Source organism: Streptomyces sp. NPDC060366 (genome assembly GCF_042725135.1).
Lineage (GTDB): Bacteria > Actinomycetota > Actinomycetes > Streptomycetales > Streptomycetaceae > Streptomyces.
The window spans coordinates 231,832-289,502 of sequence record NZ_JBHXDC010000001.1 but is presented as its reverse complement, the minus strand read 5'-3'; the positions used below and the strand labels follow the sequence as shown (position 1 = coordinate 289,502).

The following is a 57,671-nucleotide window of genomic DNA, read 5'->3' as shown; positions in this document are numbered from 1 at the left end:
GGCTCCGACGGCGGCGCCTGGGCGATGGACCCGATGACCAACATCCGTACGGGCTTCGCCCCCCAGGGCATCGGCGCCGACCTGATCGCCACCATCGGCGGCTTCACCCGGCGCGACGTCGACGAGTTCGCCGCGCTGTCGCAGGAGCGCGCGGCGACGGCCTGGAAGGACGGCCGGTTCGCCCGCTCCGTCGTCCCCGTCCGCGACGGCAACGGCCTCACCGTCCTCGACCACGACGAGCACCTGCGGCCCGGCACCACGGCCGACACGCTCGCCTCGCTCAAGCCGTCGTTCGCGCAGATCGGCGACCTCGGCGGATTCGACGCGGTGGCGCTCCAGAAGTACCACTGGGTCGAGAAGATCGACCATGTCCACCACGCGGGCAACTCCTCCGGCATCGTGGACGGCGCCTCCCTCGTCGCGATCGGCTCCAAGGAGACCGGCGAGCGGTACGGCATGACGCCGCGCGCCCGTATCGTCTCGGCCGCCGTGTCCGGCTCCGAACCCACGATCATGCTGACCGGACCGGCGCCCGCCAGCCGCAAGGCACTCGCCAAGGCCGGACTGACCATCGGCGACATCGACCTCGTGGAGATCAACGAGGCGTTCGCCGCCGTCGTCCTGCGCTACGTCGCCGAGATGGGCCTCTCCATGGACCAGGTCAATGTCAACGGCGGCGCCATCGCCCTCGGCCACCCGCTCGGCGCCACCGGCGCGATGATCCTCGGCACCCTCGTGGACGAACTGGAGCGCCAGGACAAGCGGTACGGCCTCGCCACGCTCTGCGTCGGCGGCGGCATGGGCGTCGCCACGATCGTCGAACGCGTCTGACCGTCCCGTCCGCCAAGCATCTCTTCGCTACGGAGCAGCAGCATGAGCGAGTCCACCACCATCCGCTGGGAGCAGGACGGGACAGGCGTCGTCACCCTCGTCCTCGACGACCCCGCCCAGTCGGCCAACACCATGAACCAGGGCTTCCGGACCTCGATCGCCGCGATCGCGGCACGCGCCGAGGCCGAGAAGGACAGCATCCGCGGCATCATCGTCACCTCCGCGAAGAAGACCTTCTTCGCCGGCGGCGACCTCAAGGACATGATCAAGCTCGGTCCGGACGACGCCCAGCAGGCGTTCGACGCCGGCATGGCCGTCAAGCGCGCCCTGCGCACCATCGAGACCCTAGGCAAGCCCGTCGTCGCCGCCATCAACGGCGCGGCCCTGGGCGGCGGTTACGAGATCGCGCTCGCCTGCCACCACCGCGTCGCGCTCGACGCGCCCGGCTCCAAGATCGGCCTGCCCGAGGTCACCCTCGGCCTGCTGCCCGCGGGCGGCGGCGTCACCCGTACCGTACGGCTCCTCGGCATCTCCGACGCGCTGCTCAAGGTGCTGCTCCAGGGCACCCAGTACTCGCCGCGCCGCGCGCTGGACAGCGGTCTCGTCCACGAGGTCGCCGCCACCACCGAGGAGATGCTGGACCGGGCACGCGCCTTCATCGACGCGCACCCCGAGTCGTGGCAGCCGTGGGACGTCAAGGGCTACAAGATCCCCGGCGGTACGCCGTCCAACCCGCGCTTCGCCGCCAACCTCCCCGCCTTCCCCGCCAACCTCCAGAAGCAGACCGGTGGCGCGCCCTACCCCGCTCCCCGCAACATCCTGGCCGCCGCCGTCGAGGGCTCGCAGGTCGACTTCGAGACCGCGCAGACCATCGAGGCCAGGTACTTCACCGAACTGGTCACCGGGCAGACCGCCAAGAACATGATCCAGGCGTTCTTCTTCGACCTCCAGGCGGTCAACTCCGGCGCCAGCCGCCCCAAGGACATCGACAGGCGCGCGGTGCGCAAGGTCGCCGTCCTCGGCGCCGGGATGATGGGAGCGGGCATCGCCTACTCCTGCGCCCGCGCCGGTATCGACGTCGTCCTCAAGGACGTCACGACCGAAGCGGCGGCCAAGGGCAAGGCGTACTCGGAGAAGCTGCTGGCCAAGGCGGTCTCCCGGGGCCGTACTACCGAGGCCGACCGGGACGCGCTGCTGGCCCGGATCACCCCCACCGGCGAGGTGGCGGACCTCGCGGGCTGCGACGCCGTGATCGAGGCGGTCTTCGAGGACACGGCGCTCAAGCACCGGGTGTTCCAGGAGATCCAGGACGTGGTCGAGCCCGACGCGCTCCTGTGCTCCAACACCTCGACGCTGCCCATCACGGCCCTCGCCGAAGGCGTCACGCGCCCCGCCGACTTCGTCGGTCTGCACTTCTTCTCGCCCGTCGACAAGATGCCGCTCGTGGAGATCATCAAGGGCGGCAAGACCGGCGACGAGGCGCTCGCCCGCGCCTTCGACCTCGTACGGCAGATCAAGAAGACACCGATCGTCGTCAACGACTCACGTGGCTTCTTCACCTCACGCGTCATCGGCCGGTTCATCAACGAGGGCGTCGCGATGGTCGCCGAGGGCATCGAACCCGCCTCCGTCGAACAGGCGGCGGCACAGGCCGGCTACCCGGCCAAGGTGCTCTCCCTGATGGACGAACTGACCCTCACACTGCCGCGCAGGATCCGCGACGAGACGCGGCGCGCGGTCGAGGAGTCCGGCGGCACCTGGACCCCGCACCCGGCCGACGCGGTCATCGACCGCATGGTGGACGACTTCGGCCGACCGGGACGCGCCGGCGGCGCGGGCTTCTACGACTACGCCGACGACGGCGGCCGCGTCGGCCTCTGGCCGGGCCTGCGCGAGCACTTCACCAAGCCCGACGCGGACGTGCCGTTCACCGACATGAAGGAGCGCATGCTCTTCTCGGAGGCGCTGGACACCGTGCGCTGTCTGGACGAGAACGTCCTGACGACCGTCGCCGACGCCAACATCGGCTCGATCATGGGCATCGGGTTCCCGGCCTGGACGGGCGGCGTCCTCCAGTACATCAACGGGTACGAGGGCGGCCTGCCCGGCTTCGTCGCACGCGCCCGTGAACTCGCCGCCACCTACGGGGAGCGCTTCTCGCCGCCCGCGTCGCTGGTGGCGAAGGCCGAGCGGGGAGAGACGTTCCACGACGCGAGGTAGCGCCGCGGACGGCAGCCTTCGACGCGGGCCGTGTTCATCCGTCGGTGAACGCGGCCCGCAACTCCTCCTTGAGCGAGCGCTGGAACGCGGTCACCAGCGCCTGCACGACCATCGGCTGCATATGGGCCGACAGCGACCTCATCGCCGCCACCCGCTCCGGATCCGGCTCGCCCTCCTCGTACGGATTCCACACCTCGTCGCGGAAGAGGCGCGACAGCGCGTGCGCGGCCGAGCGGGTGTGCTCCAGCAGGACCGTACGGGCGGCGAGGATCGTCTCGTGCGCGATCGGCACGTCCAACAGCTCCACCCCCAGGCGCAGCAGCCCCGGATCGAGCCGGTAGCGGCCGGGAGCGTCGGCACGGGCCAGCACACCCATGGCCGCCAGCCGGTCGACGTCGTCGTCGGACAGGGCGCGTCCCGCGCGCTTCTCCAGCTCGGCCCGCGTCGCCTCCTCCGCCGAGTCCGGCGCCCAGGTCGCCACCAGCGCCCGGTGTATGGCCAGATCGTGCGCGCTCAGATCCGCCGGCAACTGCTCCAGATACCGCTCGATCGCGGCCAGGGTCATGCCCTGGTGCTGAAGCTCCTCGATGAGCGCGAGCCGGGAGAGGTGGTCATGTCCGTAGTGGCCGACCCGGCGAGGGCCGATCACCGGGGGCGGCAGCAGACCGCGGGTGCTGTAGAAGCGGACGGTGCGCACGGTGACACCGGCGCGTGCGGCCAGCTCGTCGACGGTGAGCGTCGGCTCCTGGTCCGCCCCGGCCGCCCTCGCGGCTCCGGCCTCTGTGTCCATGCCGACAGTATTGCTGTCTCACCAGTACTGCGAAAGACAGGGCGAGGACCGCGAGCACCCGCCGGCGAACTCGATCGTGTGCCCGGAGCCCGTGGGGTACTGTGACCCGACCGAAGCAGCGTACGCACCGAGGAGGTGGGACCCATTACCGCAGTGTCAGGCCGGGTGCTCCCCTCTCACGGCCGCGCGGTCCGTCCGACAGGCTGAGACCGCCGGAGCGCCCGTAGGCGCCCCGAAAGGTTTCCATGTCGGCAACACCGTTCTCCTCCTCCGCGCTTCCCTCCCTCTCCGCCGTCGTCACCAGGCTCCGCGCCGCGGGCTGTGTCTTCGCCGAGGACGAGGCACGGCTCCTGGTCTCCGCCGCGGACAGCCCGGAAGCCCTCACCGAGATGGTGAGCCGCCGCACCGCCGGACTGCCCCTGGAGCACGTCATCGGCTGGGCCGAGTTCTACGGCCTGCGGATCGCCGTCGACACCGGGGTCTTCGTCCCCCGCCGGCGCACCGAATTCCTCGTCCGGCAGGCGGCGGCCCTGATCCATCAGACTCCCGCCGGGCGGCCCGCCGTCGTCGTCGACCTGTGCTGCGGCTCGGGCGCGCTCGGTGCCGCGCTGCTCGCCACGGCGCACGGAACCGTCGAGCTGTACGCCTCCGACCTCGACCCGGCGGCCGTGGCCTGCGCCCGCCACAACGTCGGCTCCGGCGGCACGGTCCTCGAAGGGGACCTCTTCGACGCGCTGCCGGACGACCTTCGGAGCCGTATCGACATCCTCATCGCCAACGTGCCCTACGTACCGACCCGCGAGGTCGGGCTCCTGCCGTCCGAGGCGCGGGAGCACGAACCGCTGGTGGCGCTCGACGGCGGCGACGACGGGCTCGACGTGCTGCGCCGGGTGACCGCCGAGGCGCCCCACTGGCTGGCGCCCGGCGGTCATCTGCTGTTCGAGACGAGCGAGCGCCAGGTGCCGGACGCCGTCGGCACTGTCAGGCGCGACGGACTCGCCCCCCGGGTCGTGACCTCCGAGGAGTGGGAGGCCACCGTCGTCGTCGCCCAGCTCAGAGGCGCCCGGCTTGGGGCGGTCGCGCTCAGTCCAGACCCCCGCGGCCGATGACCCGCGCGTACCAGCGGGCGCTGTCCTTCGGCGTGCGCCGCTGGGTCGCGAAGTCGACGTGCACGGCGCCGAACCGCTTGCCGTAGCCGTACGCCCACTCGAAGTTGTCCAGCAGCGACCAGAGGAAGTAGCCGCGCACGTCGGCGCCGTCCTCGATCGCCCGGTGGACCGCTTCGAGGTGGGCGCGCAGATACGCGACGCGCTCGGGGTCGTGGACCGCGCCGGACGGGTCGGCGTAGTCGTCGTACGCCGCGCCGTTCTCGGTGACCATCAGCGGGACGTCCGGCAGTTCGTCGCGCAACCCGGTGAGCAGGTCGTACAGCCCGGTGGCGTCGACCGGCCAGTCCATCGCCGTACGCGGACCCGGCGCCGGGACGAAGCGCACGTGCTCGTCCGCGCCGGGCCACGGCGACGGGGAATCGGACGTACCGCTCGCGACCACGGTGGGGGAGTAGTAGTTGATCCCCAGCGAGTCGACCGGCGCGGAGATCGTCGCCAGATCGCCGTCCTTCACGAAGGACCAGTCGGTCAACGCGGCGGTGTCGTCCACGAGATCGCGCGGCAGCCGGCCGTGGAAGACGGGGTCGAGGAAGACCCGGTTGCCGAGCGCGTCGATCCGGTGCACGGCGTCGAGATCCTCGGGGGAGTCCGTCAGCGGGCGAACGGCGTGCAGATTGAGCGTCAGCGAGACCTCCGCCTTCGCCGGCAACGCGTCACGCAGGACACCGGTCGCCAGGCCGTGCGCCAGATTGAGATGGTGCGCCGCGCGCAACGCGGCCTCGGGGCGGGTGTGGCCCGGCGCGTGCACACCCGCCGCGTATCCCAGGAACGCCGCGCACCAGGGCTCGTTGAGCGTCGTCCAGGTCGGCACCCGGTCGCCGAGCGCACCGGCGACGAGCCCCGCGTACTCGGCGAACCGCGGCGCGGTGTCGCGGTGCGGCCAGCCGCCCGCGTCCTCCAACTCCTGCGGCAGATCCCAGTGGTAGAGCGTGAGGACGGGCCGGATCCCGGCAGCCAGCAGCTCGTCCACGAGCCGCCGGTAGAAGTCGAGGCCGCGCTGTACGGCGGGGCCCCGGCCGGTCGGCTGGACGCGCGGCCAGGACACCGAGAAGCGGTAGTCGGTGACGCCCAACTCCCGCATCAGCGCGACGTCTTCGGCCATCCGGTGGTAGTGGTCGGCGGCGATGTCGCCGGTGTCGCCGTTGCGGACCTTGCCGGGCGTACGGCTGAAGGTGTCCCAGATGGACGGGGTCCGCCCGTCCTCGGACGCGGCCCCCTCGATCTGGTACGCGGCGGTGGCCGTCCCCCAGCGGAAGCCGGTGGGGAACCGCCGCTCCGTCGTGGTCTCGGGGCGTGCGTCGACAGCGGTCATGGAAGGAACTCCAGGGAAGTGGGACGGTGCGGTGGGGGGAAGGGACGCGGGGGAGTGGCCCGGGGGCGTCGTCGGCTCGGTGGCTCAGCCCTTGACGGCGCCCTGCATGATGCCGCCGACGATCTGCCGGCCGAGCAGTCCGAAGACGAGCAGCACGGGAAGCGTGCCGAGCAGCGTCCCCGCCATGATCACGGACTGGTCGTGGACATAGCCGCCGCCGAGCTGGCGCAGCGCGACCTGGACCGTCGGTTCCTGTGAGGACAGCGCGATGATCGGCCAGAAGAAGTCGTTCCACGCGGTCATGAAGGTGAGCATGCCGAGGACCGCCATGCCGGGCCGCGCGATGGGCACCACGATCGACCAGAAGATCCGTGCGGTGGACGCGCCGTCGACGCGTGCCGCCTCGATCAACTCGTCGGGCAGCGACTGCACGAGGTACTGCCGCATGAAGAACACCCCGAAGGCGGAGACGAGTCCGGGCAGGATGACGGCCTGGAGCTGGTTCACCCACTGGAGTTCGGCGATGAGCATGAACAGCGGGATCACGCCCAGCTGCGGCGGGATCATCATCGTGCCGACGGTCAGGGCCAGCAGCGCGCCCCGGCCCCGGAAGCGCAGCTTGGCGAAGGCGAACCCGGCCAGCGTGCAGCACAGCACCGTACCGACGGTGATGGAGCCGGACACGATCAGCGAGTTGAGCAACGCCTTCCCGATGTCGGCCTCTTCGAGGACCGCCTCGAAGTTGCTGATCAGGTTGGGGCCCGGCAGCAGGGTGGGCGGCACCTTCGCCAGGTCCGCGTTGGAGCGGCTGGCCGCGACGATCGTCCAGTAGAACGGGAACGCCGAGATCAGCAGGGCGACGGTCAGGATGGCGTACGAGAGCATGCCGCCGTGCATCGAGCGGGGAGCGCGCCTCTTGCGCCCCTCAGGCCGAGGGGACGTTCCCTTGGTGCCGGTGGGCGGGGCCGGCGGTGCGGCGAGCGCGGTCATCGGCCGGCCTCCTTGCGTGAACGGCGGCGCACGATCAGGGCGTTGACCCCGACGAGCAGCACGATCAGGACGAACATGACCCAGGCGATCGCCGCCGCCCGGCCCAGATGGAAGAAGCCCCAGCCCTGCTCGTACATGTAGAGACCGAGGGTCTGGTACTGGTGCGAGATACCGCCGGAGATGGACCCCTCGAACAGCAGGGGCTCACCGAACAGCTGGGTCGCGCCGATGGTCGACACGATGGTGGTGAAGACGATCGTGGGGCGCAGACCGGGCAGGGTGACATGGACGAACTGCCGCCAGCGGGACGCCCCGTCCATCTCCGCCGCCTCGTACAGCTCGCCCGGGATGGACTGCATGCCCGCCAGATAGATCAGCGCGTTGTAGCCGGTCCAGCGCCAGACGACGATGGAGGAGACGGCGATCTGCGAGGCGACCGTGCCCGTCTGCCAGTCGACGGGGCTCACCCCGACCAGCCCGAGCACATAGTTGATCAGCCCGAAGTCCCGGCCGAAGAGCTGGGCGAAGACCAGGGTCGCGGCGGCGACGGAGGTGGCGTACGGCAGCAGGATCGCCGTACGGATGAAAGTCCGGCCCCGCAGCTTGTAGTTGAGGAGATGGGCCAGGCCGAGCGCCATCGCGAGCTGGGGGACGGTCGACAGGACACCGATGGTGAACGTGTTGCGCAGCGAGGTCCAGAAGAACTCGTCGGTGAACAGCGCGGTGTAGTTGCCGAATCCGCGCCACTCCATGTCGCCGGGCGTCTGGAGCTCGACCCGGTACAGCGACACGAACGCCGTGTAGATCAGCGGGAAGAGCCCGAAGGCGGCGAAGAGGGTGAAGAACGGGGCGATGTAGGCGTACGGGGAGAGTCGGCGCCAGGTGCGGCGTACGGCGGAGGACCCGTCGGTCGCGGGTCCGGACACCGGCGGCGGCGCGGCCTTCGCGGTGGCGGTGAGGGTCACGGTACGGGGGCCCTTCGGGGTGAGGGGTTGGGTGGGGACTCGTTGCAACGGGGCGGGGCGGGCCGCTTTCGGCCCGTCCGGCGTTTGAGGACGAACCGGCCCACCGGGCGGACCCGGTGAACCGGCCCGCGCCGTCAGCCGATCGTGTTCGCGACGCCCTTCTTGGCGTTCGACCACGCCTTGCCCGGCGCCGTGCCCTTGCGTTCCACCTCGCTCAGCGCGTTCGTGATCTGCTGCGCGACGTTCGCGTCGTGCACACCGAGCACCTGCACCGGCGCCGCCTTGGCCGCCTCACCGAAGATCTGCCCGATCGGCGCGCCCGAGAAGTACGGGTCCTTCGCGTCCGCGACCTGCTCGATCGCCCCCGTGGACGACGGGAAGTTGCCCTGCTTCTCGAACAGCTTGGCCTGCTGCGCGGGGGCGGTGAGCCACTTGATCAGCTCGTACGCCTCCTCCTTGTGCTCGGCCGCACGCGGCACCGAGAGGTACGAACCGCCCCAGTTGCCCGCGCCGCCGGGCAGCTTGGCGATGTCCCACTTGCCCTGGCCGGCGTCGCCCGCCTGGCCCTTCACATAGCCGAGCATCCACGCCGGGCACGGGATGGTGGCGAAGGAGCCGGCGGCGAACGCCTGGTTCCACTGCGGGGACCACTGGTCGAGCTTGGCGCTCAGACCGGACTCGGCGGCCTCGACGGAGGTGTCCCAGGCGGACTTGACCGCCGGGTTGTTCTCGTAGATCAGCTCGCCGGAGGCGTCGTAGTACCGCTCCTTCTCCTGGCCGATCATGATCGAGTAGAGACTGCCGACGCTGTCGATCCAGGCGCTCTTGGCGGGTGCCTTCTCCATGTACTGCTCGCCCAGGTCGAGATACCCCTCCCAGGTGGCCCACTTCTGCGCCAACTCGGCGCGGTCGGTGGGCAGTCCGGCCTTCTTGAACAGGTCGGTGCGGTAACACATCGCCTCGGGCCCGACGTCCGTGCCGAGGCCGAGGATCTTGCCGTCCTTCGTGGTCGCGGCAGACCACTTGGCCTCGGCGAACTCGTTCTTCAGCTTGTCGGCGCCGTACCGCTTCAGGTCCTCGAACTTGTCGGACTGCTGCTGCGTCACCGAGGCGATCCGCCCCACTTCGACCCCCTGCACGTCGGCGAGGCCGCCGCCGCCCGCGAGCCGGGTCTGGAGCGATTTCCAGTAGTCCGCCTCGTCCTCGGTGTCGCTCTGCTTGATCTTGACTCCGGGATTGAGCTTCTCGTACTCCGCGTACAGGCCGGCTTCCTTGTAGCCGAACGCTCCGAAGAGGTCGACGGTCAGTGTGACCTTGCCGCCCGCCTCGTCCGAGGAGTCCGACGAACCTGATCCGCAAGCGGCGAGCAGGGCTCCGGCGAGTACGACCGCGCCGAGGGTCCGTCCGGTGGACCGGGCGCGTGCGGCGGACGTCCTGACGGTCCGGCAGATGGGCATGGGAAGCCTCCCTTGGCTTCGGGGTGAAGCGAGAGCAACACTTTGAGAGCGCTCTCAGAACGTGCGTCAGGAGCGTGCCCCCACCGCTGCCGCTCCGTCAAGACTCGAACGCATAACGGCGCCGGCCGACTGACAACCGCCTTCTCCGTCAGCTCTATTGACACTTAGGTTTCAGGAGTTTTACGTTCCTTGGCATCTGAGAGCGCTCTCGGACTACCTTTCCCCCCATGACTTCGAGGTGCCGTCGATGCCCACCTCCCGCTCCAGACCGGCTTCGGTGCTGGTTCTGGTCACCGCCATGGCCGCCGTAGGACTGGGTCCTGCCGCCGGTCCCGCCGCTGCCGCGAACATCCCTGTCGGCTCGGGCAGTTACTCCGACTCCCGCCCCGCGGGCACGTCGGGGCCGACGAACAACGTCGGTGCGCCCGTCACGCCCAAACTGACCGAGGCGGCCAAGGACAGGCCCGTCCCCACCAACGACTGGTGGACCTCGCTCGCCTACCAGCGATACGGCGACAACCCGTACTCCACCCCGATGTACGGCCACCCGCTCACCTATCAGGCCACCTCCGGCGGACTGGAGGTCGGCTATCCCACGACCCCCGCCATCGTGGGTGACGGACGACAGTACGAGTACGCGCACAAGGCCGATCTCACCCTGGGGCTGACCGGCCTCAACTCCCCCGACACCAAGGCCGACGACTGGTCCGACTGGACCGTCACGCCCTACTGGTCGGACGGCACCCGCACGCTGCGGACCACCATCGGCCACGGCATGCCCTACGTGTACGCGAAGGGCTCGGGCGGCGACGCGCGCATCACCACCGCGTCGGCACCCACGGTCTTCTCCGACGACGGCAACGTCCTCGGCATCACCGTCGCCGGACACCATTACGCGCTCTTCGCGCCGACCGGCAGCGACTGGTCGGTCTCGGGCTCCACCGTCACGGCCGGACTCGGTGACAAGGACTACTTCTCGCTCGCGCTCCTGCCGTCCGAGGACGCCCTGGCGACGTACGCCAAGTACGCCTACAGCTTCGTCACCGGCTCCACGACGAGCTGGAACAGCGAGGGCGGCGACGTCGAGGCGACGTACACCCTCACCACCGAGCCGCAGGAGGGTACGGAGAAGGGCACGATCCAGGCCCTCTACCGCCACCAGTGGCTCAACACGACCGACCAGCTCACCCCGTACACCTATGTGTCACCGCGCGGCACGATGAAGGTGCGCGAGGCGACGTCCTTCACCACCAGCCAGAAGGCGTCCGGTGTGCTGCCCGCACTGCCGGAGTCGGGCGGGGTCGACTCGACCGCGCTCAAGGCGCAGTTGAACGAGGTGGTCAACGCCGGCGACCCGTTCTCCGGCGCGACCGACACCTACTGGACGGGCAAGGCGCTCGGCCGGCTCGCCCAACTGGCCCCGATCGCGGACCAGATCGGCGAGACCGCGACCCGCGACAAGATCGTGGACCTGCTCAAGGGCCGTCTTGAGGAGTGGTTCACGGCGGGCGGTGCCAGTGAGTTCAGCTACGACAACGACTGGAAGACGCTGACCGGTTACCCGGCGTCGTACGGCAGCGACACCGAACTCAACGACCACCATTTCCACTACAGCTACTACGTGTACGCGGCGGCGATCGTCGCCCAGTACGACCAGGCGTGGGCCGCCGAGTCCGCCTGGGGCGGCATGGTCGAGACGCTGGTGCGCGACGCGGCCAACCCGAGCCGCACGGACAGTGACTTCCCGTTCCTGCGCGGCTTCGACGTGTACGCGGGCCACAGCTGGGCCTCCGGACACCAGGGCTTCGCCGCGGGCAACAACCAGGAGTCGTCGTCGGAGTCCATCAACCTCAGCGCGGGACTCGTCCTGTGGGGTTCGGCGACCGGGAACGACGAGCTGCGTGACCTGGGCTCGTACCTTCTGGCCACCGAGTCGGAGGCGATCGGGCAGTACTGGTTCGACGCCGACCAGGAGGTCTTCCCCGAGGACTTCCAGCGCGGCACGGTCGGCATGGTCTGGGGCAGCGGCGGCGCGTACTCCACCTGGTGGACCGCCAACCCTGAGGAGATCCACGGCATCAACGTCCTTCCCGTGACCGGTGGTTCACTGCACCTGGGCCGTGAGAAGGAGGCCATCGGCCGCAACATCGCCGAGATGGAGCAGGAGAACGGCGGGCCGGCCGTCGAATGGCGCGACATCCTCTGGGAGTTCGAGGCCATCGCCGACCCGGCGGGCGCGAAGGCCAAGTGGGACGCGGGCCAGGAGGCGCTGTCCCCGGAGGCGGGCGAGTCCAAGGCCCATGTCCACCACTGGATCGGCACGCTCGACGCGGTCGGCGCCCCCGACCCGTCGGTGACCGGGTCGATCCCGACCTCGGCCGTCTTCACGAAGGGCGGAGTGAGCACGTACGCGGCGCACAACTTCGCCTCGACGGAGCAGACCGTGACGTTCTCGGACGGTAAGACGCTCACGGTGCCGGCGCGGTCGGCCGCGAGCACCACGGGCTGAGTGCTTCTGTCCTCGATCGCCGGACGGGCTCGATTCGCGGGCCCGTCCGGCGATCAAGGACCGCCCCACCCCCCACACGCGGCGGGTCTTCGGCCTCAGGCCGAGGCCCGCCGCACCAGCGTGGTCGGCGTGATCACGGACGCCGGTGCCCGCGCCTCCGCGCTGTCCTTGTCGAGTCCGCGCAGCAGCAGCCGCGCCATCAGCCGGCCCTGCCCCTCCACGTCCTGCCGGATCGTGGTCAGCGGCGGGTCGGTGTCCTCGGCGACGGACTCCATGTCGTCGAACCCGACCAGCGCCACCTCGTCGGGCACCGAGATCCCGCGCTCGCGCAGCACCCGCAGCGCACCCGACGCCATCAGGTCGTTGGCCGCGAACACCGCGTCCAGGTCCGGGCGCCGGTCCAGCAGCTCACGCATCGCCCGCGCGCCGCTGTCCGCCGTGAACTCGCCCTCGGTGATCAGGCTCGGGTCGGCGTCGAGCAGCACGTCGCGGTAGCCGTCGAGCCGGTCCGTGGACGAGGTCTGGTCGGGCGGGCCCGCGATGTGCGCGATGCGCTCGCGCCCGAGGTCGCGCAGATACTGCACGGCCGCCCGCGCGCCGCCGCGGTTGTCGGCGTCCACGTACGGCACACCCTGATCGCTGGGCGCCGACGTCCAGCTCGGCCGGCCGCCGTACACCGTCGGTGTTCCCGACCGGCGGATGATGGCCGGCAGCGGGTCGTCGATGTGCAGCGAGAAGGCGAGGGCGCCGTCGACGTGGCCGCCCGCCAGATACCGGGCGATCCGCCCGAAGTCACCGGGGCCTTCGAGCAGGAGAAGTACCAACTGGGTGTCGTGGGCGGTCAGTTCCTTGCTGATGCCGCGTATCTGCTGCGAGAAGAACGGGTCGGAGAAGATCCGGATCTCCGGCTCGGCGATGATCACGGCGACCGCGCCGGTCCGCCGGGTGACCAGTGTGCGGGCCGCGTGGTTCGGGACGTACCCCAGTTCCTCGACGGCCCTGAGCACCTTGTCGACCAGCGGCTGACGCACCCCCGCACCGCCGTTGACGACCCGGGACGCGGTGGCCCGGGAGACGCCGGCACGTGCCGCGACGGCTTCCAGCGTGGGCCGGGACCCAGGTGACTGCTCGGGCAAGGCGGGCGCTCCTCGTCGGTGGCCGTGCGGGTGGGCACGGCCCTGTTCTGGCCGGTGGACACGTGCGTGTCCGGAGGGACCCGGCGGCGGTACGGGAGACCGTACGGGCCGCCGGACCGGTACAGGGTATCCGCTGCCCCGGAACCCGAGAGAGCGCTCCCAGAGTCCCGCTCGCACGTCCCCGCAGGTACGGGGGGCCTCCACCGGCATACGGCTGATCGCGGACAGCCCTCTGTCGCACCGTTGTTCACCGGAGTACGTTTCCGCCCCATGGAGATCCGTTCACGGGGCATGCGTCCGTCGGACCACCCCGCCGAGCTTCGGAGACCGCAACTGATGACGTCCCGGATTCGCACCCTCGTCCTGTCGGTGGCGGCAGCCGCCCTCGTCGTCCCCCTCACCGCACTTCCCTCCGCCGCCCGCCCGGCCACCCCCGCCGACACAGCGCCGCAGACCGGCTTCGAAGAGAGCGACGGCGCCGAGTGGACCTCCCTGGAGCGGGAGCGGGAATTCCTCGCAGCCGTCGACCGCGGCGGCGACCGGGTCGCGGTCAGCACCATCGGCACCACCAAGCAGGGCCGCCCGCTCAACCTCGTCGAGCTGGGCAACAAGCGTTCGGTGACCAGCGTTCTGCTGATCTGCAGCCAGCACGGTGACGAGCCGTCCGGCCGCGAGGCGTGCCTCACCACCGTCCGTGACCTGGCCTATCCGAAGGACCGCGCGACGAAGCGTTTCCTGGACCGTACGAGCGTCCTGGTCGTCCCGACCGCCAACCCCGACGGCAGGGCCGCCGACACCCGCGGCAACTCCGACGGCGTCGACATCAACCGCGACCACATCGCGCTCAAGACGGCCGAGGGCCGCGCCATGGCCGCCCTCACCCGCGACCGCCAGCCCGACATCATCTACGACCTCCACGAGTACGGGGCCACCCCGCCGTACTACGACAAGGACCTCTTCGACCTCTGGCCGCGCAACCTCAACACCTCCTCGCGGGTGCACAAGGAGGCGCAGACCCTGTCGGAGGCGTACGTACGCCCGGCCGCCCGCGCCGGCGACCACTCCATCGGTACGTACGGCATCTGGACCGATCCCGTCACCGGCGACCCGATCAAGCAGACCGCGGGCGACGGCCAGGAGCGCATCCTGCGCAACGCCTCCGGCGTCAAGCACTCCGTCGGCCTGCTCATCGAGAGCCGGGTCGACCCGAGGTCCGAGGCCGAGGAGAACGATCCCGCGCTGAACCACCGCCGCCGGGTCGACAGCCAACTCGACTCCCTGAAGGGCCTGTTCGGCTACACCGACGAGCGCCGCGTACAGATCGCCGCCGCCACCGCGCTGTCCCGCGCCGCCGGACTGCTCGACCGCGGCACGGTCTACCTCGGAGGCGCCGACAACGAGCCCGCGGCTCCCGAGGACACCGTCGAGAACCCGCCCTGCGGCTACCGCCTGGACGCCGCCCAGTACGCGGACGTGAAGGACGAACTGGCGTTGCACGGTGTGAAGGCCCTGCCCACACGCGGTGACACCGCCTTCGTGCCGCTGCGCCAGTCCCAGCGCAAACTGATCCCGCTGCTCCTCGACGGCCGCGCCACCTATCACCTGACCGTTGGACAACCGGTGGCGACTTGTTGATAGAAAGAGACGCAAGTCACATGTGTTAGATCCGGTCAGGTGGATAGTCGTGCATCAGCCCGCGAAGATCCGCCGACCGGGTCCAAGGCGTAACGGAGCGCCGACCCAATGCTCCGTGAAACCCCGAAAGGTGTAGCCCGTGTCGCAGGACGCTCAGAAATCGGGAGCCGAAGGAGGCCCGCCGTCGGTGACGACGGCGGGGCCCGGCCATCCCCAGGACTCCCAACGCCCCCAGACCGACCGGGTGGTGTTCGGTGTCACGGCCGTCCTCACACTCGCCTTCGTGGTCTGGGGGGTGGCTGCCACCGATTCCCTGGAGAGCGCGTCGACTTCGATGCTCTCCGGCCTGATCCACAACGGTGGCTGGGCCTTCGTCCTGGTGGCATCGGGCTTCGTGGTCTTCGCCCTCTGGCTGGCGATCAGCCGCTACGGGAAAATCACACTCGGTGAGGAGGGTGAGAAGCCCGAGTTCAGGACCGTGTCCTGGGTCGCCATGATGTTCAGCGCGGGCATGGGCATCGGCCTGATGTTCTTCGGCGTGAACGAACCGCTCACCTTCTTCACCGATCCGCCTCCGGGCACCAACCCCCAGGACTCCGCGGCGGCGGCCGAGACCGCCATGGCCACCACACTGTTCCACTGGACCCTGCACCCCTGGGCCATCTACGCCGTGGTCGGCCTCGCCATCGCCTACAGCACCTTCCGGCGCAAGCGGCGCCAGACGATCAGCGCGGTCTTCGTACCGCTCCTCGGCGAGAAGCACGCGTACGGACCCACCGGCCGAGTCATCGACATCCTCGCGATCTTCGCGACGCTCTTCGGCTCGGCGGCCTCGCTGGGCCTCGGCGCCCTCCAGATCGGCAGCGGGTTCACCGAACTGAACTGGCGGGACAACGTCAGCACCGCACTGCTCGTCACCGTCATCGCCGTACTGACCCTGGCGTTCGTCGCCTCCGCGGTCTCCGGTGTCGAGAAGGGCATCCAGTGGCTGTCCAACACCAACATGGTGCTGGCGCTGTTCCTGGCCCTGTTCGTGTTCATCCTCGGCCCGACCGTCTTCATCCTCGACCTGCTCCCGACGTCGATCGCGGCCTACTTCGGCGACCTCGCCGAACTGGCCGGCCGTACCGAGGCCAGCAGTGGCCGGGGCGTCGCCGAATGGCTCGGCAGCTGGACGGTCTTCTACTGGGCGTGGTGGATCAGCTGGACGCCCTTCGTCGGCATGTTCATCGCCCGTATCAGCCGCGGCCGGACGATCCGTCAGTTCGTTGGCGGCGTCATCCTCGTACCGAGCACCGTGAGCCTGATCTGGTTCGCCATCTTCGGCGGATCGGCCATCAGGCTCCAGGAGGACAAGGGCCAGCTCGCCAAGGAGGCGACGGCCGAGGGCCAGCTCTTCCAGCTGCTCCAGGACTTCCCGATCGCCACCGTCACCAGCGTGCTGGTGATGATCCTCGTCGGTATCTTCTTCGTCTCCGGCGCCGACGCCGCGTCCATCGTGATGGGCACGCTCTCCCAGAAGGGCCACTTCGAACCCAACAAGTACGTGATCGTCTTCTGGGGTGTGGTGACCGGCGCCGTCGCCGCGGTGATGCTGCTCGTCGGCGACGGCGAGGAGGACGCGCTCAAGGGACTGCAGAACATGACGATCCTCGTCGCCGCGCCCTTCGCGCTCGTCATGATCGGCATGTGTGTGGCCCTCATGCGCGACCTGCGCAGCGACCCGCTGATCGTCCGCAGCGAGCGGGGCGTCGAGGTCGTCGAGTCGGCGGTCATCGCCGGCCATGAGCAGTACGACGGCGACTTCGAGATCCGGATCGGCCCGACGCCCGACGACGAGCCGGCCGGGAACACCCCGGAGACGTCGGCGCCACGCTGACCCGGCTCCCCACGCGTACGGAGGCCGCCCGGCCCCCGCGGGTTCATCCCGCGAGCCGGGCGGCCTCCTCCGCGCAGCCCCAGGCCACGGTGACGCCCGCGCCGCCGTGGCCGTAGTTGTGCACCAGCCTCGCTCCGCCCGGCAGCCGGACCGCCTCCATCCGCACCCGGGGCCGCGCGGGACGCAGCCCCACCCGGTGCGCGAGGACCCGCGCGCCCCGCAGCTCCGGACGCAGCGCGGCGCACCGCTCGACGATGGCGGCGGCGGTCCCCGGGTCGGGCAGCGGGTCCCACACGTGCTCGTCGGCGGTCCCGCCGAGCACCAGCCCGTACGGCTGCGGGAACAGATAAGTCGTACCGGCGGCGTCCCCGCCCGCCGACACGAACCACTCGTCGATCCCCGGGTTCTCGACCACCACGAGCTGCCCACGCACCGGAAACACCGACGCGTCGGGCACCAGCTCGCGGGCGCCGAGCCCCGAGCAGTTGAGCACGACCGGCGCCTCGGCCGCCGCCTCCTCGAAGCCGCCGACCGTACGCAGCTCCACGCTCCCGCCGGCGGCGCGCAGCCGCCCCTCCAAGTACCGCAGATGCGCGGGCATGTCGATCAGCGGCAGCCGGGCGCGCAGCGCCTGACCGCACCCGTCGGGCAGCTCCTCGCCGCGCGCCTCCCGCAGCTCCGGCAGCTCGCTCGCCCAACTCCCCACGCCCGCGAGGGCGGTGTCGGTCATCAGGCCCGGCACGACGCGTACACCGGTCCTCTCCGGATCGCGCGCCAGCGCGGCGTACTCACGCAACGACCGCAGGGACCACGGGCCGACCAGCTCGGCGGGCTCGATCCGGTACGGCCAGAACAGCGCGCCCGCCACCGCCGACGTGGTCCGCGCCGCGGGCTCCCGCGACCACACCCGTACCCGCCGCCCCCGCTCGGCGAGCACGACCGCGCTCGTCAGCCCGACGACCCCGCCACCGACGACGATCACCGTGTCACTCATGTCCGGGACGGTAGCCGAGGCGGAATCCGGTGGACATCCCACCGCTTCGGCGGCGATCCTCGATCCAACCGACGATGGCCCCGGCGAGCCGCGAATCGCCGTACGACTTGAACCACATGACTTCAGAGCCCCGGAGGCCGGCGGCCTCGCGGCGATGACCGCGATCCGCCCCCGTACCCCCGCCGAACTGCGCCGCAGCCGCCGCCCCCGCGCGCACTCCTGCTGGGACCACCTCTACGCGGCGCCGCTGTGGCCCCTGCACGGAGCCAACCTCGGCACCCTCGCCCGCACCTGCGACGCCGTAGGCGCGTGCCTCGCCCTCCCGCGGTTCCCCTGGGTCCCGGAGGCACTGGCGCGCGGCAACACCCTGCGCAGACCCCTGTGCGTCCACTGGACGGGCGATCCGCTCGGCTGGCTCGCCAAGCAGCGTGAGCGGGGCGCGCGGGTCGTCGGGGTCGAACTCGCGGACGAGGCCGTACGCCTGGCGGACCTGCCCGCCGCCCGGCAACGCACCGTGATGGTGCTCGGCCACGAACAGCACGGCATCCCGCCCGAAGCACTCGACCTGCTGGACACCTGCGTGGAGATCCCCATGATCGGCACCGGCGCCAGCCTCAACGTCGCCGTCGCAGGCAGCCTGGCCCTCTACAGACTGGCCGGCCTGCTGTGACCCTCGGTTCCCACGCGTAACCGCTCCCGATCCGCACCCTAGAATCGACGGTCTGATGACTGCCACTCTCGTCGCCAAGAATCTCGCCGCAGGACACGGCGACCGCTCACTCTTCGCCGGGCTCGACCTCGTCGTCGCGCCCGGCGACGTGATCGGGCTCGTCGGGGTCAACGGAGCCGGGAAGTCGACCCTGCTCCGGCTGCTCGCCGGGCTCGACACTCCCGAGGACGGGGCGCTGAGCCTCTCCCCGCCCACCGCCACCGTGGGCCACCTCCCGCAGGAGCCCGAGCGCCACCCCGGCGAATCCGTACGGGACTTCCTCGCCCGGCGTACGGGCGTCACCGACGCCCAGGCCACCCTCGACGCGGCCACCCAGGCGCTCGTCGACGGCGCGCCCGGCGCCGACGACGCGTACGCCGTGGGCCTGGAGCGCTGGCTGGGTCTCGGCGGCGCCGACCTCGACGAGCGCGCCGAGGAGGTGGCCGCGTCCCTCGGTCTGACCGTCGGCCTCGACCAGCCGATGACGGCGCTCTCCGGCGGCGAGGCCGCCCGCGCCGGCCTCGCGTCCCTGCTGCTCTCCCGTTACGACGTCTTCCTCCTGGACGAGCCGACGAACGACCTCGACCTCGACGGACTCGAACGTCTCGAATCCTTCGTCACGGGCCTGCGCGCCGGCACCGTCCTCGTCAGCCACGACCGCGAATTCCTCACCCGCACCGTCACCAAGGTCCTGGAACTCGACCTCGCCCAGCAGCAGGTCAACCTCTTCGGCGGCGGCTACACGGCGTATCTGGAAGAGCGCGAGCGGGCCCGGCTGCACGCCCGCGAGGAGTACGACGAGTACGCCGACAAGCGCTCGGCCCTCCAGGGCCGGGCCCAGACGCAGCGCTCCTGGATGGACAAGGGCGTCAAGAACGCGCGCCGCAAGGCCACGGACAACGACAAGATCGGCCGTAAGTTCCGCTCGGAGTCCACGGAGAAGCAGGCCGCGAAGGCCCGCCAGACCCAGCGCCTGATCGAACGCCTGGACGCCGAGGCCGTGGACGAGCCCCGCAAGGAGTGGGAACTCCAGATGGAGATCGCGTCGGCCCCGCGCTCCGGATCGGTCGTCGCGACGCTCAACGCCGCCGAGGTCCGGCGCGGCGACTTCCACTTCGGGCCCGCCTCGCTCCAGATCGACTGGGCGGACCGGGTCGCCATCACCGGCGCGAACGGCGCGGGCAAGTCCACCCTGCTGGCGCTCCTGCTGGGAAGGCTGTCACCCGACGCGGGAGCGGCCTCGCTCGGCTCGGGTGTCGTGGTCGGCGAGGTCGACCAGGCCCGCGCGCTGTTCCACGGTACGGAGACGCTGCTGGAGGCGTTCTGCGCGGCCGTACCGGACACGGAGCCGGCCGAAGTCCGCACCCTGCTGGCCAAGTTCGGTCTCAAGGCGGCGCACGTGCTGCGCCCGGCGACGACGCTCTCCCCGGGCGAACGCACGCGCGCGGCCCTCGCGCTGCTCCAGGGCCGGGGAGTGAACCTGCTGGTCCTGGACGAGCCGACGAACCATCTCGACCTGGCGGCGATCGAGCAACTGGAGTCGGCCCTCGACTCGTACGAGGGCACGCTGCTGCTGGTCACCCACGACCGCCGGATGCTGGGGTCCGTCCGGACGGGACGACGGATCGAGGTCGCGGCGGGCAAGGTGACGGAGGCCTGAGGCCCCTCCGGCCCGGTGACCGGTTGGTCCTTCGGGACCGGAGCGGCCGCGGCCGGGTCGTGGGCGGGGCACCGCCCTCGTCGGCCGCGGGACGACGGCGCCGGTCCGCTGACGGGTTCGTCCGTCCGGGACAGGCGCTCTCCGAGCGCCGTGCGGCCCGGTCGAGTAGCCGCCCGTGCGGGGCGGGCCTCGTGCCGTACCGCCGGGGCATCAGCCCCGTCTGCCGCGCGGCGACGGCGCTGGCCCGGTGACCGGTTCGTCCCTCCGGGACGGACGCGCTCCGAGCGCCGCGCCGTACCGCCGGGGCATCGTCTGTCGTCTAGGGCCTGGCGTGTGGATCTTGCCGGGCTCGCTGTCCCTGGCACGCACGCCCGCCGCGTTGTCGTCGGTCGCCAACGCTCCGCCTTGCGCTCGCACGCACCAACGCGGACATCAGCCGCCGGCGCGGCGGGCGCTCCCTGATCCGGCCTGATCCGAACGACAGGCCCCGGGCGACGGCGCCGGTTCGATGTGTCCGACCGGCGCCCGCCGCTCAGCCGCCGAGCCCCGCCCTGCGCAGTGCGTCGGCCATCGCGCTGTTCGCCGGTGCCGGCTTCGACTGCTGCTTCGACGGCGCCTGCCGCTTCGCGCCGCGGTCACCGCCCCGGTCACCACCGCCCGACCCGCGCTGCCTACCGCCGCCGCCACCGCCGGCGCCGCGCCGCTGCTGCGGGGCCCGGTCGCCACCGCCGGAAGCCGCGCCGCCGCTCTCCGCGTCGTCGTCCAGCCGCAGCGTCAGCGAGATCCGCTTCCGCGGGATGTCGACCTCCCGCACCTTCACCTTCACCACATCACCCGGCTTCACGACATCGCGCGGGTCCTTCACGAATGTCTTCGACATCGCGGACACGTGCACCAGACCGTCCTGATGGACGCCGACGTCCACGAACGCCCCGAACGCCGCGACGTTCGTGACCACGCCCTCCAGCACCATCCCGGCGGCGAGATCGCCGATCTTCTCGACACCGTCCTTGAACGTCGCCGTCTTGAACGCGGGCCGCGGGTCCCGCCCCGGCTTCTCCAGCTCGCGCAGGATGTCCGTGACGGTCGGCAGCCCGAACGCGTCGCTCACGTAGTCGGCGGCGCGCAGCGAGCGCAGTGCCCCCGCGTTGCCCATCAGCGCCGCGACCTCGCTGCCCGTCGTCTTCACCATCGCGCGGACCACCGGATACGCCTCCGGGTGGACGGACGACGCGTCCAGCGGATCGTCACCGTCCCGGATACGCAGGAAGCCCGCGCACTGCTCGTACGCCTTCGGCCCCAGCCGCGCCACGTCCTTCAGCGCCCGCCGTGAGCGGAACGGCCCGTTGGAGTCGCGGTGGGAGACGATGTTCTCGGCGAGACCGGCGCCGATGCCGGACACCCGCGAAAGCAGCGGCGCGGACGCGGTGTTGACGTCGACACCGACGCCGTTCACACAGTCCTCCACGACCGCGTCGAGCGAGCGGGAGAGCTTCACCTCGGACAGGTCGTGCTGGTACTGGCCGACACCGATGGACTTGGGGTCGATCTTCACCAGCTCGGCGAGCGGGTCCTGGAGGCGCCGGGCGATCGAGACGGCGCCGCGGATCGACACATCGAGGTCGGGCAGTTCCTGGGAGGCGAACGCGGAGGCGGAGTACACGGAGGCGCCCGCCTCCGAGACCATCACCTTCGTGAGCTTCAACTCCGGGTGTTTCGCGATCAGTTCGGTCGCCAGCTTGTCCGTCTCGCGGGACGCCGTGCCGTTGCCGATGGCGATCAGGTCGACGGAGTGCTCGGCGCAGAGCCGCGCGAGCTTCGCCAGGGACTCGTCCCACTTGTTCGCCGGGACGTGCGGATAGATCGTGTCGATGCCGACGACCTTGCCCGTCGCGTCGACCACGGCGACCTTGACGCCCGAACGGAAGCCGGGGTCGAGCCCGAGCGTGGCGCGGGTGCCCGCGGGCGCGGCCAGCAGCAGATCGCGCAGGTTCGACGCGAAGACCCGTACCGCCTCGTCCTCGGCGCCCGTGCGCAGCCGAAGGCGCAGGTCGATACCGAGGTGGACGAGGATCCGGGTGCGCCAGGCCCAACGGACCGTGTCGCCGAGCCACTTGTCGCCGGGCCGGCCGCGGTCGGCGACGCCGAAGCGACGGGCGACCATGTTCTCGTAGCCGCTGGGGCCCGGCAGTGCCTCGGCGTCGTCCGACTCCGGCTCCAGGCTGAGGTCCAGGACCTCTTCCTTCTCGCCCCGGAAGAGCGCGAGCATGCGGTGCGAGGGGAGCGCGGTGAAGGCCTCGGCGAAGTCGAAGTAGTCCGCGAACTTGGCGGCGGGTCCCTCGGTGGCGTTGCCCTTGCCCTCGCGGACCTTCGCCGTGAGCCGGCCGCGCGTCCACATGCGCTCCCTCAGCTCACCGATGAGGTCGGCGTCCTCGGAGAAGCGCTCGGTGAGGATGGCACGGGCGCCGTCCAACGCGGCGGCGGCGTCGGCGACACCCTTGTCGGTGTCGACGAACGCCGCCGCCGCGGTGAGGGGCTCCACCGACGGATCGTCGAGCAGGCCCGAGGCGAGTGGTTCGAGCCCGGCCTCGCGGGCGATCTGCGCCTTCGTACGCCGCTTGGGCTTGAACGGCAGATAGATGTCCTCGAGCCGCGACTTGGTGTCGGCGGCCCGGATCCGTGCCTCCAGAGCCTCGTCCAGCTTGCCCTGTTCCCGTACGGACTCCAGGATCGCCGCCCGGCGCTCTTCGAGTTCACGCAGGTAGCGCAGCCGCTCCTCGAGCGTGCGCAGTTGCGCGTCGTCGAGCATCTCGGTCGCTTCCTTGCGGTAGCGAGCGATGAACGGCACGGTCGATCCGCCGTCCAGCAGCTCGACGGCCGCCTTCACCTGCCGCTCGCGTACGCCGAGTTCCTCGGCGATCCTGCCTTCGATGGACGTCGTCACGTTCTCCCCGACTCGGCTCTCGTGCTGGCTGTGCTTGTGCCTGCATTGTGCCGGGTGGCCGGGTGCCGTGTCGCGCGCCCTCTCGATCGGGGACGTCGTGGCGTGGTGCGGACGGGTCAGGCGCGGCGGGCGCGGCCACCGCCGCGCGAGGCACCGCCGAACAGCTTGGCGACGAGCCGGAACGGCAGCGTGACCACGGTGGCGATGGCGCCACCGACGGCGCGAAGTGCATCTGCGATGGCACGCATGAGGTAAACCTCCTGGTAGACGTGCGGGCCTTCCCTTGCGGACCCACACTCTCCGGCTTGCCGCTCAGCCGCCCGGCAAACGTCAGCCCTTCCCGATGAGATCGTCCGGGAAGGCGCCGGCCCCGGCCGCGGCCATGAGGAATCCGCGTGCCAGCTCGGTCAGCCGCTCCACCCCTTCGGCGCCCAGGTGCTCGTACGGGGCGCTGTCGAGCCGGTCCGTGTGCTCCTCCAGCTCGGCGCGGAGCGCGGTCCCGGCTTCGGTCAGCTCGCCCGCCCCGTCGAGCAGCCCGCGCTCCCGCAGCCGGCCGGCCGCGGCGTCCCAGTCCGTACGGTGCCAGCCCCTAGTGCCGAGCACCCAGCGCGGCGACATGCCCTTGCCGGTCGCCGTGTGGCTGACGAGCGCTTCGACCGGGTCGAGCCCGGCGGAGAGCAGCGCGGCGAGATGGCCGTCGCCGCGGTGCTCGCGCAGCAGTGTCGCCGCGTGCCAGTAGGCCAGGTGCGGCTGCTCGGGCACCGGCAGGTCGGCGTGCGCGGCGTAGAGCGGGCGGGCGTGCCGGGTGCACGCCTCGGTGGCGCGCAGCGCGAGCCGGGCGGCCTCGGCCATCTCGTCGGACGTGACGGCCTCCTCACCGAGGACGCGCCGCAGGGTGGAGTCCACGGCGCGCAGCCGGGCGTCGAGGACGGTCTCGGGCGAGGCGACGCGCCAGACGGCGGGGACGTGCCGGGCGACGAGGTCGTAGCTGAAGTTGTAGAAGGCGGCGGCGATCACGCCGGGCCCGACCGCGCCCATCGCGGCGCCGCGCCCGGCGAAGTACGCGGCCCTCGGGTCGTCGATGCCCTCTCCGGCGAGCTCCTTTTCGAGGTCCGGGGAGAAGTAGACCGTCGAGTGGAGCGGATTGACGGAGTTGTGACAGCGGCGTCCGGCGCGCGGGGCGAGAGTCGTCATGCCCGGTACGTTACCGACTGGTCGGTACGCCGGGAACCCCAGGGGCGCGGGACGGGCCGTCAAGCCCGACCGGCGTCCGGCGTCCGCCGGACAGGACCTGGAGGGCGGCGCCCGCCGCCTCAGTCCCGGACCGTCCATTCGAAGCGCGGCGTCCTGCGCTCCAGGAACGCCGCCACGCCCTCCGCGCGGTCCCCGCTGCCGCGTGCCTGCTCGTCCCAGTACGCGTCCCGGTCCTCGCGGCCCGTCGCGTACTCCTTCGCCGCCGCCTGCGTCAGCTGTGAACGGGCGGCAAGCACCCGGGTGAACTCGGCCACCCGCTTGCCCAGTTGGCCCGGGGCGAGCACCTCGTCCACCAGACCGGTCCGCAGCGCCCGCCCGGTCTCGATCAACTCCCCGGAGAACAGCAGGTACTTGGCGGTCGACGGGCCGACCAGCGAGACCAGCCGCCGGGTCGACGACGAGCGGTAGACGACACCGAGCTTCGCCGGCGTGACCCCGAACCGCGCGCCCTCCTCCGCGAACCGCAGATCGCAGGCGACAGCCAACTGGGCGCCGCCGCCCACGCAGTAGCCGCGTACTGCGGCCAGCGTCGGCTTGGGGAAGGCCGCCAGGGCCTCCTCGGCCCGCACGCTGAGATCCTGTATCGCGTCACCGGGCTCGCGCAGCGCCCCGATGTCGGCGCCCGCGCTGAAGGAGTCACCGGCGCCGGTGAGCACCAGGGCCCGTACGGCGGGATCCGTCGCCATCCGGGCCAGCACATCGGGCAGCGCCCGCCACATGTCCGCCGTGAGCGCGTTGCGCTTGGCGGGATGCGTGACGGTCACGGTGGCGACCCCGTCGGCCACGGCGCTGACCAGGCGTGGCGTCGCGGTCTCGGTGGGCTCCATGCGCCGGATGCTATCGGGGCGGGACGAGCCCGTGATCGCGGAGGGCCGGAAAGAAGAGGCCAGGAAAGCGCCATGTCCGGTCATCCGTCCGACACGGCCGAACGTACGCGGAAACAATCCGTCGATAGGCGCTGACTTCTGTTCAGTGAGGCGGTCCGTACGGTCTTGTTCCCAAGACTTTGGATCCGAAGAACAGCGCGCTCGGAGCGCTGCGGAACCGAGGGTGGGTGCGCGGTGGTGGAGAGCCTCGGGAGTGACCCGGCCAGACCGCTTCCGTACGAGGGTGTCTGGCGGTTCACGGCCCCCTCGATCGAGATCTCCGTGCCGCAGGCGCGGCGCGCCGTACGCGACCTGCTGGAGCGCCAGGGCGCTCCCGCATCCGAGGAGATCGTGCACGGGCTGCTGCTGATCGTCTCGGAGCTGGTGACCAATGCCGTACGGCACGCGGCCCTGCTGTCGCCCGAGATCGCGGTGGAGGTCGCCATCGCCGCCGACTGGATCCGGGTCTCGGTGGAGGACAACCACCCGTACCGGCCGAAGGCGCTGGAGCGGGACTACGGGCAGACCGGCGGGCGCGGTCTGCTGCTCGTACGGGAGATCACCCTGGAGGCGGGCGGCACCTGCGACGTCGAGCACACGGCGAGCGGCGGGAAGATCGTCTGGGCGCTGCTCCCGCTGACGCCCGACGCCGCGGTGGTGCCGGCCCGGGAGATCCGGGAAGTCCAGGAGGTCCGGGAGAGCGCTACCAGCCCCCGGCCGGCCCCGTGAGCTCCCTGAACGCCGGGCGCGCCGCGTCCAGCACCGTCATGAACCAGGCGGAGAACGGAGCCGACCGGTGCCGCTCGGCAAGCTCCGCCGGTGTGACGAAGGCCGTGTCACCGATCTCCGCCGGGTCCGGCCGCAGCGTCGCCTGCGCGAGCCCCACGAAGAGGTGGTTGTACTCCTGCTCGACCAGCCCGGACTCCGGGTCCGGGTGGTTGTAGCGGACCGTCCCCGCCTCGGCGAGCAGCGTGGGCGAGACGCCGAGCTCTTCGTACGTACGGCGCGCGGCGGCGGCGAAGGGCGCCTCGCCCGGATACGGGTGGCCGCAGCAGGTGTTCGACCAGACGCCGGGGGAGTGGTACTTGCCGAGCGCGCGGCGCTGGATCAGCAGCCTGCCCTGCTCGTCGAAGAGGAAGACGGAGAACGCCCGGTGCAGCTGACCCGGTGCCTGATGTGCCGCGAGCTTCTCGGCCGTGCCGATGGTGTTGCCGTCCTCGTCGACCAGCTCCAGCATGATCGATTCTTGTACGCCGTTCGGCGAGCTGCTCGCCGCAGTGACAGGTGTGGTCGGCATAGCCATCCTTCGCTTCGGTCCTCGGCCCCCAAGTCTGCCGTACAAGAGCGTGTTGTCCGCACTTCCGGGAAACGGGCATGTCCGCCCCCGCGGTGTGCTCTCCGCGGGGGCGGACACGCGTGTTCCGTCCGGTGTCACTTCCGGTGTTGCGTCCGGGCTCCCGCCGGGACGGGTGCCGCAGGGACGGGAGCCGCTACTCCACCGGCGCCCGGTCCGGCCGCAGTACGTAGCCGGTGTACCCGTACTCCGCTCCGTGCTCGCGGCGCATCGCGATCTCCGCGCGCGTCAGGGCCAGAGCCCGCGCCATACCGGGCACCTGCGGGTCGGCGGAGCCGGCCCGCTCGCCGAGCGGCCCGTAGTACTCGTCCCAGTCGCTCTCCGGCTGCGGATACACCTCCAGCACGGCGTATCCGGCGGCGACGGCCGCGGCCGAGTTCTCCCCGGTCGTACGGAGCGGGTACTGCTCGTCCCAGAAGGCACGCGCCTCGGCGCTCGGCTCGGCCGCCGTCCACTCGCACTCGGTGACGACCAGCGTGCCGCCGGGTGCCAGCAGCCGCCGCCAACGGGCCAGGCCGTTGTCGAAACCGATGCCGTAGATCGAGCTCTCCGCCCACAGCAGGTCGAACGACCCGTCCGGGTAGGGGAGTTCGGCCATGTCCGCCGTGACGGTGCTGATCGATCCACCGAGCCCGCGGGCCGCGGCGCTGTGCCGCAGCTCGTCCAGGAACGGTTCGTGCAGATCGACGGCGGTCACCTGCGCGCCGGCCTCGGCGGCCAGCAGGAGCGAGACCCGGCCGGGGCCGCAGCCCAGGTCGAGCGCGCGCGGACGGGACGGCAGCGGCCCCGCGAAGGACAGCAGCCGCCGGGTGGTGGTGTCGGAGCCCGGCCCCTGCCGGGGCAGACCGTGGTGCAGGGCGAAGAAGGCGTCGTGCAGCTCGGCATCGGACGATTCGTCGTGCGAGTGCTGTACGTCGTTGTCGGACAACGTGAGAATCCTCTGTGTGAGGGGCTCCGGCCGACGCGGGACCGGTGTGGTGCGACCGGTCAGCCGGCAGCCCGGATGCTGGGGAAGGACCGTGTGCCGCGCATGGCGACCTCCACTGCGACGGTCATCAACCTCAGCTCCTCTCACGTTTCCGGGGAGACATCGACGTCTCCGGCCGGGACTCTAACAGCGCCCCGCGAACGCTCCCAGCGGATTACCGCCCCGCCTCAGTGGCAGAGATTCGCCTCGTGCTCGGCGTGCCCCACCGGCTCCAGCTGGAAGGTGCAGTGCTCCACGTCGAAGTGGCTGCCGAGGCAGCCCTGGAGATCGTGGAGCATCTTCTCGTGCCCGACGCTGTTCAGCACCGACTGCTCCACCACCACGTGCGCCGAGAGCACCGGCATGCCCGAGGTGATCGTCCAGGCGTGCAGGTCGTGCACGTCCGCCACCCCGGGGAGCGCCACCATGTGCGCCCTGACCTCGGCCATGTCCACGCCCTTCGGGGCGGCCTCCAGCAGTACGTTCAGCGTCTCGCGCAGCAGCTTCACCGTCCTCGGGACGATCATCAGGCCGATCACCAGGGACGCGATGGGGTCGGCCGCCTGCCAGCCGGTGGTCAGGATGACCGTCGCCGAGATCAGGACGGCGACCGAGCCGAGTGTGTCGGCCAGCACCTCCAGATACGCCCCGCGCACATTGAGGCTCTCCTTCTGCCCGCGCATCAGCAGGGAGAGCGAGATCAGATTGGCGACCATGCCGACGGCCGCGAAGATGATCGTGAGCCCGCCCTTGGTGTCGGCGGGGGTGATGAAGCGCTCGACCGCCTCGAAGAGCAGGAAGCCGCCGACACCGAGCAGCAGCAGACAGTTGGCGAGCGCGGCCAGGATCTCGGCACGGGCGAGGCCGAACGTGCGGTTGCCCGTCGACGGCCGGTTGGCGAAGTGGACGGCGAGCAGCGCCAGGGCGAGACCGACCGCGTCCGTCGCCATGTGCGCGGCGTCGGCGATCAGGGCCAGGGAGTCGGACGCGATGCCGCCGATGATCTCCATGACCATCACCGACAGGGTGATCCCCAGCGCGATCCGCAGCCGTCCCTTGTAGGCGGCCGTGGCGGTCCCCGGCGGCGGCGCGCCGCCGTGCGTGTGCCCGTGATCGTGCCCTGCCCCCATGCGGATGCCTCCCGGATCGTTCGAGCCGATGCGGCCAGTGAACTACGGGTGGGGGGTATCGGGCAACACGGCACTGAACACCGTTGTCATTCCCTCTGACCTGCGGGAATGGTCGCAGGTCAGCGAAGTGACAAGATCGTTCACGGGTCAGTCCGCGGTCGGCTCCGGATGGCGCAGCCGCCATCCCTCCCACGCCGATTCGACCATCTCGCGTACCCCGTGCCGCGCCGTCCAGCCCAGGTCCGCGGTGATCGACTCGACCGACGCGACGGCCTTCGCCGCGTCGCCCGGCCGGCGGGACTCGACCACCGGCGGGACCGTGTGACCCGTGACCTCGGCCACCAGATCCGCCAGCTCGCGCACCGACACGCCTTCGCCGCGCCCGATGTTGTACGTCAGGTCCCCGGGCGTCTCCAGCTCGGCCAGCCGCCGGGCCACCGCCAGATGGGCGTCGGCGAGATCCGTGACATGGATGTAGTCCCGTACGCAGGTGCCGTCCGGTGTCGGATAGTCGTCGCCGAAGATCCGCATCGGCTCACCGCGGGAGATGCGGTCGAAGAACATCGGGATGATGTTGAACACCCCGGTGTCCGCCAGATCGGGCCGCGCCGCCCCCGCCACGTTGAAGTAACGCAGACACGCGGTGGACAGCGAGTGCGCACGGCCCGTGGCGCGTACCAGCCACTCGCCCGTGAGCTTCGTCTCGCCGTACGGATTGATCGGCACGGCCGGGGTCTTCTCCGTGATCAGCTCCACATCCGGCACGCCGTACACGGCCGCCGACGACGAGAACAGGAACCGCTCGACCCCGGCGTCGACCACGGCCTCCAGCAGCACCGTGAGGCCGTGCACGTTCTCCCGGTAGTAGGCGAGCGGCCGCTCGACCGACTCACCGACCTGCTTCTTGGCCGCGAGATGCACCACACCGGTCACCTCGTGGTCGGCCAGCGCCCGGTCGACGACCTCCCGGTCGAGCAACGAGCCGCGCACCAGGGGGATTTCGGCGGGCAGCCGGTCCGGGACTCCGGACGAGACGTCGTCGAGGACGACGACCCGCTCTCCCGCCCCGGTCATGGACAGCGCCACATGCGCCCCGATGTACCCCGCTCCACCTGTGATCAGCCAAGTCATGCCGTCACCTTAGAGCCTGCCGCCGGGCCGCCCCGGCTGTCGTACGGTTACCGGACGTTCACCTGCCGGTCGCGGCATCGACGGTGCAGACCGTGTGGAGTCGGATATGTCTTACGGGACCCCTACGGGTCCCTGGCGGCCACGGTTTGTGAGGCGGGGCACCGATCGACAATGATGATCTCCCGGCGGGTCGGAATTGGCCCGGCTCATGGCGTCCTGCGCGTGAACGGGCAGTGAACTCGGTCTTCCGTTCATCCGATAGCCTCTGCCGACGTGCCGCCGACCCGGATGCCGGGCACAGCCGCCGCGCGTCCGCCCTGTCAGTGTCAAGGAGTGAATTCGTCTGTCGACCGCCATCCTCACCGGTACGCCGGTACCCGGATCGCCGCTCGAAGGCGATCTGCGGTCGCTGGGATTCGACGTGCGCACCGCGCCCGACGCGGCCACGGCGCTGAGCCTGCTCGCCTCGGCGCCCGCCGCCGACCGCGTCGCCCTCGTCGATCAGCGTTTCGTCGGTCATCTCCACGCGCTGCGGCTGGCGTTGACCGATCCCCGCTTCCCGGCGGCGGCCGTCACCGGCGCGCTGACCGCACAGCCCGAGGCGCGTGCCGCGCTGTCTGCGGCGCTGACCACCGTGACGAACGGCACGGCCGCCGACCGTACGGGCACCGCGGCCGACGCCCCCGCCGTCAGGACCGGTGGCGCCGGCGTCGTGACGGAGGCCGAGCAGCCGGTCACCCACACCGCCCCCGAACTCCCGCTCGCCGACCGGGTGGCCGCCGCCGTCGAGGCCGACGGCACCCCCGTACAGCACCCGGAACTCGGCTCCCTCGTCGCCGGCGTCCCGGACACACCGGCCGACCGTGAACAGGCGCTCGCCGCCGTCGCGGCCGTCGACGACGAGGCCGTACGCCTGCGCTCCGCCGTGAAGGCCCGCGACGGCTTCTTCACGACCTACTGCATCAGCCCCTACTCCCGCTACATCGCCCGCTGGTGCGCCCGGCGCGGACTGACCCCCAACCAGGTCACCACCGCGTCCCTGTTCACCGCGCTGATCGCGGCGGGCTGCGCGGCCACCGGAACCCGCGGCGGCTACGTCGCGGCCGGACTGCTGCTGCTCTTCTCCTTCGTGCTCGACTGCACCGACGGACAGCTCGCCCGCTACTCGTTGCAGTACTCGACGATGGGCGCCTGGCTGGACGCGACCTTCGACCGGGCCAAGGAGTACGCGTACTACGCCGGACTCGCGATCGGCGCGGCCCGGGGCGGCGACGACGTATGGGCACTCGCGCTCGCCGCGATGGTGCTCCAGACCGTCCGGCACGTCGTTGACTTCTCCTTCAACGAGGCGAACTACGACTCCACCGCCGCGACAGCCGCCTCCGCAGAGGGCAAAGAGGGCAAGGCCGTCGTCGGCACCCCCACCACCGCCCTCTCCAGCAGGCTCGACAGCGTCGGCTGGACCGTCTGGGTACGCCGGATGATCGTCCTGCCGATCGGCGAGCGCTGGGCGATGATCGCCGTCCTCACCGCCGTGACCACCCCCAGGATCGTCTTCTACGCGCTCCTCGTCGGCTGCGCCTTCGCCGCCTGCTACACCACCGCAGGCCGCGTCCTGCGCTCGGTGACCCGCAAGGCCGTCCGTACCGACCGGGCCGCGCAGGCGCTCGCCGACCTCGCCGACACGGGACCGCTCGCCGAACTGGTCGCCCGCGTGACGCGGCGCCCGGCCCGCGCGCTGCCCGGCGTACTGCCCCTCCTGATCGCCGTCGCGGGCGGCGCCGCCGCCGTCTCCATGGCCGCCTTCGGCCCGCTCGACAGCCCCGTGCTCGTCCTCGGCGCCCTGGTGTACGTCGTGACCTCGGGCATCGCCGTCGCCCACCGCATGGGCGGCGCGCTCGACTGGCTCATCCCGCCGGTCTTCCGGGCCACCGAGTACAGCACCGTCCTGCTCTTCGCCGCCCGGGCCGACGTCCCCGGCGCCCTGCCCGCGGCTTTCGGGCTGGTCGCTGCCGTCGCCTACCATCACTACGACACGGTGTACCGCATCCGTGGCGGCGCCGGAGCCCCGCCCCGTGGGCTGGTCCGGTCACTCGGCGGACACGAGGGCCGAACGCTGCTCGTCGCCGTACTCGCCGCCTTCTCCACGGCCGAATTCGACCTCCCGCTGGAACTGACGCTGCTCACCGTCGTCGTCGCCGTGATCGCGCTCACGGAGTCCATCCGGTTCTGGGTGTCCTCCGGAGCCCCCGCCGTACACGACGAAGGAGAAACCGCATGATCGGCCTCGTACTGGCAGCCGGTGCCGGCAGGCGCCTGCGCCCCTACACCGACACGCTCCCCAAGGCCCTCGTGCCCGTGGACGGCGACACGACCGTCCTCGACCTGACTCTCGGCAACTTCGCGGAGATCGGGCTCACCGAGGCCGCGATCGTCGTCGGCTACCGCAAGGAGGCCGTGTACGAGCGCAAGGAGGCGCTGGAGGCGAAGTACGGCCTCAGCCTCACGCTCGTCGACAACGACAAGGCCGAGGAGTGGAACAACGCCTACTCCCTGTGGTGCGCGCGTGACGTCATCAAGCGCGGTGTGATCCTCGCCAACGGCGACACCGTCCACCCCGTCTCCGTCGAGCGCACGCTGCTCGCCGCCCGCGGCGAGGGCCGGAAGATCATCCTCGCGCTGGACGCGGTGAAGCGGCTCGCCGACGAGGAGATGAAGGTCATCACCGATGCGGACAAGGGCGTGCGGCACATCACGAAGCTGATGGACCCCGCCACCGCCACCGGCGAGTACATCGGCGTCACCCTCATCGAGCCCGAGGCCGCCGACGAACTCGCCGACGCCCTCAGGACCACCTTCGAGCGCGACCCCGACCTCTACTACGAGGACGGCTACCAGGAACTCGTGAACAGAGGCTTCACCATCGACGTCGCCCCCATCGGCGACGTCCCCTGGGTGGAGATCGACAACCACGACGACCTCGCGAAGGGCCGTGTCATCGCGTGCCAGTACTGACCCGACTCATCCCGTCCCCGGTCGTCGTGGACATCACGCGCGGCGCCATGGACGATCTCGCCGGTCTCCTCGCCGACCAGCGGATCTCCGCGTCCGGCAAGCTCGCGATCGCGGTCAGCGGCGGCTCGGGCCAGGCGCTGCGCGAGAAGCTGGCCCCCGTGCTGCCGGACGCCGACTGGTTCCTGGTCGCCGACGGCACCATCGACTGCGCGGTCAAGCTCGCCGACGACATAAAGGGCAAGCGGTACGACGCCGTCGTCGGCCTCGGCGGTGGCAAGATCATCGACGTCGCGAAGTACGCGGCGGCCCGCGTGGGCCTGCCGATGGTGGCCGTCGCCACCAACCTCTCGCACGACGGCATCTGCTCGCCGATCTCCACCCTGGACAACGACAACGGCCGTGGCTCGTACGGCGTCCCGACCCCCATCGCGATCGTCGTCGACCTCGATGTCGTCCGCGATGCCCCGGACCGCTTCGTCCGCTCCGGCGTCGGTGACGCACTCTCCAACATCTCCGCCATCGCCGACTGGGAACTGTCCCACGCGATCAACGGCGAGCCCGTGGACGGACTGGCCGCCGCCATGGGCCGTACCGCCGGTGAGGCCGTCCTGCGCCACCCCGGCACCGTCGGCGACGACGAGTTCCTGACCGTCCTGGCCGAGGCGCTCGTCCTCACGGGTATCGCCATGTCGATCAGCGGCGACTCACGCCCGTCGTCCGGCGCCTGCCACGAGATCAGCCACGCCTTCGATCTGATCTTCCCCAAGAGGGCGGCGAGCCACGGCGAGCAGGTCGGGATGGGCGCCGCCTTCGCGATGCATCTGCGCGGCGCGCACGCGCAGTCCCAGCTCATCGCCGAAGTACTGCGCCGACACGGGCTGCCGGTGCTGCCGGCCGAGATCGGTTTCAGCCTGGACGAATTCGTCCGGGCCGTGGATTACGCACCGCAGACCCGTCCGGGACGCTTCACGATCCTGGAGCACCTCAACCTGTCCCCGGACCAGATCAAGGACGCCTACGTCGACTATGCAAAAGCCATCGGTAGCTGAACTACGCCCGGTCGTTCACCCCCCGGGTGTCAAGGACCGGCGGAGCGGCGAGCACTGGGGGGGCCGGCTCTACATGCGCGAGGTCTCCCTGCGCATCGACCGGCACCTGGTGAACACGCGGGTCACGCCCAACCAGGTGACCTACGTGATGACCGCCGCGGCTGTCCTCGCGGCCCCCGCCCTCCTGGTGCCCGGCATCACGGGCGCGGTGCTCGGTGTGGTGATGGTCCAGCTCTATCTGCTGCTGGACTGCGTCGACGGCGAGATCGCCCGCTGGAAGAAGCAGTACTCGATGACCGGCGTCTACATGGACCGGGTCGCCGCGTACCTGTGCGACGCCGCCGTGCTGCTCGGCTTCGGACTGCGCGCCGCCGACGTGTGGGGCACCGGGCGGATCGACTGGCTCTGGGCCTTCCTCGGCACCCTCGCCGCCCTCGGCGCGATCCTGATCAAGGCCGAGACCGACCTCGTCGGTGTCGCCCGTCATCAGCAGGGCCTGCCGCCGGTCAAGGAGACGGCGTCCGAGCCGCGCTCGTCCGGCATGGCGCTGGCCCGCAGGGCCGCCGGGGCGCTGAAGTTCCACCGCCTCATCCTCGGTATCGAGGCGTCGCTGCTGATCCTGCTCCTGGCGATCCTGGACGCGGTCCGGGACGACCTGTTCTTCTCCCGGCTCGGCGTCGCCGTGCTGGCCGGTATCGCCGTCGTGCAGACGCTGCTGCACCTCGTGTCGATCCTCGCCTCCAGCAGGCTGAGGTGAGTGACATGCGGCTCGGCGCGGTGATCATCACCATGGGCAACCGCCCCGACGACCTCCGGGCCCTCATCGACTCCGTCGCCAAGCAGGACGGCGACCCGATCGACGTCGTCGTCGTCGGCAACGGCGCCCCGGTCGGCGACGTGCCCGACGGCGTACGGACCATCGAGCTGCCCGAGAACCTCGGCATCCCCGGTGGCCGCAACGTCGGCATCGAGGCCTTCGGCCCCTCCGGCGGCGACGTGGACGTCCTGCTCTTCCTCGACGACGACGGGCTGCTGCCCGGCACCGACACCGCCGAGCTGGTCCGCGCGGCGTTCGCCGCCGACCCGGTCCTCGGCATCGTCAGCTTCCGGATCGCCGACCCCGAGACCGGTCTCACACAGCGCCGCCACGTCCCCCGGCTGCGCGCCTCCGACCCCCTGCGGTCGTCCCGCGTGACGACCTTCCTGGGCGGCGCCAACGCCGTCCGTACGAAGGTCATCGCCGAGGTCGGCGCCCTGCCCGGCGACTTCTTCTACGCGCACGAGGAGACCGACCTCGCCTGGCGGGCGCTGGACGCGGGCTGGATGATCGACTACCGCTCCGACATGGTCCTCTTCCACCCCACGATGCCGCCGTCGCGGCACGCGGTCTACCACCGCATGGTGGCCCGTAACCGGGTCTGGCTGGCGCGCCGCAACCTGCCCGCGCCCGTCGTACCCGTCTATCTCGGCGTCTGGATCCTGCTCACCCTCGCCCGCCGTCCGACCGTTCCCGCGCTGAAGGCATGGTTCGGTGGTTTCCGGGAAGGCTGGACGACTCCCTGCGGTCCACGCAGGCCCATGAAGTGGCGTACGGTGTGGCGGCTGACCCGACTGGGCCGACCGCCTGTCATCTGACAGGCTCGGCTCTGAGAGCATCGGGGTTTACCTCCGGGCCCCGGCTGTCCACGTCTGTGCCCGACCGGCTGCGCATCTTGAACACGAAAGTTTCAACTTGTGAGTGACACAACCCATGACGGCGCGATCGCCATGAGCGCCCCGCCGTCACCCGACGACGGTCTGTCCTCGACCGAACTGGCCGCCAAGTACGGCCTGTCGGTGAGCGGTGCCCGTCCGGGACTGGCCGAGTACATCCGCAAGCTGTGGGGCCGGCGCCACTTCATCTTCGCCTTCTCCCAGGCGAAGCTCACGGCCCAGTACAGCCAGGCGAAACTCGGTCAGCTCTGGCAGGTGGCGACCCCACTTCTCAACGCCTTCGTCTACTTCCTGATCTTCGGGCTGATCCTGAACGCCGGCCGCGGGATGGAGATCCGCGTCTACATCCCGTTCCTGGTGACGGGCGTGTTCGTGTTCGCCTTCACACAGACGTCCGTGATGGCGGGCGTGAAGTCGATCTCGGGCAACCTCGGGCTGGTGCGCGCCCTGCACTTCCCGCGCGCCTCGCTGCCCATCTCCTTCGCGCTCCAGCAGCTCCAGCAGCTGATGTTCTCCATGATCGTGCTGCTGACCGTGGTGGTCGCCTTCGGGAGCCTGCCGGGCCTGTCCTGGCTGCTGGTACTGCCGGTGCTGGTGCTCCAGTTCTTCTTCAACACCGGTCTGGCGCTGATCATGGCGCGGCTGGGCAGCAAGACGCCCGACCTCGCCCAGCTCATGCCGTTCATCATGCGGACCTGGATGTACGCGTCGGGCGTGATGTTCTCCATCCCGCTGATGCTCGCCAACAAGCCGAACTGGCCGAGCTGGATCGTCGACGTACTCCAGTACAACCCCGCCGCCATCTACATGGACCTCATCCGCTTCGCGCTGATCGACGGTTACGGCTCCGAGAACCTGCCCCAGCACGTGTGGGCCTCGGGTCTCGCCTGGTCGCTGCTCGTCGGCATCGCGGGCTTTGTGTACTTCTGGAAGGCTGAGGAACGATACGGCCGTGGCTGACCTCGACAAGCAGGGACGCGTCCCCACCGTCATCGCCGACGACGTGCACATCGTGTACCGCGTCAACGGCGGCGGCGGTGGCAAGGGCAGCGCGACCGCGGCGCTGAGCCGCATACTCAGGCGCGAGAAGGGCGAGTCGCGCGGAGTCCGTAAGGTCCACGCCGTCAGGGGGGTCACCTTCACCGCGTACCGCGGTGAGGCGATCGGTCTGATCGGTACCAACGGCTCCGGGAAGTCGACCCTGCTGCGCGCCATCGCGGGGCTGCTGCCCACGGAGCACGGCAAGGTGTTCACCGACGGTCAGCCCTCGCTGCTCGGTGTCAACGCCGCGCTGATGAACGATCTCACCGGCGAGCGCAACGTCATCCTGGGCGGTCTGGCCATGGGAATGACGCGCGAGCAGGTACGTGATCGCTACCAGTCCATCGTCGACTTCTCCGGCATCAACGAGAAGGGCGACTTCATCACCCTGCCGATGCGTACGTACTCCTCCGGTATGGCCGCCCGGCTCCGCTTCTCCATCGCGGCGGCCAAGGACCACGACGTCCTCATGATCGACGAGGCGCTGGCCACCGGTGACCGCAAGTTCCAGATCCGCTCCGAGGCGCGGATCCGCGAGCTGCGCAAGGAGGCGGGCACCGTCTTCCTGGTCAGTCACAGCAACAAGTCGATCAGGGACACCTGCGACCGGGTGCTGTGGCTGGAGAGGGGCGAGCTCCTGATGGACGGCCCGACGGACGAGGTGCTCAAGGCGTACGAGAAGGAGACCGGCAAGTAGCCGGATCCCCAAGGGAGTTCGAGCACCCGACACGTACCGCCTCGACGCTCGCCACCCGACACGCACAGCGAAGCGGCCCCCGCCGGAATCGATCCGGCGGGGGCCGCTTCGCTGCGTACGGGCCCTCAGACGCCGGCCGGGGTACGGTCCGGTTCGGCGGTGGCGGCCGGGGCCGGCTCCTCGGCGAGGCCCACCTTCCCGTGCAGCGTGCGCAGCGCGGACGGCGCGTACCAGGCGCCGCGCCCGAGCAGCCGCATCGCGGCCGGTACGAGAACGCCGCGCACCGCCACCGCGTCGATGACGATCGCCAGACCGCTGCCGATGCCGAACATCTGGAGGAAGCTGATCTGGCTCGTCCCGAAGGCGAAGAAGCTCACGGCCAGCAGCCCGGCGGCCATGCTGACGATCCGCCCGGTGCGGGCCAGGCCCTGGGTGACGGTCGTCGTCCGGTCCGCGCCCGCGTCGTGCAGCTCCTTCATCCGGCTGGTCACGAACACCTCGTAGTCCATGGACAGGCCGAAGGCGACGCAGAACAGCAGCACGGTCATCGAGGTGTCCATCGGCTGCGGGGTGAAGCCCAGCAGCGACGACAGATGGCCGTCCTGGAAGATCCACACCATCGCGCCGATCGCGGCCGACAGGCTGATCGCGTTGAGCAGCAGTGCGCGCAGCGGCTGGACGACGCTGCCGGTGAACAGGAACAGCAGCACGAAGGTCGTCACGAGGAACAGCCCGATCGCCAGGGGCAGCCGGTCACCGATGGACTGCCGGGAGTCGACCAGCGTCGCGTCCGTGCCGCCGACCAGCATCTCGGTGCCCGCGGGCCGGTCCACGGCGCGGATGTCCGCCACCAGGTCCTGGGCGGCGCCGGACTTGGGCGCGGTGTCGGTGACGACGGCGAGGCGCTGCGCGTCCGGCCGGGCGAGGCCCGCGCCGGCCGGGCCCGGCCGCTCGCTCCGTCCGTCGGTGTAGGTGCCGGTGGAGGCGTCGACGCGTACGACACCGTCCAGCCGGGACAGTTCACCCGCGTACGCCGCCAGCGGCGCCGCCGCGACGGCCGAGGTGCTGACGATCTGGACGGCGCCCGCCTCGTCGGTGGGGAAGTCGTTCTGGACGGCCGTCGCGACCTGGCGGCCCGCGGCGTCCTCGGGCAGCACCCGCTCGTCGGGCGTGCCGAACGTGACCCCCAGCAGCGGGCTCGCGACGAGCAGCAGCACGGCGAGCACGGGCAGGGCGGTGAGGGCGGGCCGGCGCATGACGAGCGCGGCGAGCCGTCCCCAGAACGGCGCGTCCGAGCGGCGTACCGTCTTCGCCCACGGCAGCCGCCCCTTGTTGACCCGGTGGCCCAGCACGGCCAGCAGCGGCGGCACCACGAACAGGGCGGCGACGACCGCGATCACGACCACGCCGATCCCCGCGTAGGCGAAGGACCGCAGGAAGAACGGCGGGAAGACGAGCAGCGCGGCGAGCGCGGCGGCGACGGTCGCGGCCGAGAACAGGATCGTGCGTCCCGCCGTCCGTACCGTGGTGCGCAGCGCCTCGGGGACCTCCTCGCCCGCGGTGAGCTGTTCACGGAAGCGGCTCACGAGGAGGAGCGCGTAGTCGATGCCGAGGCCCAGACCGAGCGCGGTCGTGAGGTTGATCGCGAAGACCGACACCTCGGTCACGCTGCCGAGGACGAAGAGCAGCGCGAACGTACCGACGATCGCGATCAGCCCGATGACCAGGGGCAGCATCGCGGCCACCAGGCTGCCGAAGGCGAGGACCAGCAGCAGGAGCGTCACCGGTACGGCGATCGCCTCGGCCACGGCCAGGTCGCCGGAGACCTGTGAGCTGACGTCGATGCTCACGGCGCTCTCGCCGCCGGCCCGGACCTCGACCCCGTCGCGCTCGCCCGTGTAGCGGTCGATGAGCCGCTCGGCGCGTTCGCCGCGCTCGGTCTCGTCCCCCTTCACATGGAGGGCGATCAGCGCTTCGCCGCCGTTCTCGGAGATCAGCCGCGGGCTCTTGGTGTCCCAGTACGAGACGACGTTGCTCACGCCGGCGTCGTTCTTGAGGCCGTCCGTGATGGAGCGGCCCCGTTCGTCGACGGCGGGGGAGCCGGGCCCCTGCCGACCCGTTCCTTCCGGGCCGACCAGGAACAGCAGATTGGTCTCGCCCCCGAACTTGTCGTCGATCCGGACGGCGGCGCGTGAGGACTGGGCGTCGGGGTCGTCGAATCCGCCGCCGAGCAGCTTGCCGAAGGCGCCCGCGCCGAGCGCGCCCATGGCGACCACGGCGACGGTCGCCAGTACGAGTAGGAGCCGCGACCTCTTCAGGGCCAGCTCAGCGATCTTGGACAGCACGGGATCCCCCATCTCCGAATGTTAACGGCGTCAACACTGACTCTGGCAGGGGATGTTAATGGTGTCAACATCGGGCAGGATGAAGGCATGGAGACCAACCGGGCGAACCAGGGGGCCAAGGCCGGCTATCACCACGGCGACCTGCGCAACGCGCTGATCACCGCCGGAGTGGAGCTGGCGACCGACGGGGGCCCGGCGAAGGTGGTCCTGCGTGAGGCGGCCCGCCGCGCCGGCGTCTCGCCCACCGCCGCCTACCGGCACTTCGCCGGACAGGGCGATCTGCTCTTCGCGGTCAAGATCCAAGCGCAGCAGCTGCTCGCGGACGCCATGGAGCGGGTCGCGGCCTCTCTGCCTCCGGGCGACCACCCCGGGGCCGCCGCCGAGCAGCGCCTGGCGGCGATCGGCCGGGGCTACGTGGGCTTCGCCCTGGAGCACCCCGGCCTCTTCCGTACGGCCTTCTCCCATTCGATGCCGGGCGCCGGCGAGGACACCGGATGGGGTGGTGTGACACCGCCCGCAGACAACCCCCAGTACCGCTCGTACAACCTGCTGAGCCAGGCGCTGGACGAACTGGTCGCCACCGGACGCATGCCCGCCCAGAACCGTCCCGGCGCCGAGGCCGCCGCCTGGTCGACGGCGCACGGTCTCGCGATGCTCCTTCTCGACGGGCCGATGGGCCGACTCCCGGCCGCGGACCGGGACGCCGTGATCGGGCGCACGACCGACACGATCGTCGCCGGTCTCCTGGTGCCCCGGGACCGCCCCCGGGGTTCGTGAGCGGACCGTGGGTGGATCATGTGGCGAGACTGTGTGAAGTCCCCTTCGGGCGGGGCCCTCGACCGTTGCCCCCGGCCGGTGATCGGCACCGCCCGGGGCCGCCAACAGCCCGTGAACAGTCAAACTTCCGTCAAGTCCCGCGCCGCTGCGGAAGGTTGAGGTGGCCCGCCGCGTTCTCGTTGTGGGCGAGGTCCCCCGGCGCGGCCGTGGGCGTTGTACAACGTAAGCTGTAGCGGTGCTGATTCGTGGCAAGAGCGGCGATACGTCCGTAAGCCCCGGCTGACCCGTCGAGGGTCCGCCAGATCGGCGGCATCCCCGTGGTCAGGCCGCGCGGCGTGTCCGAAATGGGATGTTTGGGTCGGCAGTGTAGAACGGGAGACGTGACGGCAATGACGGTTGATCTCCAGCTCCGCGAGGGTCGCGCCGTCCCCGCAGTAGGCGGTCCGCAGTGACGGGCGCCCCCCAGAACCAGGTCGACAGCTCCGCGCGTGCCACCCTCGACAAGGCCTCCGGTGAGAACTTCCCGGTCGCCCCCTTCTTCCTGCCCCGCGCCTGGCGCGAGGACCTCATGGCCGTCTACGGCTACGCCCGCCTCGTCGACGACATCGGCGACGGCGACCTCGCACCCGGCGGCGCCGACGCCCGCCACCTCGGCCTCGACCCCGCGCGCACGGACGACAGGCTCGCCATGCTGGACGCCTTCGAGGCCGACCTGGGCCGCGTGTTCGACCCGGCGGGCCCGGCCCCCGGCCACCCGCTGCTGCGGGGCATCGTCCCCACCGTCCGGCGCCACTCGCTCACTCCCGAGCCGTTCCTCGATCTGATCGAGGCCAACCGCCAGGACCAGTCCGTACGGCGCTACGGCACCTACGACGACCTGCTCGCGTACTGCCAACTCTCCGCCAACCCCGTCGGCCGGCTCGTCCTCGCCATCACCGGCACCGCCAGCCCCGAACGCGTGCGCCGCTCCGACGCCGTCTGCACCGCGCTCCAGATCGTCGAGCACATCCAGGACGTCGCCGAGGACCTGGCCGACGACCGTGTCTATCTGCCCGCGGACGACATGAAGCGGTTCCATGTCACCGAGGCGGACCTCGCCGCGCCGACAGCGAGCGCCTCCGTACGGAGCCTGATCGCCTTCGAGGCCGAGCGCGCCGGCCAACTCCTCGACGAGGGAGGGCCGTTGGTCCACAGCGTCCGCGGCAGGCTCCGGCTGCTCCTCGCCGGATTCGTCGGCGGGGGGCGCGCCGCCCTCTCCTCGGTGGCCGCCGTGGGACACGATGTACTGCCCGGACCGCCCAAAGCCACCACACCACGTCTGCTGCGTGAAGTGGGAGCAGTCCTGCGGAAAACGCACAGAAAGGGGTGAGCCGGATCGTGGAGGAACAGACCCCCGTGTCGGCACCGGTACTGGCCGCGTACAGCTACTGCGAGGCCGTCACCGGGCAGCAGGCCCGTAATTTCGCCTACGGCATCCGGCTGCTGCCCGCCGAGAAGCGGCAGGCCATGTCGGCGCTCTACGCGTTCTCGCGGCGCGTCGACGACATCGGCGACGGCACGCTGGAGCCCGGTGCCAAGCAGTCGAGGCTCGAGGACACCCGCGCCCTCCTCGGACGGATCAGACAGGGCCGTGTCGAGGAGGACGACACCGACCCCGTCGCCGTCGCGCTCTCCGACGCGACCCGTCGCCTCGCGCTCCCGCTCGGCGGGCTCGACGAACTGATCGACGGCGTCCTCATGGACGTCAAGGGCGAGACGTACGAGACGTGGGACGACCTCAAGATCTACTGCCGCTGCGTCGCCGGAGCCATCGGCAGACTCTCCCTCGGTGTGTTCGGCACCGACCCCGCCGCGACCGGCACCGAGCGCGCGCCCGAGTACGCCGACACCCTGGGCCTCGCCCTCCAGCTCACCAACATCCTGCGCGACGTACGCGAGGACGCGGGGAACGGCCGCACGTACCTGCCCGCCGACGACCTCGCCAAGTTCGGCTGCTCGGCAGGCTTCGACACCGCCGTCCCGCCCGCCGGCGCCGACTTCACCGGGCTCATCCACTTCGAGGTCAGACGGGCCCGCGCCCTCTTCGCCGAGGGCTACCGGCTGCTGCCCATGCTCGACCGGCGCAGCGGCGCCTGCGTCGCCGCCATGGCGGGCATCTACCGCCGGCTGCTCGACCGCATCGAACGCGACCCCGAGGCCGTCCTGCGCGGCCGGGTCTCACTGCCGGGACGCGAGAAGGCGTACGTCGCCGTGCGCGGCCTCTCCGGTCTCGACGCCAGGAGCATCTCCCGGCAGAGCGTCAGGAGGCGCCCGTGACAGTCCCGCAGGGCACCGGCACCCGCGCCTTCCCGCGCGTCGGCATCGACATCACGGCCGCAGGATCAACCCTCCGTACACCGGACGCGTCCCTGACTGCGACAGTCGCGGGGGAGGGCGCATGACAACAACGGACAGCGCCGCCTCCCGCCACGCGGTCGTCGTCGGCGGCGGCATCGCCGGGGTCACCGCCGCACTCCAGCTCGCCGACGCCGGAGTGCGTGTGACGCTCGTCGAAGGGCGCCCCCGCCTCGGCGGTCTCGCTTTCTCCTTCACCCGCGGCGAGTTGACCGTCGACAACGGCCAGCATGTGTACCTGCGCTGCTGCACGGCCTACCGCTGGCTCCTCGACCGCGTCGACGGCGCCGCCCTCGCGCCCGTCCAGGACAGGCTCGACGTCCCCGTACTGGACGTGGGACGCGCGGACCGGCCCCGCGTCGGACGGCTGCGCCGCGACGCACTGCCCGTACCGCTGCACCTCGCCGGAGGGCTCGCCGCCTACCCGCACCTCTCGCTCGCCGAGAAGGCGTCCGTGGGACGTGCCGCGCTCGCCCTCAAGGCGCTCGACCCCGCCGACCCGGCGCTCGACGGCATCGACTTCGCGACCTGGCTCCGCCGGCACGGCCAGTCGCCGCGCGCCGTCGAGGCCCTGTGGAACCTCGTCTGCGTCGCCACCCTCAACGTCCGCGCCGAACAGGCCTCCATGGGCCTGGCCGCGATGGTCTTCAAGACCGGACTGCTCTCCGAGCGGGGCGCCGCCGACATCGGCTGGGCACGGGTACCACTGGGCGAGTTGCACGACACGCTCTCCCGCAAGGCACTCGACGCCGCCGGCGTACGCACCGAACTGCGCACCCGCGTCACGGCCGTGACGCGCGCCGAGGGTGGGCGCTGGAGCGTCGACGTACCGGGGGAGCGCATCGAGGCGGACACGGTGATCCTCGCCGTACCGCAGCGCGAGACGCACGCGCTGCTGCCCGACGGCGCGCTCGACCAGCCCGGCCGGCTCCTCGACATCGGTACGTCGCCGATCCTCAACGTGCATGTCGTCTACGACCGCCAGGTGCTGCGCCGCCCCTTCTTCGCCGCACTCGGCACCCCCGTGCAGTGGGTCTTCGACCGCACCGAAGCCTCGGGCCTGAAGGAGGGGCAGTACGTGGCGCTGTCGCAGTCGGCCGTCACGGACGAGATCGACCTGCCCGTCGCCGAACTGCGCGAGCGCTATCTGCCCGAGCTGAAACGTCTCCTCCCGGCCGCGAGAAGCGCCGAGGTGCGGGATTTCTTCGTGACACGGGAGCGGACTGCCACCTTCGCCCCGACACCTGGCGTGGGACGTCTGCGCCCCGCCGCCCGCACCCGGGCGGCCGGTCTCTTCCTGGCGGGCGCGTGGACCGCGACCGGCTGGCCCGCGACCATGGAAGGTGCGGTCCGCAGCGGTTTCAGCGCGGCGGGCGAGGCCCTGTCCGAACTCGGCCGCACCCACCGGCATCCGCTGCGGGAGGCCGCGTGAGACAGGACGCCGCCGGGACGGGCGCGACGAGGACGAGTACGGCGACGACGCGTACGGGACCCATGAGTACTGCGAATAGAGGAGAGACCGTGCCGACTGTGCCCCCGGCCAATCCGGCTGTCGACACCGCGGACGTCTTCGCTCTGCTGGAGCGCGGCCGTGCCCTGTCAACCCCCGTGCTGCGGGCCGCCGTCGGCCGGCTCGCCCCGCCGATGGACACCGTCGCCGCCTACCACTTCGGCTGGATCGACGCCGAGGGCCGGCCCGCGGACGGTGACGGCGGCAAGGCCGTACGTCCCGCGCTCTCCCTGCTGTCCGCCGAGGCGGCGGGATCACCGCCCGAGACGGGTGTTCCCGGCGCCGTCGCCGTGGAACTGGTGCACAACTTCTCGCTGCTGCACGACGACCTGATGGACGGCGACGAACAGCGCCGCCACCGCGACACCGTCTGGAAGGTCCACGGCCCCGCCCAGGCGATCCTCGTCGGTGACGCGCTCTTCGCGCTCGCCAACGAGGTCCTGCTGGAGATCGGCACCGTCGAGGCAGGCCGGGCCACCCGCCGCCTCACCACGGCCAGCCGCAAACTGATCGACGGCCAGGCGCAGGACATCTCCTTCGAGCACCGCGAGCGGGTCACCGTCGAGGAGTGCCTGGAGATGGAGGGCAACAAGACGGGCGCGCTGATCGCCTGCGCCGTCTCCATCGGCGCCGTCCTCGGCGGGGCGGACGACCGGACGGCCGACATCCTGGAGTCGTACGGCCACCACCTCGGCCTCGCCTTCCAGGCCGTCGACGACCTGCTCGGCATCTGGGGCGACCCCGGGGCCACCGGCAAGCAGACGTGGAGCGATCTGCGGCAGCGCAAGAAGTCCCTGCCGGTCGTCGCCGCGCTCGCCGCGGGAGGCCCGGCGTCGGAACAGCTCGCCGAACTCCTGGCCGCCGACGCCAAGAGCAACGACTTCGACAGCTTCTCGGAGGAGGAGTTCGCGACCAGGGCCGCGCTCATCGACGAGGCCGGCGGCCGGGAGTGGACCTCCCAGGAGGCCCGCAGGCAGCACACCGTCGCCATCGAGGCCCTGAGCCGCGTCGACATGCCCGAACGTGTCCGCGCGCAGTTCACCGCGCTCGCGGACTTCGTCGTCGTACGAAAGAGATGATCACCATCGCCATTCGCATATCCACGCTCACCGGAGGCTGACGCACCACAAGCCTCCGTAGTCGCCGTTCGGCGGGTCGTGACCGATCCGCCGGACGACGGAGACCCCAGCACAGCAGAGGACCAACTGCACGTAAGGGGAAGCCATGACAGCGACGACCGACGGAAGCACCGGGGCCGTGGGACCCCATGCTGCCGCGGCGAGCGAACCGTCCGACACCACTCCCGTCGCGAACGACATCGGAGAGGCCGCACGGCGTGCCACCGCACGATCCGTCGAGCATCTGCTCGGCAGGCAGGACGCCCAGGGCTGGTGGAAGGGCGACCTGGAGACCAACGTGACCATGGACGCCGAGGATCTGCTGCTCCGTCAGTTCCTCGGTGTCCAGGACGCGAGGACCACCGAGGCCGCCGGTCGCTTCATCCGGGGCCAGCAGCGGGCCGACGGGACCTGGGCCACCTTCTACGGCGGTCCCGGCGAACTCTCCGCGACCATCGAGGGATACGTCGCGCTGCGCCTCGCCGGGGACAGACCCGACGACCCGCACATGGCGCGCGCCGCCGCCTGGATCCGGGAGCACGGCGGTATCGCCGAGAGCCGGGTCTTCACCCGGATCTGGCTCGCGCTCTTCGGCTGGTGGAAATGGGACGACCTGCCCGAGGTACCGCCCGAACTGATCTTCCTGCCCAAGTGGTTTCCGCTGAACATCTACTCGTTCGGCTGCTGGGCCCGGCAGACCATCGTGCCGCTCACCATCGTCTCGGCCCTGCGGCCCGTCCGCCCCGCGCCCTTCGCGCTGGACGAGCTGCACACCGATGCGAGCCGCCCGAACCCTGCCAAACCCCTTGCCGCCGCGACCAGTTGGGACGGCATCTTCCAGCGCATCGACAAGGCGCTGCACCTCTACCACAAGGTCGCTCCGCGAGTGGTCCGCCGGACGGCGATGAACGCGGCGGCCCGCTGGATCGTCGAACGCCAGGAGAACGACGGCTGTTGGGGCGGTATCCAGCCCCCGGCCGTCTACTCGGTCATCGCCCTGCATCTGCTCGGCTACGACCTCCGGCACCCGGTCATGCGCGCCGGACTCGAATCGCTCGACCGGTTCGCCGTCTGGCGCGAGGACGGCTCGCGCATGATCGAGGCCTGCCAGTCCCCGGTCTGGGACACCTGCCTGGCCACGATCGCCCTGGCCGACGCGGGTGTGAGCCCGGACCACCCCGCGCTGGTCAAGGCGGCCGAGTGGATGCTGGACGAGCAGATCGTGCGCCCCGGTGACTGGGCCGTGCGCCGGCCGGGACTCGCCCCCGGCGGCTGGGCGTTCGAGTTCCACAACGACAACTACCCCGACATCGACGACACCGCCGAGGTCATCCTCGCCCTGCGCCGGGTCACCCACCCCGACACCGTGCGCATGGACACGGCCATCGAGCGCGGTGCGCGCTGGACGCTCGGCATGCAGTCGAGGAACGGCGCCTGGGGCGCCTTCGACGCCGACAACGTCAGCCCGTTCCCGAACCGGCTGCCGTTCTGCGACTTCGGCGAGGTCATCGACCCGCCGTCGGCCGACGTCACCGCGCACGTCGTGGAGATGCTGGCGTACGAGGGCCTGGCCCAGCACCCCGACACCCGGCGCGGCATCGAGTGGCTGCTCACCGAACAGGAGGCCGACGGCTCCTGGTTCGGCCGCTGGGGCGTCAACTACGTGTACGGGACGGGGTCCGCCGTACCGGCACTCGTCGCGGCCGGGATCCCCGCCGGCCATCCCGCGATCCGCCGCGCCGTCGGCTGGCTCGAATCCGTACAGAACGACGACGGGGGCTGGGGCGAGGACCTGCGCTCGTACCGCGAGGAGAAGTGGATCGGGCACGGCGCGTCGACCGCCTCGCAGACCGCGTGGGCGCTGCTCGCGCTGCTCGCCGCCGGACGGCGCGAGACACCTGCCGTCGAACGCGGCGTGGCCTGGCTCGCGGCGGCCCAGCGGGAGGACGGCTCCTGGGACGAGCCGTACTTCACCGGCACCGGCTTCCCGTGGGACTTCTCCATCAACTACCACCTCTACCGGCAGGTGTTCCCGCTCACCGCACTCGGCCGGTACGTCAACGGGGAGCCGCGTCTGGACCGCACGCCGGCCCGTATCGAGCGGCTGGGCGACGGCCGGACGAGGAGCGTCGGGGAGCGACGGCCGGACACCCGGGCGGACAGCCGCAAGGGGGCCTGATGGAGTCTCCCGCCGACAGCGCCGGCGGCCCGGCCGTCACCCCGCTGCTGATCGCCTGCGCGCTCGGCATCGAGCAGGTCGCCCTGCGCAGCGCGCTGCGCAGGGGGCTGACGGGCCGGGGCGACCGGAGCGACCGGAGTGGCCGGACACCCGACGCCGGTCCTGTCACCGTGCTCCGTACGGGCATGGGCCCGAAGAACGCCGAGCGTGCGACGGCGCGCGCGCTCGGGACGGACCGGAACAGGGACGCGGCCGTCATCGCGTCCGGATTCTGTGCCGGACTGGCCCCCGGCATGAACCCGGGGGACCTGATCGTCGCCGACGAGACCCGGGGACCCCACGGCTCGACGCCCTGCACGGGGACGGCGCTGCTCGTGCTGGCGCTGTCCCGGGCGCTGCCCGGACGTACGGTCCACACCGGCCCGCTCATCGGATCCGACCATGTGGTGCGCGGCCCCGAGAGGGCCGGACTGCGCGCCACGGGAGCCGTCGCCGTGGACATGGAGTCCGCCGCCACGCTCCTCAGCGCTCTGAGCGCCGGGGCCCGCCCGGTTGCCGCCGTACGGGTGGTCGTGGACGCCCCGGAGCACGAACTAGTCCGAATTGGTACGGTTCGCGGTGGAATATCGGCTTTCCGTGTCCTTCGTGCCGTCATTCCGGCTTTTCTTGAATGGCACCGTTCTTTGCTGCTCCCCAGGAGGTGAGCTAGATGGCCATGCCGCTCCGTCAGACCATCAGGGTCGGGACGTACCTCGTTGAACAGAAACTCCGCAGGCGTGACAAGTTCCCACTCATCGTCGAGCTCGAACCGCTCTTCGCCTGCAATCTCGCCTGTGAGGGCTGCGGCAAGATCCAGCACCCGGCCGGGGTCCTGAAGCAGCGCATGCCCGTGGCGCAAGCGGTGGGGGCGGTGCTCGAATCCGGGGCGCCGATGGTCTCCATCGCAGGCGGCGAGCCGCTGATGCACCCTCAGATCGACGAGATCGTCCGGCAGTTGGTGGCGAAGAAGAAGTACGTCTTCCTCTGCACCAACGCGATGCTGATGCGCAAGAAGATGGACAAGTTCACGCCGTCGCCGTACTTCGCGTTCGCCGTGCACATCGACGGCCTGCGCGACCGGCACGACGAGTCCGTCGCCAAGGAAGGGGTCTTCGACGAGGCCGTGGAGGCGATGAAGGAGGCCAAGAAGCGCGGCTTCCGGGTCACCACGAACTCCACCTTCTTCAACACCGACACCCCCCAGACCATCATCGAGGTCCTCAACTACCTCAACGACGACCTCAAGGTCGACGAGATGATGATCTCGCCCGCCTACGCCTACGAGAAGGCGCCCGACCAGGAGCACTTCCTGGGCGTCGACCAGACGCGGGAGCTTTTCAAGAAGGCGTTCTCCGGCGGCAACAGAGCCCGCTGGCGCCTGAACCACTCCCCGCTCTTCCTGGACTTCCTGGAGGGCAAGGCCGACTTCCCGTGCACGGCCTGGGCCATTCCCAACTACTCGCTCTTCGGCTGGCAGCGCCCCTGCTATCTGATGAGTGACGGGTACGTCCCGACGTACAGGGAACTGATCGAGGAGACCGACTGGGACAAGTACGGCCGGGGCAAGGACCCGCGCTGCGCCAACTGCATGGCGCACTGCGGTTACGAACCGACGGCCGTACTCGCCACCATGGGCTCCCTCAAGGAGTCCCTGCGAGCGGTTCGCGAGACGGTCTCCGGAAGCAAGTAGACCGGCGGACCGTGACGTCACGGCAACCGGAAGGACGGCGGCGCCCGTCGCCGCTGTCCTTCCGGCGCCCTGACCGGCGATCACAGCTCCGGGAGGAGAACACACGATGACGGAGTCCGGCGAGAGCGGTACGGGGCGTGGCAGTGCCCCTCGGGCGGCGGGACATCAGGAGCCGGGTGCGCGGGGCAAGGGCTTCGACCTCGCGAAGCTCCTCGCCGAACGCGGCGGCGAGCGCTACGAGTTGCACACCACCTACCTCAACCACCAACTCCCGCGCATGCTGCGGACCATCGGCTTCGACAAGGTCTACGAACGCGCAGAGGGCGCCCACTTCTGGGACGCCGAGGGCAACGACTACCTCGACATGCTCGCCGGCTTCGGTGTCATGGGCCTCGGCCGGCACCACCCCGTCGTACGCAAGGCCCTCCACGACGTCCTCGACGCCTCGCTCGCCGATCTCACCCGCTTCGACTGCCAGCCCCTGCCCGGCCTGCTCGCCGAGAAGCTGCTCGCGCACAGCCCGCACCTGGACCGGGTCTTCTTCGGCAACAGCGGTACGGAAGCCGTCGAGACCGCGCTGAAATTCGCCCGGTACACCACCGGGAAGCCCAGGATCCTCTACTGCTCCCACGCCTTCCACGGCCTGACCACCGGCTCGCTCTCGGTCAACGGCGAGGCCGGCTTCCGCGACGGATTCGCACCGCTGCTCCCCGACACCGCGCTCGCACTCGGTGATCTCGACGCGCTGGAGAGGGAGTTGAAGCGCGGCGACGTCGCCGGCTTCGTCGTCGAGCCGATCCAGGGCAAGGGCGTGTACGCTGCGCCGCCCGGCTTCCTGCGGGCGGCGCAGGAGTTGCTGCACCGGCACAAGGCGCTGCTCATCGCCGACGAGGTGCAGACGGGGCTCGGCAGGACCGGGGACTTCTACGCGTACCAGCACGAGGAAGGCGTCGAGCCGGACCTCGTCTGTGTGGCCAAGGCGCTCTCCGGCGGCTACGTGCCGGTCGGCGCCACCCTCGGCAAGGACTGGATCTTCAGGAAGGTCTACTCCTCGATGGACCGGGTGCTGGTCCACTCGGCCAGCTTCGGATCCAACGCGCAGGCGATGGCCGCGGGACTCGCCGTCCTGTCGGTGATCGAGGACGAGCGGATCGTCGCCAACGCCAGGGCGACCGGCGATCTGCTCCGGTCGCGGCTGGCGGCGCTGGTCGACCGGTACGAGTTCCTGAGCGAGGTGCGGGGCCGGGGGCTGATGATCGGTATCGAGTTCGGAAGGCCGGCCTCGATCGGACTGCGCGGCCGCTGGACGATGCTCCAGGCGGCCCGGAAGGGTCTCTTCGCGCAGATGGTCGTGGTGCCGCTCCTCCAGAAGCACCGCATCCTCACCCAGGTCTCCGGGGACGAGCTGGAAGTGATCAAGCTGATTCCGCCGCTGACCATCGGGGAAGGGGAGGTCGACCGCTTCGTGACGGCCTTCACGGCCGTCATGGACGACGCGCACAAGGGCGGCGGGCTGATGTGGGACTTCGGCAGGACACTGGTGAAGCAGGCAATCGCCAACCGTTGAACAGGCGGTTTGCCTCAGAGGCAAGAGATTTGCCTCTGAGGAAAATTCCTGGCGCAATGGAGGCATGAACAACCCAGCCGCCATCAGCGGGCACGACCCCGCGACAGAGGTCCTGCCGGACGTCGCGCCCCAGCTGCGCGAGCTGCGACGCGGCCGTGGCCTCACCCTGGAGGCCGCCGCCGCACGGGCCGGGCTCTCCCCGGCCCATCTCTCCCGGCTGGAGACCGGGCGACGCCAGCCCTCGCTGCCGATGCTGCTGGGACTCGCGCGTGTCTACGGTACGACGGTCTCCGAGCTGCTGGGCGAGGAGCCGCCCGAACGCGATCCCGTCATCCGCGCCGCTCGGGCGGAACCGGTGGAGGCCGACGGTTGGATCTACCGCCAGGCGGGCAGCTCCTCCGGCCGCGCCATGCAGCCGCTGCGGGTGACGGTGCCCTACGGGGCGCAGGGCGACCTCGTCCGCGTCCACCCGGGGGAGGAGTGGATCCATGTCCTTCATGGGCGGCTCCGGCTGGGCCTCGGGGACGCCGTCCATGTGCTCGACCGGGGCGACAGTGCCCACTTCGACTCGATGACACCGCACCGCCTGGCGGCGGCCGGCCCCGACGGCGCCGAGCTGCTGTTCGTACACACCCTGCTGACCAGCCCTACCACCGAGCTGTGCCTGCCGGGCGGGGCCCACCCCCGCTGATCCACCCCGCCGCCCGCCGCTGATCCGCCGTCAGCTTCGAACCAGACCAGAGAGGCCGACACCGTGCCCGACAACCCCGTGGACGCCGCCGCCGCGCGCGAGCCGGAGGCGACCGCCGAGACCCCCGCCAAGCCCGTCATGGACGAGGAGCGCAACTTCCCGCGCGGCCTCGCCATCCGGCTCTTCGCCTACCTCGTGGCCGGCCATGTCCTGGCCGGCTTCCTCTACCTGCTCTTCGAGGCGGGCGCGCAGGGCCGATAGGCCGACCCCGTGCCTATCCCTCGTCGACGAGACGGCTCCGCAGCCGTTCGCGCGTCTCGTCCGTCAGTCCCAGGCCGTCCGTGAGATAGCGGTCGACGCTGCCCCACGTCTCCTCCATCGTCGTGAAGGCCGTTTCGAGGTACTCGGCGCGCGCGTCGAAGAGCGGCGCCAGCAGCTCCATGACCTCCGGTGAAGTGCCACCGGGCGTCGGATCGCTGCGGCGTACCAGATACCTGCGGTGCGGATCGTTCGACTTCAGATAGTCCGTCTCGATCGCGTCCCGCTCCACGCCCACGGCGAGCAGCGACACCGCGATGGAGAGCCCGGCCCTGTCCTTGCCCGCCGCGCAGTGCATCAGGGCGGGCAGGCTCTCCTCGGCCAGGGCGTGCAGCACCCGCCGGTGCTCGGCGGTGCGGTCCAGAATGATCGAACGGTACGAAGCGGACATTCGGGCCACGCCCTTGCCGTCGGCGAGGATCGACCGGAGCTGGTCGAGATCCCCGTCGCGGACCATTTTCCAGAACTCGGTCCCGTCGGCCGGGTCGGTGAGCGGAATGTTCACATTGCGTACGCCGATGAGCTCGACGTCCAGACCGTCCAGCTTCTGGTCGGCCGCGTTGCGGAAGTCGAAGACCGTGTGCAGATCCAGTGACGTCAGGAACGCCGTGTCCTCGGCCGTGGCGTGCGCGAGGTGGCCGCTGCGGAAGAGCCGGCCGTACCGTACGCGCCGTCCGTCGGCGGTCGGCAGACCGCCCACGTCGCGGAAGTTGCGTACACCGGCCAGTTCGGGTTCGGTCGGCGGGACCGGCTGCGGCACCTCGTGCGTCACGTGAGCTCCTCCGCGTCTGCGGCCGGCGCTCGTCGCCGACGCTGTCGCGCTCCGACTTTACGACATCCGTTCCCGCCGAAATCGCTTCGCGAATGCGGCTTCTGTCCGTATTGGGGGATGGCGTCCAACGTGCCCCGGTCGCGGGGGAGATGGGCGTAGATCGTCCTCGGCTGGTGAGCCAGATCATATCCGTGACGGTGTGTGGCGGCGCCGGGAAGGGGAATTGGGGCGGCGCACGGAATTCGAAGATCCGTAATCCACGCAGGGTGACCACTCGTGGAGACCGATATTCGACATGGGATTGCCGGAGGAAAACAACGGCTTGTACGGGTCGGTCCACCCGGCTTACGGTCACCGCAATCCGAGCGGATCGCCGAATCCTGCCGCCGTTCGGAATCCGCATCCACCCAGCACTCATCCACGTGTGGCAGGAGCGGGGGACCCAGGTAGTACGCCGGTCCGGACTTCCGGACGGCTTGGGGTGAAGTCGCGTCACGGCGCGGCCGGGCATCTCCAGCCCGAACCCGACAGCTCACCTCGTAGGCGCCGGAGAGGAATCCGCCATGCCCGGAAAGGGTAAGCACCGCCGTCCGAGGACCAACCCGATCACCCGCGGATTCGTCGCCGCGGGGACGGGTGGCGCCGCCATCGCAATCCCGCTCATCGGTGCCACCGGCGCGCACGCCGCCGAGCAGGCCGCCCCGTCCGTGGCGCCGGAACGCACCGTGTCCGCCGCGCACGCCGCTCCCGCAGCGCAGACGGCCAAGCAGGCCGCCACCGCCAAGACCGTGAAGACGTACTCGGTCAAGGCTGGGGACTACCTCGCCAAGATCGCCGCGACGCAGAAGGTCGGTGGCGGCTGGCACAAGCTGTACAAGGACAACCGTGAGGCCGTCGGCGACGACCCGTCGCTGATCCACCCGGGTCTGAAGCTCACCATCGGCGCGAAGAGCAAGGCGTCCTCCGAGGGCACGGCCGAGGCCACCCCGAAGAAGAAGCCCGCCCCCGCGAAGCCCGCTCCGGCCGAGCCCGCCCCGAAGGCCGACACCACCTCGGCGAACGAGCCCGCGGCGCAGAGCAGCGGCTCCGGCTACACCGCGCCCGTCGACGGCGCGACCACCACCACCGCCTACCGCGCGGCCGGCGGCAGCTGGTCCAGCGGCTACCACACCGGTGTGGACTTCGCGGCCGCTTCGGGCACCACCGTCAAGGCGGTCGGCCCCGGCACCGTCGTCTCGGCCGGCTGGTCCGGGTCGTACGGCAACGAGGTCGTCATCAAGCACGACGACGGCCAGTACTCGCAGTACGCCCACCTGTCCTCGCTCGGCGTCTCGGCGGGCCAGACCGTCGCCGGCGGCGACCAGATCGGTCTCTCCGGTTCCACCGGCAACTCCACCGGTCCGCACCTGCACTTCGAGATCCGCACCGGCCCGAGTTACGGCTCGGACGTCGACCCGCTGGCGTACCTGCGCGAGCACGGCGTTTCCATCTGACCGGTTGGACCTCACAGGAAATGGCCGTTGGCCGGCACCCCGGGTGCCGGCCAACGGCCTTTCCCTTATTCCGGCTTGAACGAATTTTGACCGGTGGTGTTTCTCACCGGCGTCAACCCCTCCTTACGGTCGCGTAGGTCACATACGCGGGTGAAAGATGTTTCGCTGTGGCTGACGATTCGAGAAGAGAAACCAGAACTGTCTTCGGGTCGTACGCCGCCATCGGTGACAGTTTCACCGAGGGCGTCGGCGATCCCGGACCGGGCGGCGTCTATGTCGGCTGGGCGGACCGGCTCGCCGTACTGCTCGCCGACCGGACACCCGACGGGGCGGCCGTCGACGACCCGAACCACGGGTCGTTCCGGTACGCCAACCTCGCCGTACGAGGACGGCTGCTCGACCAGATCGTGGCCGAGCAGATCCCGCGCGCCAAGCAACTCGCCCCGGACCTCGTAACGTTCTGCGCCGGCGGCAACGACATCATCCGTCCGGGCAGCGACCCGGACGACGTCGCCGAACGCTTCGAACGCGCGCTGGCGGACCTGACGAGCGTGGTCGGCACGGTCATGGTCCCGACCGGGTTCGACACCCGCGGTGTGCCGGTGCTGCGCCATCTGCGCGGCAAGATAGCCACGTTCACCGCGCACGTGCGCTCCATCGCCGACCGCTACGACTGCCCGGTCCTGGACCTGTGGTCGCTCAGATCCGTCCAGGACCGCCGCGCCTGGGACGGTGACCGGCTGCATCTGTCCCCGGAGGGCCACACCCGCGTGGCCCTGCGCGCGGCGCAGGTCCTCGGCCTCGACGTCCCGGCCGACCCCGACCAGCCGTGGCCGCCCCTGCCCCCGCGCGGCACGCTGGAGGTGCGCCGCGACGACATGCAGTGGGCTCGCGAATACCTGGTCCCCTGGATCGGCCGCCGCCTCCGCGGCGAATCCTCCGGCGACCACACGGTCGCCAAACGCCCGGACCTGCTGCCGCTGATGCGTCACTGACGCGACGTCACCGCTGATGTGTCACTGACACCAGGTCACCGATGACGCGTCACCGAGTCATCGCGGCCGGTATCCGTTCCAGGACGCCGCCCGCGAAGACGTCGTACAGCGGCAGTGTCTCCAGGTGGACGTAGCCGATGTGGCAGTCGCAAGTCGTGAGCGGGCACGCGCGCGGTTTCAGGGCCGTGCGGTACGAGCCGTCGTACAGGTTGCCCAGCTCCGCCGGGACGAAGTGGCAGCGGCGGACCGTGCCTTCGCCGTCCACCGAGATCACCGATTCGCCCGTCCGGCACGGGAGACCGGCCGAGCGGTGGGGGTGGCGGCTGTACGGGAACAGGGGGTCGACCGACGTCCATTCGGTGGCCTCCGGGTCCGAATAGGTGCGGCCCTCCGCCGCGTTGACCCACAGATAGACATGCTCGGGGAGGTCCGCGCGCAGGCGGCGGGCCTGGTCGAGGTGGTCCGGGAAGCCCACGATGCCGACGCTGAAGCGGATGCCCGCGGCGCCCAGCTCACGGCACTTGGTGAGGAAGCGGTCGTACGGCGTCTGGCCCGGGTGGTACGTGCACCACAGGGCCACCTTGGCCGGGTCCGCGGACTTCAGCCAGTCCGTACGGCAGCTGAGGTTCGTCTGGATGGCGACCCGCGCGACGTGCGGGAGGTGGGACAGGTCGGTGAGCGCGCGCCGGTACCAGGATCGGGTGAGGCCCTCGCCCCACGGGGTGAAGAGGATGGACAGCCGGTCGTCGGTCCGCTCGGCGGCCCAGGCCGTGAAGCGCTGCAGCGCGGCGCGGTCCGCGCGCAGTTGGGCGGGGCTGTCACGGCGCTTGGCGAACGGGCAGTAGGGGCAGTCGTAGTCGCAGGAGGCGAGCGGGCCGCGGTAGAGGATGGTCAGGTCCACGTCTGTCTCACTTCAGTTCGTACGACGCCATGGCCGCCCGGACGGCGGGGGAGAACAGCGCCGGGCCCAGCGCGTCCGAGTGGGCCAGACCCTCGGGCGAGAGCCGCAGCAGGCCGGGCCCGGCGTCCGCGTCGAGCCAGCCGAGGTCGGCGAAACGGTCCAGCTCGGTGGGGAAGTCGTCCTCGGGACGGCCGCCGAACCGCTCGCGGTAGTCGGCCACCGCCATGCCCTCGGCCTGGAGCAGCGACTGGAGCAGATGACGCCGGCGCGCCTCGTCCGCGTCGACCGCGCGCCCCACCTCGGCGTGGGAGAAGTCCTCGGTGACCGTGTACGCGTCGATGATCGTGCGTATCTCGCGCATCCCGACCGCGTAGTCGAAGGAGTAGTGCAGCTCCGAGGTGTACGACCGCGCGCCGCAGCCGAGGCCGATCATGCCGTCGGTCTGGCACGCGTAGTCTTCCGCCCCTTCGCGCGGCGCGCCGGGCAGCCGGAACATCCGCATCGACACCTGCTCGTAGCCCTGGGCCAGGAGATGGTCCCGGCCCTGGCGGTACAGCTCCAGCCGCTGGGCGTCCCAGCCGGCCTCACTGGGATGGGCACGCCTGCCGAGCGGGGTCAACGGCCTTGCGTACAGCGGGTAGAGATACAGCTCCTCGGGCCGCCAGGCGAGCGCCGCGTCGAGCGAGAGCCGCCAGGACCGCGGCGTCTGGCCGTCGATGCCGTAGATGAGGTCGATGTTGAGGACCGGGATCCGCGCGTCCCGGATCCGGCCGAGGGCCGCCTCGACGTCGGAGCGGCGCTGCGGGCGCACCGCCGCCTTCGCCTCCTCCTCGACGAAGCTCTGCACGCCGATGCTCAGCCGTGTGGCCCCCCGGTCGGCGAGCACCGACAGCCGGTCGGCCGTCGCGGTCGACGGCGACGTCTCGACGGAGAGCGGGACGGCCCGCAGATCGGCGCCCATCCGCTTCTCGGCGATGTCGCACAGCCGCTCCAGCTCGCCGGCCGTGAGGAAGGTGGGCGTGCCACCGCCGAAGGCCGCGGCGGCGAAGCGCACCGAGTCCGCCTCCGTGCCGGTGCCGGTGCCCGTGCCCGTGCCTGGAACGGTGTTCGTGTGGAGCGCGCCGGCGACGGCCGTCGCCTGCCGGTCCAGCGCGTCCAGGTAACGGGTCGTCAGTTCGTCGGGCGCGCCGATCCGCGTGAAGAGATTGCAGAAGCCGCAGCGCACCTCGCAGAACGGAATATGCAGATAGAGCGAGAGCGCGTCCTTGCGTTCACCGGCCCACAGCGCGCTCAGCGCCGGGCGGTCGGCAAGCGGGCGGTACGCCGTCTTGTGCGGATACGCGTAGACGTAACTCTCGTACGGGCGCGGCCGGGTGAGGGTGCCGGTCGTGCTGGTCGGGTCGTTCGGGTCGGTCATGAGAGTGCCCCCGGCTCCAGGAAGAAATGGGCGTACGGCACGGTCCAG

Annotated in this window: 49 protein-coding genes, 1 pseudogene and 1 riboswitch (2 of these 51 only partly in view); of the genes and pseudogenes, 30 read left to right on the top strand and 20 right to left on the bottom strand. The window is 70.8% G+C overall.

Annotated features, from left to right (window positions below; genetic code table 11):
* Together ACFWHU_RS01165 and ACFWHU_RS01160 are read left to right on the top strand one after the other, a co-directional pair.
* Positions 1-831, top strand: the 3' portion of a protein-coding gene (locus ACFWHU_RS01165; RefSeq protein ID WP_387223005.1) for an acetyl-CoA C-acetyltransferase. 384 nt of this gene lie to the left of the window's left edge; 831 of the gene's 1,215 nt are visible here — the last part of the coding sequence; its start codon lies off the left edge, out of view; the stop codon is at positions 829-831.
* Positions 832-873: 42 nt separating this feature from the next.
* Positions 874-3,051: a 3-hydroxyacyl-CoA dehydrogenase NAD-binding domain-containing protein gene (locus ACFWHU_RS01160; protein WP_385799059.1), complete on the top strand. Its 2,178-nt coding sequence runs from the start codon at positions 874-876 to the stop codon at positions 3,049-3,051.
* A 34-nt stretch (positions 3,052-3,085) separates the two neighbouring features.
* Here ACFWHU_RS01160 and ACFWHU_RS01155 read toward each other — a convergent pair whose 3' ends face one another.
* Positions 3,086-3,841, bottom strand: a complete 756-nt coding sequence (locus ACFWHU_RS01155) for a MerR family transcriptional regulator (protein ID WP_387223001.1) — start codon at positions 3,839-3,841, stop codon at positions 3,086-3,088.
* 245 nt (positions 3,842-4,086) lie between these two features.
* Between ACFWHU_RS01155 and ACFWHU_RS01150 the strand changes: the two genes are divergently transcribed.
* Positions 4,087-4,950, top strand: a complete 864-nt coding sequence (locus ACFWHU_RS01150; RefSeq protein WP_387222999.1) for a putative protein N(5)-glutamine methyltransferase — start codon at positions 4,087-4,089, stop codon at positions 4,948-4,950.
* Here ACFWHU_RS01150 and ACFWHU_RS01145 read toward each other — a convergent pair.
* From ACFWHU_RS01145 to ACFWHU_RS01130, 4 genes are all read right to left on the bottom strand, one after another.
* A complete protein-coding gene (locus ACFWHU_RS01145; RefSeq protein ID WP_387222997.1) occupies positions 4,925-6,322 on the bottom strand; it encodes a GH1 family beta-glucosidase in 1,398 nt (465 codons plus the stop codon). The genes ACFWHU_RS01150 and ACFWHU_RS01145 overlap by 26 nt on opposite strands.
* Before the next feature lie 84 nt (positions 6,323-6,406).
* Positions 6,407-7,312, bottom strand: coding sequence for a carbohydrate ABC transporter permease (locus tag ACFWHU_RS01140; RefSeq protein ID WP_385799066.1), 906 nt, complete (start codon positions 7,310-7,312; stop codon positions 6,407-6,409).
* Positions 7,309-8,277: a carbohydrate ABC transporter permease gene (locus tag ACFWHU_RS01135; RefSeq protein WP_385799068.1), complete on the bottom strand. Its 969-nt coding sequence runs from the start codon at positions 8,275-8,277 to the stop codon at positions 7,309-7,311. Before ACFWHU_RS01135 ends, ACFWHU_RS01140 begins: the two co-directional genes overlap by 4 nt.
* Before the next feature lie 134 nt (positions 8,278-8,411).
* Complete coding sequence (locus ACFWHU_RS01130; RefSeq protein ID WP_387222994.1) at positions 8,412-9,734, bottom strand: ABC transporter substrate-binding protein; 1,323 nt, start codon at positions 9,732-9,734, stop codon at positions 8,412-8,414.
* A 247-nt stretch (positions 9,735-9,981) separates the two neighbouring features.
* On the opposite strand from ACFWHU_RS01130, the gene ACFWHU_RS01125 reads away from it, so the two are divergent.
* Entirely contained in the window at positions 9,982-12,243 is a 2,262-nt protein-coding gene (locus tag ACFWHU_RS01125; protein WP_387222992.1) for a glycosyl hydrolase, read from the top strand.
* Between the two features lie 95 nt (positions 12,244-12,338).
* On the opposite strand, the gene ACFWHU_RS01120 is transcribed toward ACFWHU_RS01125, so the two are convergent.
* Positions 12,339-13,379, bottom strand: a complete 1,041-nt coding sequence (locus ACFWHU_RS01120; RefSeq protein ID WP_385799074.1) for a LacI family DNA-binding transcriptional regulator — start codon at positions 13,377-13,379, stop codon at positions 12,339-12,341.
* 336 nt (positions 13,380-13,715) lie between these two features.
* Here ACFWHU_RS01120 and ACFWHU_RS01115 point away from each other — a divergent pair, with 336 nt between their 5' ends.
* Both ACFWHU_RS01115 and ACFWHU_RS01110 read left to right on the top strand, forming a co-directional pair.
* Entirely contained in the window at positions 13,716-15,014 is a 1,299-nt protein-coding gene (locus ACFWHU_RS01115; RefSeq protein WP_385799076.1) for a M14 family metallocarboxypeptidase, read from the top strand.
* A gap of 139 nt (positions 15,015-15,153) precedes the next feature.
* Positions 15,154-16,893 (top strand): BCCT family transporter, encoded by a 1,740-nt coding sequence (locus ACFWHU_RS01110; protein WP_387222989.1) that lies wholly within the window; start codon positions 15,154-15,156, stop codon positions 16,891-16,893.
* 43 nt (positions 16,894-16,936) lie between these two features.
* Here the strand turns inward: ACFWHU_RS01110 and ACFWHU_RS01105 are convergent, their stop codons facing one another.
* Positions 16,937-17,887 carry an FAD-dependent oxidoreductase gene (locus ACFWHU_RS01105; protein WP_385799080.1) on the bottom strand — a complete coding sequence of 317 codons (951 nt, stop codon included), beginning with the start codon at positions 17,885-17,887 and terminating at the stop codon, positions 16,937-16,939.
* Here ACFWHU_RS01105 and ACFWHU_RS01100 point away from each other — a divergent pair.
* Both ACFWHU_RS01100 and ACFWHU_RS01095 read left to right on the top strand, forming a co-directional pair.
* Positions 17,886-18,557, top strand: a complete 672-nt coding sequence (locus ACFWHU_RS01100; protein ID WP_387222987.1) for a TrmH family RNA methyltransferase — start codon at positions 17,886-17,888, stop codon at positions 18,555-18,557. The two genes, ACFWHU_RS01105 and ACFWHU_RS01100, sit on opposite strands and share 2 nt — an antisense overlap.
* Before the next feature lie 55 nt (positions 18,558-18,612).
* Positions 18,613-20,256, top strand: coding sequence for an ABC-F family ATP-binding cassette domain-containing protein (locus ACFWHU_RS01095; RefSeq protein WP_385799083.1), 1,644 nt, complete (start codon positions 18,613-18,615; stop codon positions 20,254-20,256).
* A gap of 532 nt (positions 20,257-20,788) precedes the next feature.
* Here the strand turns inward: ACFWHU_RS01095 and ACFWHU_RS01090 are convergent.
* From ACFWHU_RS01090 to ACFWHU_RS01075, 4 genes are all read right to left on the bottom strand, one after another.
* Positions 20,789-23,200 (bottom strand): Tex family protein, encoded by a 2,412-nt coding sequence (locus ACFWHU_RS01090; RefSeq protein ID WP_387222983.1) that lies wholly within the window; start codon positions 23,198-23,200, stop codon positions 20,789-20,791.
* A gap of 116 nt (positions 23,201-23,316) precedes the next feature.
* A complete protein-coding gene (locus ACFWHU_RS01085) occupies positions 23,317-23,448 on the bottom strand; it encodes an LPFR motif small protein (RefSeq protein WP_385799087.1) in 132 nt (43 codons plus the stop codon).
* A gap of 82 nt (positions 23,449-23,530) precedes the next feature.
* Positions 23,531-24,394: a hypothetical protein gene (locus ACFWHU_RS01080; protein ID WP_387222981.1), complete on the bottom strand. Its 864-nt coding sequence runs from the start codon at positions 24,392-24,394 to the stop codon at positions 23,531-23,533.
* A gap of 119 nt (positions 24,395-24,513) precedes the next feature.
* Positions 24,514-25,281 carry an enoyl-CoA hydratase/isomerase family protein gene (locus ACFWHU_RS01075; protein ID WP_385799091.1) on the bottom strand — a complete coding sequence of 256 codons (768 nt, stop codon included), beginning with the start codon at positions 25,279-25,281 and terminating at the stop codon, positions 24,514-24,516.
* A gap of 237 nt (positions 25,282-25,518) precedes the next feature.
* On the opposite strand from ACFWHU_RS01075, the gene ACFWHU_RS01070 reads away from it, so the two are divergent.
* On the top strand, positions 25,519-26,049 hold the full coding sequence (locus ACFWHU_RS01070) for an ATP-binding protein (RefSeq protein ID WP_385799119.1): 531 nt from the start codon (positions 25,519-25,521) through the stop codon (positions 26,047-26,049).
* Here ACFWHU_RS01070 and idi read toward each other — a convergent pair.
* The 4 genes and pseudogenes from idi to galE form a co-directional block, all read right to left on the bottom strand.
* The gene (gene idi, locus ACFWHU_RS01065) at positions 26,024-26,617 is read right to left on the bottom strand and encodes an isopentenyl-diphosphate Delta-isomerase (protein ID WP_385799093.1); all 594 of its coding nucleotides are present in this window, start codon (positions 26,615-26,617) and stop codon (positions 26,024-26,026) included. The genes ACFWHU_RS01070 and idi overlap by 26 nt on opposite strands.
* A gap of 214 nt (positions 26,618-26,831) precedes the next feature.
* A pseudogene (locus ACFWHU_RS01060) lies at positions 26,832-27,602 on the bottom strand (class I SAM-dependent methyltransferase); the annotation flags it as partial.
* A 227-nt stretch (positions 27,603-27,829) separates the two neighbouring features.
* Complete coding sequence (locus ACFWHU_RS01055) at positions 27,830-28,771, bottom strand: cation diffusion facilitator family transporter (protein ID WP_385799095.1); 942 nt, start codon at positions 28,769-28,771, stop codon at positions 27,830-27,832.
* A 147-nt stretch (positions 28,772-28,918) separates the two neighbouring features.
* On the bottom strand, positions 28,919-29,902 hold the full coding sequence (gene galE, locus ACFWHU_RS01050) for a UDP-glucose 4-epimerase GalE (protein ID WP_385799097.1): 984 nt from the start codon (positions 29,900-29,902) through the stop codon (positions 28,919-28,921).
* Between the two features lie 343 nt (positions 29,903-30,245).
* Here galE and ACFWHU_RS01045 point away from each other — a divergent pair, with 343 nt between their 5' ends.
* From ACFWHU_RS01045 to ACFWHU_RS01015, 7 genes are all read left to right on the top strand, one after another.
* The gene (locus tag ACFWHU_RS01045) at positions 30,246-32,183 is read left to right on the top strand and encodes a DUF5941 domain-containing protein (protein ID WP_387223938.1); all 1,938 of its coding nucleotides are present in this window, start codon (positions 30,246-30,248) and stop codon (positions 32,181-32,183) included.
* A complete protein-coding gene (locus ACFWHU_RS01040) occupies positions 32,180-32,917 on the top strand; it encodes a sugar phosphate nucleotidyltransferase (protein ID WP_387222976.1) in 738 nt (245 codons plus the stop codon). Before ACFWHU_RS01045 ends, ACFWHU_RS01040 begins: the two co-directional genes overlap by 4 nt.
* Positions 32,905-33,966: an iron-containing alcohol dehydrogenase family protein gene (locus ACFWHU_RS01035; RefSeq protein ID WP_387222973.1), complete on the top strand. Its 1,062-nt coding sequence runs from the start codon at positions 32,905-32,907 to the stop codon at positions 33,964-33,966. Before ACFWHU_RS01040 ends, ACFWHU_RS01035 begins: the two co-directional genes overlap by 13 nt.
* Positions 33,944-34,723 (top strand): CDP-alcohol phosphatidyltransferase family protein, encoded by a 780-nt coding sequence (locus tag ACFWHU_RS01030; protein WP_385799103.1) that lies wholly within the window; start codon positions 33,944-33,946, stop codon positions 34,721-34,723. Before ACFWHU_RS01035 ends, ACFWHU_RS01030 begins: the two co-directional genes overlap by 23 nt.
* A gap of 5 nt (positions 34,724-34,728) precedes the next feature.
* On the top strand, positions 34,729-35,601 hold the full coding sequence (locus tag ACFWHU_RS01025) for a glycosyltransferase family 2 protein (RefSeq protein ID WP_387223936.1): 873 nt from the start codon (positions 34,729-34,731) through the stop codon (positions 35,599-35,601).
* Between the two features lie 99 nt (positions 35,602-35,700).
* A complete protein-coding gene (locus ACFWHU_RS01020; RefSeq protein ID WP_385799105.1) occupies positions 35,701-36,639 on the top strand; it encodes an ABC transporter permease in 939 nt (312 codons plus the stop codon).
* Positions 36,632-37,417 carry an ABC transporter ATP-binding protein gene (locus tag ACFWHU_RS01015; protein WP_385799107.1) on the top strand — a complete coding sequence of 262 codons (786 nt, stop codon included), beginning with the start codon at positions 36,632-36,634 and terminating at the stop codon, positions 37,415-37,417. The genes ACFWHU_RS01020 and ACFWHU_RS01015 overlap by 8 nt, the downstream gene beginning before the upstream one ends.
* Positions 37,418-37,542: 125 nt before the next feature.
* Here ACFWHU_RS01015 and ACFWHU_RS01010 read toward each other — a convergent pair whose 3' ends face one another.
* A complete protein-coding gene (locus ACFWHU_RS01010; RefSeq protein ID WP_387222970.1) occupies positions 37,543-39,774 on the bottom strand; it encodes an MMPL family transporter in 2,232 nt (743 codons plus the stop codon).
* Between the two features lie 75 nt (positions 39,775-39,849).
* On the opposite strand from ACFWHU_RS01010, the gene ACFWHU_RS01005 reads away from it, so the two are divergent.
* The 12 genes from ACFWHU_RS01005 to ACFWHU_RS00950 all read left to right on the top strand — a co-directional run bounded on the left by ACFWHU_RS01005 (position 39,850) and on the right by ACFWHU_RS00950 (position 51,988).
* Complete coding sequence (locus ACFWHU_RS01005) at positions 39,850-40,539, top strand: TetR/AcrR family transcriptional regulator (RefSeq protein WP_387222969.1); 690 nt, start codon at positions 39,850-39,852, stop codon at positions 40,537-40,539.
* A 448-nt stretch (positions 40,540-40,987) separates the two neighbouring features.
* Positions 40,988-41,908, top strand: a complete 921-nt coding sequence (gene hpnC / locus ACFWHU_RS01000; protein ID WP_387222967.1) for a squalene synthase HpnC — start codon at positions 40,988-40,990, stop codon at positions 41,906-41,908.
* Positions 41,905-42,855: a presqualene diphosphate synthase HpnD gene (gene hpnD, locus ACFWHU_RS00995; protein ID WP_385793134.1), complete on the top strand. Its 951-nt coding sequence runs from the start codon at positions 41,905-41,907 to the stop codon at positions 42,853-42,855. The genes hpnC and hpnD overlap by 4 nt, the downstream gene beginning before the upstream one ends.
* Positions 42,852-42,980, top strand: coding sequence for a hypothetical protein (locus ACFWHU_RS00990; protein ID WP_387222964.1), 129 nt, complete (start codon positions 42,852-42,854; stop codon positions 42,978-42,980). The genes hpnD and ACFWHU_RS00990 overlap by 4 nt, the downstream gene beginning before the upstream one ends.
* Positions 42,977-44,365 (top strand): hydroxysqualene dehydroxylase HpnE, encoded by a 1,389-nt coding sequence (hpnE, locus tag ACFWHU_RS00985; protein WP_387222962.1) that lies wholly within the window; start codon positions 42,977-42,979, stop codon positions 44,363-44,365. Before ACFWHU_RS00990 ends, hpnE begins: the two co-directional genes overlap by 4 nt.
* Before the next feature lie 98 nt (positions 44,366-44,463).
* Positions 44,464-45,522: a polyprenyl synthetase family protein gene (locus tag ACFWHU_RS00980; RefSeq protein WP_385793387.1), complete on the top strand. Its 1,059-nt coding sequence runs from the start codon at positions 44,464-44,466 to the stop codon at positions 45,520-45,522.
* A 145-nt stretch (positions 45,523-45,667) separates the two neighbouring features.
* A complete protein-coding gene (gene shc / locus ACFWHU_RS00975; RefSeq protein ID WP_387222960.1) occupies positions 45,668-47,740 on the top strand; it encodes a squalene--hopene cyclase in 2,073 nt (690 codons plus the stop codon).
* Positions 47,740-48,444: a 1-hydroxy-2-methyl-2-butenyl 4-diphosphate reductase gene (locus ACFWHU_RS00970; RefSeq protein WP_387222958.1), complete on the top strand. Its 705-nt coding sequence runs from the start codon at positions 47,740-47,742 to the stop codon at positions 48,442-48,444. Before shc ends, ACFWHU_RS00970 begins: the two co-directional genes overlap by 1 nt.
* A gap of 5 nt (positions 48,445-48,449) precedes the next feature.
* Complete coding sequence (hpnH, locus tag ACFWHU_RS00965) at positions 48,450-49,469, top strand: adenosyl-hopene transferase HpnH (RefSeq protein WP_387222956.1); 1,020 nt, start codon at positions 48,450-48,452, stop codon at positions 49,467-49,469.
* Positions 49,470-49,575: 106 nt separating this feature from the next.
* Complete coding sequence (locus ACFWHU_RS00960; RefSeq protein WP_385793142.1) at positions 49,576-51,036, top strand: aspartate aminotransferase family protein; 1,461 nt, start codon at positions 49,576-49,578, stop codon at positions 51,034-51,036.
* A gap of 64 nt (positions 51,037-51,100) precedes the next feature.
* Entirely contained in the window at positions 51,101-51,727 is a 627-nt protein-coding gene (locus ACFWHU_RS00955; protein ID WP_387222954.1) for a helix-turn-helix domain-containing protein, read from the top strand.
* Positions 51,728-51,805: 78 nt separating this feature from the next.
* On the top strand, positions 51,806-51,988 hold the full coding sequence (locus ACFWHU_RS00950; RefSeq protein ID WP_385793389.1) for a DUF6126 family protein: 183 nt from the start codon (positions 51,806-51,808) through the stop codon (positions 51,986-51,988).
* A gap of 13 nt (positions 51,989-52,001) precedes the next feature.
* Here ACFWHU_RS00950 and ACFWHU_RS00945 read toward each other — a convergent pair whose 3' ends face one another.
* Complete coding sequence (locus ACFWHU_RS00945; protein WP_387223933.1) at positions 52,002-52,805, bottom strand: tyrosine-protein phosphatase; 804 nt, start codon at positions 52,803-52,805, stop codon at positions 52,002-52,004.
* A gap of 413 nt (positions 52,806-53,218) precedes the next feature.
* A riboswitch (cyclic di-AMP (ydaO/yuaA leader) is annotated at positions 53,219-53,376 on the top strand.
* Between the two features lie 4 nt (positions 53,377-53,380).
* Here ACFWHU_RS00945 and ACFWHU_RS00940 point away from each other — a divergent pair.
* Together ACFWHU_RS00940 and ACFWHU_RS00935 are read left to right on the top strand one after the other, a co-directional pair.
* Positions 53,381-54,310: a LysM peptidoglycan-binding domain-containing M23 family metallopeptidase gene (locus tag ACFWHU_RS00940; protein ID WP_387222952.1), complete on the top strand. Its 930-nt coding sequence runs from the start codon at positions 53,381-53,383 to the stop codon at positions 54,308-54,310.
* A gap of 167 nt (positions 54,311-54,477) precedes the next feature.
* Positions 54,478-55,305, top strand: a complete 828-nt coding sequence (locus ACFWHU_RS00935; protein WP_385793148.1) for an SGNH/GDSL hydrolase family protein — start codon at positions 54,478-54,480, stop codon at positions 55,303-55,305.
* A gap of 49 nt (positions 55,306-55,354) precedes the next feature.
* Here ACFWHU_RS00935 and ACFWHU_RS00930 read toward each other — a convergent pair whose 3' ends face one another.
* The 3 genes in view from ACFWHU_RS00930 to ACFWHU_RS00920 are tightly spaced (at most 7 nt apart) and all read right to left on the bottom strand, a layout consistent with a single transcriptional unit that may run on beyond the window.
* Entirely contained in the window at positions 55,355-56,206 is an 852-nt protein-coding gene (locus tag ACFWHU_RS00930; protein WP_387222950.1) for an STM4011 family radical SAM protein, read from the bottom strand.
* 7 nt (positions 56,207-56,213) lie between these two features.
* Positions 56,214-57,623: an STM4012 family radical SAM protein gene (locus tag ACFWHU_RS00925; RefSeq protein WP_387222947.1), complete on the bottom strand. Its 1,410-nt coding sequence runs from the start codon at positions 57,621-57,623 to the stop codon at positions 56,214-56,216.
* Positions 57,620-57,671 carry the final stretch of an STM4013/SEN3800 family hydrolase gene (locus ACFWHU_RS00920; RefSeq protein WP_387223931.1) on the bottom strand. The gene runs 761 nt beyond the window's last position, so the window shows 52 of its 813 coding nt (coding positions 762-813); its start codon lies off the right edge, out of view; its stop codon occupies positions 57,620-57,622. The genes ACFWHU_RS00925 and ACFWHU_RS00920 overlap by 4 nt, the downstream gene beginning before the upstream one ends.

Bases quoted from the DNA above. Each gene is read 5' to 3' on its own strand.
- ACFWHU_RS00970 (WP_387222958.1), top strand. From the start codon at position 47,740: ATGGAGTCTCCCGCCGACAGCGCCGGCGGCCCGGCCGTCACCCCGCTG.
- ACFWHU_RS01100 (WP_387222987.1), top strand. From the start codon at position 17,886: ATGTCCGGGACGGTAGCCGAGGCGGAATCCGGTGGACATCCCACCGCT.
- ACFWHU_RS01155 (WP_387223001.1), bottom strand. From the start codon at position 3,841: ATGGACACAGAGGCCGGAGCCGCGAGGGCGGCCGGGGCGGACCAGGAG.
- ACFWHU_RS01005 (WP_387222969.1), top strand. From the start codon at position 39,850: ATGGAGACCAACCGGGCGAACCAGGGGGCCAAGGCCGGCTATCACCAC.
- ACFWHU_RS01030 (WP_385799103.1), top strand. From the start codon at position 33,944: ATGCAAAAGCCATCGGTAGCTGAACTACGCCCGGTCGTTCACCCCCCG.
- ACFWHU_RS01150 (WP_387222999.1), top strand. From the start codon at position 4,087: ATGTCGGCAACACCGTTCTCCTCCTCCGCGCTTCCCTCCCTCTCCGCC.
- ACFWHU_RS01025 (WP_387223936.1), top strand. From the start codon at position 34,729: ATGCGGCTCGGCGCGGTGATCATCACCATGGGCAACCGCCCCGACGAC.
- ACFWHU_RS01145 (WP_387222997.1), bottom strand. From the start codon at position 6,322: ATGACCGCTGTCGACGCACGCCCCGAGACCACGACGGAGCGGCGGTTC.
- ACFWHU_RS01040 (WP_387222976.1), top strand. From the start codon at position 32,180: ATGATCGGCCTCGTACTGGCAGCCGGTGCCGGCAGGCGCCTGCGCCCC.
- ACFWHU_RS01010 (WP_387222970.1), bottom strand. From the start codon at position 39,774: ATGGGGGATCCCGTGCTGTCCAAGATCGCTGAGCTGGCCCTGAAGAGG.
- ACFWHU_RS01055 (WP_385799095.1), bottom strand. From the start codon at position 28,771: ATGGGGGCAGGGCACGATCACGGGCACACGCACGGCGGCGCGCCGCCG.
- ACFWHU_RS01105 (WP_385799080.1), bottom strand. From the start codon at position 17,887: ATGAGTGACACGGTGATCGTCGTCGGTGGCGGGGTCGTCGGGCTGACG.
- ACFWHU_RS00955 (WP_387222954.1), top strand. From the start codon at position 51,101: ATGAACAACCCAGCCGCCATCAGCGGGCACGACCCCGCGACAGAGGTC.
- ACFWHU_RS01115 (WP_385799076.1), top strand. From the start codon at position 13,716: ATGACGTCCCGGATTCGCACCCTCGTCCTGTCGGTGGCGGCAGCCGCC.
- ACFWHU_RS01080 (WP_387222981.1), bottom strand. From the start codon at position 24,394: ATGACGACTCTCGCCCCGCGCGCCGGACGCCGCTGTCACAACTCCGTC.
- hpnE (WP_387222962.1), top strand. From the start codon at position 42,977: ATGACAACAACGGACAGCGCCGCCTCCCGCCACGCGGTCGTCGTCGGC.
- hpnH (WP_387222956.1), top strand. From the start codon at position 48,450: ATGGCCATGCCGCTCCGTCAGACCATCAGGGTCGGGACGTACCTCGTT.
- ACFWHU_RS01075 (WP_385799091.1), bottom strand. From the start codon at position 25,281: ATGGAGCCCACCGAGACCGCGACGCCACGCCTGGTCAGCGCCGTGGCC.
- ACFWHU_RS01140 (WP_385799066.1), bottom strand. From the start codon at position 7,312: ATGACCGCGCTCGCCGCACCGCCGGCCCCGCCCACCGGCACCAAGGGA.
- shc (WP_387222960.1), top strand. From the start codon at position 45,668: ATGACAGCGACGACCGACGGAAGCACCGGGGCCGTGGGACCCCATGCT.
- ACFWHU_RS00960 (WP_385793142.1), top strand. From the start codon at position 49,576: ATGACGGAGTCCGGCGAGAGCGGTACGGGGCGTGGCAGTGCCCCTCGG.
- ACFWHU_RS01125 (WP_387222992.1), top strand. From the start codon at position 9,982: ATGCCCACCTCCCGCTCCAGACCGGCTTCGGTGCTGGTTCTGGTCACC.
- ACFWHU_RS01085 (WP_385799087.1), bottom strand. From the start codon at position 23,448: ATGCGTGCCATCGCAGATGCACTTCGCGCCGTCGGTGGCGCCATCGCC.
- ACFWHU_RS00940 (WP_387222952.1), top strand. From the start codon at position 53,381: ATGCCCGGAAAGGGTAAGCACCGCCGTCCGAGGACCAACCCGATCACC.
- ACFWHU_RS01095 (WP_385799083.1), top strand. From the start codon at position 18,613: ATGACTGCCACTCTCGTCGCCAAGAATCTCGCCGCAGGACACGGCGAC.
- ACFWHU_RS00925 (WP_387222947.1), bottom strand. From the start codon at position 57,623: ATGACCGACCCGAACGACCCGACCAGCACGACCGGCACCCTCACCCGG.
- idi (WP_385799093.1), bottom strand. From the start codon at position 26,617: ATGCCGACCACACCTGTCACTGCGGCGAGCAGCTCGCCGAACGGCGTA.
- ACFWHU_RS01130 (WP_387222994.1), bottom strand. From the start codon at position 9,734: ATGCCCATCTGCCGGACCGTCAGGACGTCCGCCGCACGCGCCCGGTCC.
- ACFWHU_RS01160 (WP_385799059.1), top strand. From the start codon at position 874: ATGAGCGAGTCCACCACCATCCGCTGGGAGCAGGACGGGACAGGCGTC.
- galE (WP_385799097.1), bottom strand. From the start codon at position 29,902: ATGACTTGGCTGATCACAGGTGGAGCGGGGTACATCGGGGCGCATGTG.